Genomic DNA, 52,744 nt, shown 5'->3' with positions numbered 1-52,744 from the left:
ATGAATAGAAAATTAAAATTGTTTTCAATAATTATAGCGCTTATTGTATTTACTGTCGGATGTGGCAATGTTGGAGATAAGAATAATAAGACTGATGAAGAAACTGAGGGTAAATTGAAGGTATACGCTTCTATATACCCTATGTATGATTTTGCAGGTAAGATTGGTGGAGATAAGATAGATTTAAATCTTGTAATACCTAACGGACAAGAACCTCATGATTGGGAGCCTAGCCAAGATGATATAAAGAAACTTGAAAATGCGGATGTTTTCATTTATAATGGAGCTGGACTTGAGTCATGGACAGATGATGTGTTATCTTCTATTAATAACAAGGACTTAGCTGTTGTTGAGGCAAGTGATAGAATAGAGTTAATTGAAGGGCACCACCATCATCATGAAGAACATGAAGAAGCAAAAGAGCATAACCATCACCATGAAGAACATGAACACGGACTTGATCCACATGTTTGGATTTCTCCTAAAAATGCAATAATTGAACTTGAAAATATAGCAAAAGCATTTTCTGAGAAGGATCCTGAAAATGCACAATACTATAATGCAAATCTTGAAAAATATAAGGCTGAATTTGAACAATTAGATAAGCTTTATGCAGAAGAACTTGCAAAGGTTCCAAATAGGACTATTGTAGTTTCTCATGAAGCTTATGGATATTTATGTCATGAGTATGGTCTTGAGCAAGTTGGGATTGAAGGAGTTAATGCCGAGTCTGAACCTGATGCAAAAACTATGGCGCAAATTATTGAGTTTGTGAGAGAAAAGGGAATAAATACGATTTTTACGGAAGAATTAATTGAGCCTAAGGTTGCTGATACCATTGCTGCTGAAACAGGCGCAAAGACAGTGGTATTAAGTCCGTTAGAAGCTCTTTCTGAAGAAGAAATTGAAGCAAAAGCGGATTATGTTTCAATAATGAAGTCTAATTTAGAAAAGTTAGTTGAGGCTTTAAAATAGTGAATGATGTAATTCTTAATGTATCTAATTTGAGTTTTGGATATAACAGAGAAAAAATTTTTAATAATGTGAATTTTGAAGTCGACAAGGGTGATTTTGTTGCTCTTGTCGGCCCAAATGGAGCCGGAAAATCCACTTTGATTAAACTTATTTTAGGACAGCTAAGTCCAAATGATGGTAGAGTGGATTTATTTTTAGATGAAAAATTGGGATATAGAGATGTTGGATATGTTCCGCAACTTGGAATTGGTTCGAGTTATACTTTTCCAATTACTGTTGGCGAACTCGTTTCATTATCATTGCATGATGAAACAAGAGGATTTAAAGTCTTTAAGTGTAATTATAAGGACAAAGTTCTTGATGCATTGTTGCAGGTTGGAATGGAAGATGAAATAAACTCACTTTATTATCAGCTTTCCGGCGGACAAAGACAACGCGTCTTAATTGCAAAAGCACTTGTTTCAAATCCAAGTTTTTTGATTTTGGATGAACCTACTAATGGGATAGATTTTGAAACAAGACAGAAATTATTTAGTCTATTGCATCATTTAAATGTGGCTCACGGAATAACAATACTTATGATTACTCATGAATTATCGGATATTGAAAATTATATAAGTAAATTATATAAGCTTTTTGACGGTAGAATTGAGAGGTGCAAATAATGGAGATTTTCGGATATTCATACATGATTAAAGCCATGCTTGTAGGATTTGTACTTTCGATAATAATACCATTTATGGGAATCGTAATAGTGAATAAAAAAATATCTGTAATCGGAGATGCATTATCTCATGTTTCTCTGGCAGGTGTTATGATTGGTCTTATAAGTGGAATCACACCAACTTTAGGTGCAGTAATAACATGTATTTTTGCAGGACTTATGCTTGAATATATAAGAAAAAAATTTCCGAGTTATCAAGAAATTTCAACAGCAATTATTATGTCGACAGGAATTGGACTTGCATCAATTCTTTCAGGTTTTGTTAAGAAAGCTGCAAATTTTGAGTCCTTTTTATTTGGTAGCATAATTGCCATATCTCCTGTTGAATTTTATCTTATAATAATTATCTCAATAGTTGTATTTTTTACATTTTTATATTTATATAGAGATCTTATGCACATATCATTTGATGAAACCAGCGCAAGACTTTCAGGGATAGATGTGGATAGAGTTAATACTATATTTATGATATTAATTGCAATTACAATTTCTGTTGCCGCCAAGACGGTAGGTATACTTATAATTTCGTCTCTAATGGTTGTACCGGTAGCATGTGCTATGAAATTTGAGGTTGGATATTTTAAAACTATAATAATTTCGTCATTATTTGGAGTTCTATTTACAATGTCAGGGCTTGTAATGTCGTTTTATTTAGGATTAAAACCGGGAGGTACCATAGTTTTAATTGGAGTAATTACACTTCTTATTATTTTGGCATTTAGCGGCAGAATAAGTAAAAAAAGATGAAAAAGTTTATAATATGTTGTAAAATGAAGTATAGAATATATACTTCATTTTTTTTGGAGGAAAATATGAAAAAAACTAATGCAATGAGAATTTTGGATAGCAATAAAGTTAAATATGACATAGTTGAATATTCTATTGATGGAGGAATTTCAGGGGTAGAAGTTGCAAGTTCACTTGGAGAGCCTGTTGAATGTGTATATAAAACATTGGTAACAGTTTCTAAAAATGAACATTATGTATTTGTAATACCCGTTGCACGTGAACTTGATTTAAAAAAGGCTGCATGTATAAGTGGAGAAAAGAAAATAGAAATGCTACATAGTAGAGATTTGTTAAAGACCACAGGATATATACATGGAGGTTGTTCCCCTATCGGTATGAAGAAGCAGTTTAAAACTTACATAGATAAAACTGCTGAAGATAGAGAATATATTTATGTAAGTGGAGGTAAGATAGGCGTGCAAGTGAAGTTAAAACCGGCTGATTTAATGAAGCTTATAGATGCAAAATTTGAAGATTTAACAAAGGAAGATGAAAATGTATAAAGAAAGAATGAATGCTTGGCTAAATAGTCAAGTGATAAGTGAAGAATCAAAAGAAGAGATAAGAAGTATTAAATATGAAACAGAACTTGAAGATAGATTTTATCAAGATCTTGAATTTGGGACAGCAGGTCTTAGAGGTATTGTAGGGGCAGGAACTAACAGAATGAATGAGTATGTTATAGCAAGAGCATCTCAAGGGCTTGCAAATACAATTAAAAATCACGGTGAAGAAGCGGTTAAGAGAGGAATTGTAATAGCTCATGATGTCAGATTTATGTCGGAGGAATTTACAGAAATAGCTGCAAGAGTATTTGCAGCTAATGGAATAAAGACATATTTATTTGACGATATAAGACCTACACCAATGCTGTCTTATGCCGTAAGATATTTAAAGACGGTTTCAGGTATTGTAGTAACCGCAAGTCATAATCCGAAACAATATAATGGATATAAAGTTTATTGGAAAGAAGGCTCACAAATATTAGATGATATAGCAAATGAAATATTATCTGAAATAAAAAATCTTGACTTTGAAGATGTAATTACAATGGACTATGATGAAGCAATTGAAAAAGGATTAATTGAAATATTAGATCATACTATAGATCAAAGCTATTATAAAGATACACTTGCAAAGGGAATTAATGATGATTTAGATAAGGACATATGTGTAGTATATACTCCATTAAATGGAACGGGAAATAAGCCTGTAAGACATATATTAAGAGAAAGAGGATTTACAAATATAAATGTGGTACCGGAACAAGAAAATCCCGATCCTACATTTGCAACAGTAGGATATCCTAATCCGGAAGATATTAAAGCATTTAAATATTCGGTTGAACTTGCAAAAAAAATAAATGCAGATCTTATTGTAGCAACAGATCCGGACTGTGACAGAGTTGCAATTATGGGAAAACAAAAAGACGGAGAATATTATGCATTCAACGGAAATCAAACGGGAGCATTATTATTGTATTATATACTTAATTCACTAAATCAAAGGAATTTAATTTCTAAAAATGGTGCAATAGTAAAATCTATAGTTACGGGAGATTTAGGAAAGACGATAGCGGAAAGTTTGTCCGTCAAATGCTATGAAACATTGACAGGTTTTAAAAATATCTGTTCACTTCCAAATAAGTGGGATATATCAAAAGAATCTGAATTTATATTCGGATATGAAGAGAGTATAGGATATGTATTCGGAAATCATGTAAGAGATAAAGATGGAGTAATATCATCTATGATGATAGTTGAAATGGCATCCTATTATAAAAAAATGGGTAAAAACCTTGTAGATGTATTATACGAAATATATGAGAAATATGGATATTTTAAAGAACATTTAATGAGTATTGTACTTGACGGAATGGAAGGAAAAGAGAGAATTTTAAGAATGATGAAATTCTTTAGAGAAAGCGGTTTTAAAGAGTTTGCAGGACTGAAGGTAAAAGAAGAAATAGATTATAAGAATGGATATAAGGATGTGGGAAAATCCAATGTTCTTATATATCACCTTGAAGATGGTTCATGGTTTGCGATAAGACCGTCAGGTACAGAGCCTAAGATAAAATTATATATATATGCAAAAGATGTTGCAGAAGATGTTGCAGAAAATAAAGTAGGAGAAATTAAGGAAGATGTTTTAAGTAAATTATACAGTGTAAAATAGGAGGGAGCTATGATAGTTTTTTGCGACTTTAATCCTAAATTGACAAGAAGCTACAAGGTTGTTGACTTTGTAAAAAATTCTGAAAATGTGTATAGTGAAAGCAGAACTTATGCAAGCGGATATGGAATTGATATGCTTACATTTCTTATGCAGCTTGGAGATAGACCGAGATTAATTACTTTTTTAGGCGGACAAAATGGAGTTTTAATTAGAGAAAACCTTGATGCTGTTAAGGCTGACTATGATTTCATAAAAATCAAAGATGAAAGTTCGGAGGAAATTTTAATTAAGAGCAGAAGCTTGAAGACAATAGTTCGTAGTAAATTACCGAGAATCACAACAGAAGATGAAGAGAATTTATATACTATGTTTGCTCGTGAGATATCTTTTGAAAAATTTGTGTGTATACCGCAAAATGACAGTTTCATAAGAGATGAATTATATGAAAGCTTGATAAAATTATGTTATAAAGAGGGAATTAAAGTTGCAGTAGTTGTTACTGAACTTGAAAATTTAAAAAATTCTAAACCATATATGATGATAGTTGACAAGGAACAGCTTGAATATTATACAAATCTTAAAATAAAAACTCAGACGGAAGTTGTAAGTGCAGCCGGTGTAATTTTAGATAGCGGTACAGGAATAATTATAGTAAATTCTGAAAAAGGATGTGTAATAGTAACTAAGAATAAAAGTTATGGTGTGAATTTTGAAGAGTTAAAATATTCCGTTTCAAGAATTAATAAAAATTTAATGCTTGCAGCAATAGCATTTGGTATTGAAAGAGAATATGATTTTGAAACTACAATAAAACTTGGAATTGCATCTTCAATAATTGAAAATTTTATAAAGTTCAGAATGATTACAATGGCAGATATCAAAAAGATTATGGCGGAAATTGAGCTTAAGGAGATAATATGAAAAATTTTAGTTTAGATAGAGAAAAAACATTATTCTTATTTGTAGATATACAAGATAAGTTACTTGCAGCAATTGATAACAGAGAAGAAGTACTTAAAAATTCAAAAATTTTAGCTCAAATGGTAAGTATCATGAATATCAACAGTATGATAACTGTTCAATATCCTAAGGGACTTGGATATACAAATAACAGTATAAAAGAATTTTTAAAAGATACTGAGGAAATAGAAAAGAAATCATTCAGTTGCATGTTAAATGATGAATTTAAAAAGAAAATTTCTGATTCAGGAAAAAGTCAAGTGGTGTTGTGTGGAATCGAGGCTCATATTTGTGTACTTTTAACTGCGAGAGATTTAATAAAAGCGGGATATGAAGTTTTTATTGCAAGTGATGCGATAGGCTCAAGAAGTAAATTTAATTATAAAAATGCAATGAGTCAACTTAAAGAAATGGGTTGTGTACTTTCTAATGTTGAGTCGATTATGTTTGATTTAAATTCGGTTGCAGGAACAGAAGAATTTAAATCAGTTCAAAAATTAATACTTTAATTAAATGCTATAAATTGATATAATAATAAAGATTACACTTAATATTTTAAATGTAATCTTTTATTATTTATAAAATTTGATTGAGGGCGGTGATATTTTGGATAATAAATACAGCAGAGATAAATTCAATACAGGATGGGGTTTTATATTAGCTTGTATAGGTTCGGCGGTTGGAATGGGAAATATTTGGATGTTTCCGATAAGAGTTCATAAATTCGGAGGGGCTGCGTTTCTAATTCCGTATTTACTTTTTGTATTATTGATAGGAAGAATAGGAATAATAGAAGAAATGTCCCTTGGAAGAGCATTCAAGTCAGGACCGCTTGGAGCTTTTAATGCAGCTACAAAGACAAGAGGAAGTTCCGTTGGAAAATATATAGGTATTATTCCCGTAATAGGTTCTTTTGGAATAGCCGTCGGGTATAGTGTTGTAGTAGCATGGATAATTAGATTTGTATTGGGAGCTTTTACAGGTTCAATGTTAAATTCTGCTAATAGCGGAGAATATTTCGGAGCTATAGCAGGTCCCTTCGGGTCTATTATTTGGCACTTAATAGCAATTATAATATGTTTTATAATAATGGTATTTGGAATATCTAACGGAATAGAAAAAGTAAATAAAATTATGATGCCGGCATTCTTCATGCTTTTTGTCGTACTTGCAATAAAAATTGCAACGGTTGAGGGAGCAGCGGATGGTTATAAGTATTTATTAACTCCGGATTGGTCTAAACTTGCAAATTCACAAACTTGGATTTATGCACTTGGACAATCTTTTTTCTCGCTTTCTCTTGCGGGGAGTGGAACTGTAGTATATGGTTCATATTTAAACGATAATGAGAATGCACCGCGTTCTGCAAAATTTACTGCAATCTTTGATACAGCTGCCGCTATTCTTGCAGCAATGGTAATAATTCCTGCTATATACGCTTATAAGATAGAAACATCAGGCGGACCGCCATTGATGTTCATAACAATGCCTGAGATTTTTAAAAATATGTATGGCGGAAGAATATTTTCAATAATATTTTTTGTAGCAGTATTGTTTGCGGGAATAACATCACTTATAAATTTATATGAAACACCGGTTGAAATGATAGAGCAAAAATTTAAACTTTCAAGAGCGACATCAGTGGGTATCGTTTTATCCATCGGATTTATAGTCGGAATATTTATAGAAAATGGGAACACACTTGGAATGTGGATGGATGCAGTCAGCATTTATATAATTCCGTTTGGTGCGCTTCTTTCGGCAATAATGTTTTCTTGGATATGCAGTAAAGAGTTTGTGCTTAAAGAAGTATCAAAAGGTTGTTTAAATCCGGTGCGGGAAGGATATTATTACATGTTAAAATATTTGTACTGCGGAGTTACACTTGCAGTATATTTAATAGGATTATTTAAAGGAAGTATAGGATAGTTATGAGATTAATCTCATAACTTTACTTTTTGTTAAGTAAATATTAGAATAAATTAGAGGTGATTTATTTGATAAATATTGTAGGACTTGGGGCAACGGATAAATATGGATTAACTCTTGAAGCTGTCGAAGCTGTAAAAAATGGAAATAAAAATTTTATAAGAACCGTTTTTCATGAAGCTGTAAAATATTTTGAAGATGAAAAAATAGAGTTTACATCTTTTGATTATTTATATGAGGAGAAAAACAGCTTTGAAGAAGTATATACTGAGATAGTAGAGGTTCTTTTAAATGAGGCAAAAGATAAAGATATAAATTACTTTGTTCCCGGGAATCCGCTTATTGCAGAAAGTACAGTTGTAAAGCTTATGGAAAAAACACAGGACTATAATATAATTATGGGTATGAGTTTTATAGAACCTGTTTTAAGAGCGGTAAAAAGAGATCCGTCAAAGGGACTTTTATTAATAGATGGCGATGATTTTAATCCGCTTGATATAGATGTCAAGTGTGATGTAATAATAACTCAGGTTTATAACAATAGAATAGCAGTTTATTTGAAACTTGCATTATCTGAAATATATGGAGATGAATATAAAATTTATTTAATTACAGATGCGGGTTTAAGAGATGAATATGTATGTTATGTTCCAATTTATGAATTAGATAGAATAGAAAATATAAATCACCAAAGTGCAATATATATTCCAAAGTGTAATGATATAAAAAATTTTAGAGATATAATTTTAAAAGCTGATGAAAATATAGCTGATTTTAAGAATAAAGAAGATATAGAAGTAGATGTAGACAGGTTAATTACTGATGCTATTGATGTTATAAACAGATGTATAATTTTAAACGATGAAGGATTATACTATTTTTATGAAATTTTAGAACAATTAGACAAAAAATTGACTAAAAATAGGGAATTTCTAAAAAATAGTGTGGAAAAAACAAATAACATAGGGTATAATGACAATAGTCTAAGGTACAACAATAGGGCATTTGTTAATAGCTTGAAAAATTTTTCAGGCAGTTCAATCAATAGAGCAGCATCTGTAATAGATAGTGTAGTATCTATTGGATTTGTTTGGGATGATGTCAATGGGGTCTTAGAGAAAGTCGCTGAGGAGCTAAATGAATTAAAATTAGCTTTAAATAGTAAAAACTCAAGAGAAATATCTGAAGAAGTAGGAGATTTAATATTTACTTCTGTAAACTTATGTAGGTTTTTAAAAGAAGACCCTTCACAGGTTTTAGACTCTACAACAAATAAGTTTATTGAGAGATTTTCTGTAATGAGTAAGCTGGCCTCAGAGCATAATATGGATTTAAAGGCCTTAAAATTAAATGAACTTGAAGATCTGTATAACGAGGCCAAAGAAATTCTGAAAACAAAGAATAACTTATTATAAGGAGGATTTTTAAATGAACAAATCAGAATTAGTTGCAAGTATTGCACAAAAAAGTAATTTAACTAAGAAAGACGCTGAAATGGCTCTTAATGGATTTTTAGCAACAGTTGAAGAAGCATTAGCAGGTGGAGAAAAGGTTCAACTTGTTGGATTCGGAACTTTCGAAGTTAGAGAAAGAAAAGCTAGAGAAGGAAGAAACCCAAGAGATCCTAAGGAAATCATTAAGATTCCTGCATCAAAAGCTCCTGTATTCAGAGCAGGAAAAGCTCTTAAGGAAGTAGTTAATAAATAATGTATTAGAGGAGCGAAGCTCCTCTTTTTAATTTTGGTGGTAATATGAGAGTAGATAAATATTTAAAAGTTTCAAGAATTATAATAAGGAGAACTATTGCAAAGGAAGCTTGTGAAGGTGGACGAGTTTTGATAAATGATAAGGTTGCAAAGCCGAGTGATGAAGTTAAAGAAGGAGATATTTTAAAGGTGTCATTTGGTAATAAACCTTTTAAGGCAAAAATAATTGATGTTAGGGAAACAGTTGCAAAAAAAGATGCTTCATCTTTATATGAAATAATAGAGTAATTATTCAAGATTATACTTGAAAAATCAAGTGTTAAATGCAATAATTAAGATGGAGGTTGTTATAATGAAACAGAAAAAATTTTTCCCTATATTATGTGCAATTATAATTTTAAGTTCTGTTATATATGGAGCTTTTGTTGTTAGTAATTCTGCATCAGAAAAACACAATAAGATGGCAGAAATTTTAAGCAATGATAAAGAAATAGAACAATTAAAAAAAGATATTGAAAATCTTAAGGCAGAAATAGGAAATTCTGATTCGACTGAATTTATAGAAAAAGTTGCAAGGGAAGATCTTGGAATGGTAAAGCCGAGAGAGATAATCTATATTGATAAGGAAAAAGTTTCTAAGAATGATAACAATCTTTTAGAATCAAATTAACGGGAGGAAGTATTTTTTTATGGCATTAGCTGTAGGACAAATAGTTGATGGCGTTGTATCCGGCGTTTTGAAATTTGGAGCATTTATTAATTTACCTGAGGATAACAGTGGACTTGTACATATATCAGAAATTTCTGATTCTTATGTTGAAAATGTGAGTGACTTTTTAAAAAAGGGACAAAAGGTAAAAGTAAAGGTTTTATCTCTTGATGATAGGGGAAAAATAGCTTTATCCATAAAGCAAGCTCAAGTTAAGAGTTCTAAACCTGCAGAGCTTGATTTTTCAAGACGTGATGAAAATTTGTCTTTTGAAGACAAGCTTTCAAAATTTTTGAAGGATTCCAATGAAAAATTTGAACAAGTAAGGTCAAGAGAGAATTATAAAATGGCCGGTCAAAGATCCAGAAATAAATCAAATTAAGTTTAAATATGGTCATCTAAGATGACCTTTATTTTTTAGTAATATTATGAATAAAAAATTTTTAGAAAACATAAAAAAATTTAATATGTTATGTAAAAATGAACATATAATAGTTGCTGTTTCCGGAGGAGCAGATTCTATGTTTCTGCTAAGTAATTTAGTAGAATTAAAAACTGAACTCGGGTTAAAAATAACGGTAGCTCATATAAATCACGGAGTTAGAAGAACATCATTACGAGATGAAAATTTTGTAATAGATAAGTCCGAAAAATTTGGTGTTGATGTAAAAATAAGAAGAGTTGATATGGAAGCCTATGCAAAAGAACAAGGGCTTACAGATGAAGAGGCAGGAAGAGTTTTAAGATACAAATTTTTTCGGGAATTATCAAAAGGAAAAGACAAAATTTTTTTGGCACATAATGCTAATGATCAGGCTGAAACCGTACTTCAGAGAATTATAAGAGGAACGGGAATAGATGGACTTTCTGCTATGGACTATGTGTCTTGCGATTTATATAGGCCTATGTTAAATATTAAAAGAGATGAAATAATAGACTATATAAATAAAAATAATATAGAATATGTTGATGATGAAACTAATTTTATGGATATATATGGAAGAAATAAAATAAGGTTAAATGTAATTCCGTATATCGAAGAAAATTTTAACGAAAATTTTGTAGATTCACTTATTCGACTGTCTGAAATATCTTCTGAAAACTTTAAGTTTATAAAAAGACAAGTTGATGATTATATAAGTTATAATTATTATGATAGTTCGTTAAATATATCAAATTTAGTAAATAAAGATAAATATTTTATAAGTGAAGTTTTGAGGGGATTTTTAAAGATTGAACTTGGTACAATTGAAGGGATATCAAGTGTAAATATTAATGATATAATTGAAATGATATTAAGTAAAGATTCATCGTCAGTAACTTTAACTAAGGGTAAAGAAATCGAGTTGTCATATAATAAAATTTATTTAAAAAGAGAACATTCTTTACAAAATGAAGAATTTATTCCGTTGAAAGAGGGTATAAATGAAACTGTATTCGGGAAAATCCGGTTGGTATATAATGGAGTGTATACTAACAGTAAGAATTTGGTTTCAATAGATGCTGATAAGCTCAATGGAACATTAAATATAAGAAGTAGAAGGAATGGGGACAAATTCATTCCGCTTGGTATGACTAATTATAAAAAGCTTAAAGATTTTTTTATTGATGAGAAAATAGAGAGGCGAAAGCGGGACATAATTCCGTTGGTCTGTGATGATAATGAAATAGTATGGGTTGTTCCATATAGATTAAGTGGGAAATATTCAGTTAATAAGGATACAAAGAATATCGTGAATATAATTTTGGAGGAAAAAAATGACAGATATTAAAGAAATTCTATTTTCAGAAGAAGAAATAAGAGAAAAATGTATAGAGCTTGGAAAGAAAATAAGCTCAGACTATGACGGAGAAATTGTAGTAGTTGGGATTTTAAAAGGAGCGGTTCCTTTTATGGCAGAGCTTATAAAGAGAATAGAAAATCCTGTTGTAATGGATTTTATGGATGTTTCAAGTTATGCCGGGAGTACCACATCCGGAGAAGTTAGAATTTTAAAAGATTTGGAATTTAGAATCGAAGGAAGAGATGTTCTGATTGTAGAAGATATAATTGATACAGGACTTACACTTTCATATCTAATTGAAATTTTGAAGAAAAGAGGAGCCAAGTCTATTGAAATATGTACTTTTTTAACTAAGACTGCAAGAAGAAGGAAGAATGTCGATGTTAAATATGTAGGATATGAAGTAGAAGACTATTTCGTTGTAGGATATGGAATGGATTATAATGAAAAATATAGAAATTTACCATATATAGGAATATTGGACGAATCAGTATACAAATAAAAAATATAGAAAATTTTATTTATGCTATAATCTCATTTTGAGGAGTGATATTTTGAATAAAAGAGTAAGTGGTGTAACACTATATATTGCACTAATATTTTTAATTTTAATCGGATTTAAATTATTTAATCCTCCGGTTGAAACTATACCTGAAACAAGTGTTACAGAATTTGTAAGAGAATTAGAGAAGGAAAATGTAAAAAGCATAGATTTTGAGTCAGGTCGTGTAACATATATAACAAAAGATGCAAAGTCATATGTTACTATACTTCCTGATGAAGCAAGATTATCAATATTTGATAATTATGTAAGTAAGCAAATGGAAGATGGTAAAATTGAAGTAAAGGGAATACCGATGAAAACAACTCCTATTTACATTCAATATATTCCGGAAATACTTACAGTAGTTGTAATTATAGGAGTATGGTATTTTATAATTCAACAATCACAAGGCGGAGGAAAAGCAACCAGTTTCGGAAAAAGTAAAGCAAGAGTTATAAAACAGGATGATAAAAATCTTGTTACATTTAATGATGTTGCAGGACTTATGGAAGAAAAGGAAGAGCTTGAGGAAATAGTTGACTTTTTAAAAAATCCTAAGAAATTTGTAAATATGGGAGCGCGAATTCCAAAAGGAGTTTTAATGGTAGGACCTCCCGGAACAGGAAAAACTTATCTATCAAGAGCAGTAGCGGGAGAAGCTAAAGTTCCGTTTTTTATAATGAGCGGATCCGACTTTGTAGAAATGTTTGTAGGCGTAGGTGCAAGTAGAGTAAGAGATTTATTTGAAAATGCTAAGAAAAATGCACCATGTATAATTTTTATAGATGAAATTGATGCGGTTGGCAGAAGACGTGGAGCGGGACTTGGAGGAGGACATGATGAAAGAGAGCAAACTTTAAATCAGCTTCTTGTAGAGATGGACGGGTTCGGCTCAAATGAGGGTGTAATAGTAATGGCAGCTACAAACAGAGCAGATATACTTGACCCTGCATTGCTAAGACCGGGAAGATTTGACAGAACAGTTTATGTTGGAAGACCCGATGTAAGAGGAAGAGAAGAAATATTAAAAGTTCACTCTAAAAATAAAAAAATTGCAGAAGATGTTGATTTTAAAGTTGTGGCAAAGAGAACTCCGGGATTTACTCCTGCAGATCTTGAAAACCTTATGAATGAAGCGGCTCTTCTTGCAGCAAGAAGGAATGAAGAAAAAATTCATATGGAAGATGTTGAAGAAGCTTCTATAAAAGTTCAGGCAGGACCGGCTAAAAAATCAAAGGTAGTTACAGAAAAAGAAAGAAAACTTACAGCGGTGCATGAAGCGGGACACGCGGTTGTATCAAAATCTCTTCCAAATTCAGATGCTGTTCATATGATTACAATAATTCCAAGAGGAATGGCAGGAGGATTTACATCATATATTCCGGAAGATGATATTTCATTTATGACAAAGAGGCAAATGGAAACGGAGCTTATTTCACTTCTCGGAGGACGAGTTGCAGAATTGCTTGTATTAGAAGATATTTCTACAGGAGCACAAAATGATATTGAAAGAGCGACTGCAATTGCAAGAGCAATGGTAACTGAATATGGAATGAGTGAAAAACTTGGGACAATAAATTATGGTTCTGAAGGAAATGAAGTCTTTATCGGAAGAGATATTGGAAAGAGTAAAAATTATTCAGAAAAAACTGCTGCAGAAATTGACGAGGAAGTTTCAAGACTTATAAATACAGCTTATGAAAAAGCAAAACAAATTTTATCAGACAATATGGATAAACTTATAAGAGTTTCCGATGCGTTGCTTGAAAAGGAAACAATAGATAGAGCTGAATTCGAAAGATTATATGATGGAATAGAAGAACTGAAGACAGAAAATACTCAAGAGAATAAAGAAACATCAGAAGAAACAGATACAATTTAAAACGGTACTGAAAATACACTTTGATTTAAAATATTAGAGTGTATTTTTATTTTACAAATGTTGACATGACCCTAAGGGACAGCTGTATTCTAATAGAGAGGTGATACTATGAAAATACAAGAAGTAAAAAATATGACAGGACTTACCAGAAAGGCAATAGAATATTACATTGAAAAAAACTTGTTGGAAGTTAAGTTGGATGAAAATGGTTATAGAAATTATTCATACGAAAATATAAAATTGTTGAATAAAATAAAAATACTCAGGAAGTTTAATTTATCAATATCACAGATAAAAGAAGTTTTAGAAAATCCTAAAAAATTCGAAATGATCTCAAATAATCATTTGAGAAATATGGAGCGGAATCAAAGAAGAATGGAATTATTTAAACAATATTTAGAAAAAAATGATGATGCTAAAATTTTACAGGCATTGGAACAAATAGAAAACGAAAGAATGCTTGAAGAAAAGTTTTTGGAGGCGTTTCCCGGAGTATATGGACAACTTATTTTTATGTCATATTTACCGTTTTTAAAAATTAATATAGAGAGTGAAGAACAACAACAAATATATAACGAACTTATTGATGTGGTGGATGAACTTCCTAAATTTGAACTGCCGAAAGAATTGGAGGAAGAATTTGAAAATGAGTTTTCCGACTATGAATTGTTTCAAGAGGTAAATGAATCAAAAATTGCTGCAGTCTCAAATTTTGATAGATTTCTAAATGAAAATAAAGATATAATAAGTGAATATATAAAATTTAAGAATACTGATGAATATAAAGATATTTCAAGTGTAAAAATAGGAAATTTATTAAAAGAGTACATGAAAAACTGTAACTATTATGAAAAAGTTATACCATTGATGAGGAAACTATCACCTGATTATAATTTATACTATGAGAATTTGGAAAAGGCTAATAAAAAATTTTTAGAAAAATATCCTGACTGTGAATTTGAACGTTAATTAAAAATATAGATAAAAAGTTAGTTTTTATTACTAACTTTTTTTATTAAAAAAATTAACCTAAAATTAGAAAAAACTTAACATTATATCATTTAAATTTCGCATAAATAATATATTATTAAACAATACTTGAAAGTAGACTTGCATATATAATTTTTATGTGATATTATAATAAATTTTACTTTTAAAATTCTTTTTGGTATACTATTATTGGGCGTATATCAGGAGGGATAGTATGTTTGATATAGGCGATAAGGTTGTTTATCCAATGCATGGAGCCGGTGTTATTGTAGCTATTGAGGATCGTGAAATTTTGGGAGAAATCAGAAAATATTACATACTCAAAATGCCTATAAATGATATGAAGGTAATGGTTCCTGTAGAAAATGCAGATGAAGTTGGAGTTAGAGAAATTTTAGACGAAGATAAAATGAATTTGGTACTTGAAGTTTTATCGTGTAATGAAATTACAAATATGCCCAAAAATTGGAACAGAAGATATAGATTCAATATGGATAGAATAAAATCCGGAAATATTGAAGAAATAGCTAAAGTTGTAAGATGTTTAGAAAGATTGGACTCAAAGAAAAGCCTTTCTACCGGAGAGCGAAAGATGCTTAACGGTGCAAAGCAAATAATAGTATCTGAAATGGTCTTAGTCTACAATAAAAGTGTTGAAGAAATCACTGAACTTGTTGATAAGAAGGTTTTGGATAATTAAGGGAGTGATTAGTATTAGCAATAACAAAAACATAGTAAATAAATTTTTTAAATTTTTGTTTACTATTATAGGAGCAGGTCTTGGAATAGTAATTGTAGCATTTATAAAAAACTTTGATTTTATGTATGGATTAGATAGCAAAATAACTTTAGCAATATCTATTCTAATAATTTTATTATTCGCACTTATATTTTTTATTTTTTCTCCAAAGGCCTTGAAATTAATTGAATCTTTACTTGATAAATGGGAGGATGAGCTTAAAGACAGATCTTTTTCTGAAATAGCAGTAGGGTCTGTTGGGCTTATTATTGGACTTGTAATAGCTTTTTTGTTAAGCCAGCCCGTATATAAGATTCCGGTTCCATATGTCGGATTTGCAATATCTATAATTTTATATGGTATGGTTGGATATTTAGGAGTTAAGATAGCTCTTAGAAATAGAAAAGATGTTGCATTAAAGGTAAAAGAAATAGCAGGTTCTGTGAAGGCTCCTTCAAAAGAAAAGGTGAAGGCTCAAAAATTTAAAGGTGTACCTAAAATATTAGACACGAGTGTAATAATTGACGGTAGAGTAAAGGATATTTGTAAGTCCGGATTTTTAGAAGGACCGTTAGTAGTGCCGGTATTTGTGTTAGAGGAGTTACAGCACATTGCTGATTCATCTGATGGATTAAAGAGAAATAGAGGAAGAAGAGGTCTTGACATAATAAAAGATATGCAAGATGATGATGCCTTGGAGATTATAATATTTCAAGGTAAATACGATGATATAAAAGAAGTAGATTCTAAACTTTTACAACTTACAAAAGATTTGAATGGAAAAATAGTTACAAACGATTATAACTTAAATAAAGTTGCGGCGGTTCAAGATATATCGGTTTTAAATATAAATGAACTTGCAAATTCTGTAAAACCCGTTTACCTTCCGGGAGAAGAAATGCAAATACAAATAGTAAAACTCGGTAAAGAACACGGTCAAGGTTTAGGATATCTTGACGATGGAACTATGATAGTTGTTGAAGCTGGTAAACCATATCTCGGTGAAACAATAGACGTTGTAGTTACAAGCGTGTTACAAACATCTGCAGGAAAGATGATTTTTGCAAAGCCTTGCTGAAAATTAAGCAAAAAGGAGAGATGATATGGAACAAAATATATATATTGACAAGGAGCGCTTAAATGAAGCGAAAGCCTTAGTGGAAAGTCTTGGTGAATCTCTTTGACCTCTCAGAAATGAGAAATAAGGTTAAAGAATTGAATGACAAGCAAATGGACGTCGGCTTTTGGGATAATGCGGAAAATGCGCAAAAGGTAATAAGAGAACAAAATCACTATCAATCTAAAATTGATAAATATGATAAACTTATAAAGAGCATAAATGAAGCTGAAGATTTAATAGATTTGATGGAGATGGAAGATGATTATTCATTTTATGGAGACTTAAAGCTTGATTTAGAAAATATAGAAAAACTTTCTAATGATTTTAAACTTGAAACACTTTTAAATGGGGAATATGACTCAAATAATTGTATTATTTCAATTCACGCGGGAGCAGGCGGAACGGAAGCTCAAGACTGGGCGAGTATGTTAAACAGAATGTATGTAAGATATGCTGAAAAAAGAGGATTTAGAGTTGAGACTTTAGATATGTTAAAGGAAGAAGAAGCGGGAATTAAATCAGTTACACTTTTAATTACCGGAGATAATGCCTATGGATACTTAAAAGGTGAAAAAGGAGTCCATAGATTGGTAAGAATTTCTCCTTTTGATGCAAATAAGAGAAGACATACATCATTTGCATCACTTGATGTATATCCACAGCTTGATGATGATAATGAAGTTGAGATTAAAGCTGAAGATTTAAAAATAGACACATACAGATCTTCGGGAGCCGGAGGACAACATGTAAATACAACAGATTCGGCAGTAAGGATAACACATATTCCTACAGGTATAGTAGTGCAGTGTCAAAATGAGAGATCTCAAATTCAAAATAGAGATAAGGCTATGAATATGTTAAAAGCAAAGCTTATAGCTTTAGCAGAAGAAGAAAAAAAAGAAAAGATAGAAGATTTACAAGGTAACTACTCACAAATTGCGTGGGGTTCACAAATTCGTTCATATGTATTTCAACCATATACATTAGTAAAAGATCATAGAACAAATACGGAAATAGGCGATGTAAATAAAGTTATGGATGGATACCTGGATGAATTTATAAACAGTTATTTACAATTAAATGCTTCAAAATAAGAAAATACTCTCTCGTAAAACGGGAGAGTATTTTTTATATGTGATAAAATTTAATTTTACACATAATTATAGTTATATAAGTATACTTTAATATTAAAAATAGTATATTGACTATAAGTGGCTATATTAGTAAATAGAGGAGTTTTTATTCAAAAATAAAGCTCTTTTTTCTTTGAATTTCAATTTACATTGTAATACAATTAAATCAAGATTATTTTAAGGAGCGATTATTATGGAAAATGTATATGAAGTTGCATTAAAAAAACATGAAGAATGGAAGGGAAAGATAGATACAAATATTAGATGTGAAGTTAGAGATGCAGAAGACTTATCTCTTGCATATACTCCCGGAGTTGCAGAGCCATGCAGAAAAATACATGAAGATGTAGAAAATGCTTACAAATATACTTGGAAAGGTAATATTGTTGCTGTTGTATCTGACGGTACTGCTGTACTTGGTCTTGGAGATATAGGACCTGAAGCGGCACTTCCTGTTATGGAAGGAAAGAGTGTGTTATTTAAAAAATTTGGAGGAGTAAATGCAGTACCAATTGTTTTAAATACGAAAGATCCTAAAGAGATTATTGCCACTGTAAAAGCTATTGCTCCGACATTTGGAGGAATTAATCTTGAAGATATTTCCGCACCGAGATGTGTTGAAATTGAAAGAACTCTTATTGAGGAACTTGATATTCCTGTATTCCACGATGATCAGCATGGTACAGCTATAGTTGTAACAGCAGGTCTTATAAATGCATTTAAGCTTTTAAATAAGAACCCTAAGGATAGTGTTGCTGTTGTAAGCGGAGCAGGCGCTGCAGGTTCTTCAATTATTAGAATGATGAAAAGTTTGGGAGTTGGAAATATATACGCTTTTGATTCAAAGGGTATTCTTTCAAGAAAAAATTTTGAAAAATACAATTTTGTAAAGAAAGAAATTCTTGAAATAACAAATAATGACGATGAAGATTTGACTATTGTAGAAGCTATGGCTAAATCCGATATATTTATCGGAGTATCAACTGCAGGAGTTATTGATGCAGATATGGTAAAATCTATGAAGAAAGACTCTATTGTACTTGCAATGGCAAATCCGGAACCTGAAATAAATTATTATGTTGCTAAAGAAGCAGGAGCAAGAATTGTGGGAACAGGAAGATCAGATTTTCCAAATCAAATAAACAATGTACTTGCATTTCCGGGTTTATTTAAAGGGGCATTGTCAGTAAGAGCTTCTAAAATTACTGAAGAAATGAAAATGGCAGCTGCTGTGGGTATAGCATCAATGGTTTCTGATAAAGAATTGTCTGAAGAACATATAATTCCTTCAATATTTGAAGAAGGAGTTTCGGATGCTGTTGCTGAAGCAGTGTCTAAATGTGCAATAGAGCAAGGACTTACAAAATAAATATAATTAAAACAATCCTCGTAGTTTTTTACGGGGATTGTTTTAATTTATTGCTATGGCAATTTACTATGAGTGTAGGGTATAATCATAGTATAAGAACTTTATGGAGGAGAGTATGAAATATTTAGTTTGTATTAAACAAGTTCCTAAAATCAATAAGGTTAGTATAGACCCCATTACTAAAAATTTAATTAGAGATGGAATTAAGACTATAATTAATCCTGCAGATGTAAACGCACTGACTTTAGCATTAAAATTAAAAAGTCAAACAGGGGGAAGTATTGCAGTGCTTACTATGGGACCGCCACAGGCTATAGATTCTGTTAAAGAATGTATTGCTATGGGAGCTGATGAAGGGTACATTTTAAGCGGGCATGAGTTTTCAGGGGCAGATACTTTAGCTACATCTTATTCTCTTTATAAGGCAATAGAATATATAGGAAATTTTGATGTAGTATTGACAGGAGATAGAACTTTAGACGGAGATACTGCGCAGGTTGGCTCTGAGATTGCAGAATTTTTAAATTTTAATCAAGCTACCTTTATCAAGGATGCAAATTTTAAGGATGGATATTTTCAAGTTGTAAGAAAACTTTCCGATAAACTTGAAAAACAAAATTTAAGAGGTAAAGTACTATTTACTGTTATCAAGGATGCCAATGAGCCTGTAAATATCCGCAAAAAAGACATGGAAATGGTAGATGAATCTAAAATAAAGATTATAGGTTCAAAAGATATAGGTGCGGATTTAGAAAAAATCGGAACTAAAGGTTCGCCGACAATGGTATTAGAAACATTTTCTCCAAAAGAACACGAAAAGGGATTTTTTCTTGAAGGAACAAATGAAAAAATGGTAGATAAGTTGATTGAAATTTTAAAAAATGAAGGATTCGCAGGGTAGGTGCTTGTATGAAATATGAAAATATACTAATTGTGATTGAAGCTGAAGATAAAAAACTTTCAAAACTTTCAATTGAAATGCTTTCAAAGGGAAGAAACCTTGCGGATGAACTTGATCAAAAGCTTTTTGCGTTAATAATTGGAAATAAAAACGAAAATATTTTGAATGATACAATTATGTATGGAGCCGACAAGGTCATAAATGTAGATAATAAATTTCTTGAAAACTATACTACAATGGCATATACAAAAGTTTTAAATAACATAATAGATGAATTTAATCCTCTTATAATTTTAATTCCTGCAACTGAAAATGGAAAAGACCTTGGAGGCAGAATTTGTGCAAGGAGAAATATAGGACTTGTTGCAGATTGTGTAGATATAGTACTGACAGATGAAAAAGATAACTTTAAGTGCATAAGACCGACTTTTGACGGAAGTCTTTTATCAGATATAAGAATTTCAAGTTATCCTAAAATTGTAACTGTCAGTAAATCTAATTTTAAAGCATCAAGGAAAGACATAAACAGACAGGGTGAAATAGTAAATTTTGATAGTGAAATAACAAAAAGTGATATTTTAACAGAGATAGTTGGAGTTATTAAAACCAATAAAAAAGTATCTATTGAAGATGCAAATATTATAGTTGCAGGTGGTCTTGGACTTGAGCAGCCTAAGAATTGGCATCTTGTAAGAGAGCTTGCTGATGTACTTGGTGGAGCAGTGAGCGGAAGTAAGCCTATATCAGATCAGTTGTGGATACCTGCTGATGCCTTTGTCGGAGTAACAGGTTTAAAAGTTAAACCGAAATTGTATATTGCAATAGGAATTTCCGGGTCTGTTCAGCATCTTCAAGGGATGAGAGAATCAGGTATCATAGTTGCAATAAATAAGGATCCGGATGCACCGATATTTAAAGTGGCACATTATGGAATGGTCGGAGATTTATTTGAAGTTGTTCCTATGCTTATTGAAAAGCTTAAAGAGTTAAAAATTAATGGATAGTTATCACAGAATAAATTACTATAATTTATTAATAATTTTAATACAATAGTTCAGTTAATGCTAAATTTATGATAGAATATATAATGTAATTTATTAATATGAAAATGTGAAAAGGGAGGATATTTTATGAAAGTATTATTTCATGTAGTTGAATTGGATAAGTGGGAAGCAACTTTGTCTAATGCAAGAGATATATTGCAGAATGATGATGATGCCGTTATTGAAGTTATTGTAATGAGTAAGGCAGCAAGCTTATTTGGTGGCTATTCAGGATATAATTTTGAAGGTTTGTTCGGAAATCCGAGAATTAGGTTTACTATTGGAGAAACTGCTCTTCAAGAAAATAATCTTGACAAAAATATGCTTCCAAATGGTATTTTTATAGAAAAATCTGCGATAACAAAAATGGCAAGACTTCAAAATGAAGGATATGCCTATATAAGACTATAATTATTATGGGCAATATTACGTTGTTGATTTATCAGCATGGTTAATATTGCCCAATGGTGTTATTAAAATTAATTAAAAGGGAAGAGGAATTATGAAAGCAGTAATTACATTCATAGGAAACGATAAGATGGGAATAGTTTACAAGGCTACTGAGCTTGTGGTTAAATATCATTTAAATATAGTTGATATAAATCAAACTATAATGGATGAATATTTTACAATGCTTATGATTGTAGATATTTCTGAAAAAAATGTCAGCTTTGATGAAATAGTCGATGGATTTACAAATCTTGGAAAAGAGTTGGGAATGTATATAAAAGTACAGCACGAAGACATTTTCAAATCAATGCACCAACTGTGAGGTAAAAAATGGACAATAGAAAGATACTTGAAACAATTAGAATGTTGGAACAAGAGAATTTAGACATTAGAACAGTTACAATGGGAATATCTCTTTTAGATTGTATTGATTCAAATGCTGAAAATGCAAATAGAAAGATATATGATAAAATGATGAGGTGTAGTGAAAAATTAGTAGATACTACATCTGAAGTTTCAAAACTATATGGAATACCGATTATAAATAATCGTATTTCAGTAACACCTATATCATTAATAGCAGGTGCAACTGATTTGAAGAACTATGTATCTTTTGCAAAAACTCTTGATAAGGTTGCAAAAAATGTTGGCGTAGATTTTGTCGGAGGATTTTCTGCGCTTGTGCATAAGGGCTTTAATAAAGGTGATAGAATTTTAATAAACTCAATAGCAGATGCTCTTTCGCAAACAGATTTTGTATGTTCAAGTGTAAATGTGGGTTCTACAAAAGCCGGAATAAATATGGATGCTGTTAAAATAATGGGAGATGTAGTTTTAGATCTTGCATATAAGACAAGGGAAAATGATTCAATTGGATGTGCTAAACTTGTAGTTTTTGCAAATGCGGTTGAGGATAATCCGTTTATGGCGGGAGCTTTTCATGGAGTCGGAGAGTCCGATACTATAATAAATGTCGGAGTATCAGGTCCAGGAGTCGTTAAATGTGCTCTTGAAAAGGTAAGAGGAGAATCATTTGATGTAGTTGCTGAAACAATTAAGAAGACAGCTTTTAAGATTACCAGAATGGGTGAATTGGTTGGTCATGAAGTATCCAAGAGATTGAATACAGGTTTCGGCATTATAGATTTATCTCTTGCACCCACTCCTGCAGTTGGGGATAGTGTTGCTAGAATAATTGAAGAAATAGGAGTGGGAAAAGTTGGAGGACATGGAACAACCGCCGCTCTTGCAATGTTAAATGATGCAGTTAAAAAAGGAGGAATTATGGCAAGTTCACATGTTGGGGGACTGTCAGGAGCTTTTATACCTGTATCGGAAGATGAAGGAATGATAGCAGCTGCAAATACAGGTACAATAACATTTGACAAACTTGAAGCTATGACTTCAGTGTGTTCTGTCGGATTAGATATGATAGCAATACCCGGAGATACTCCTGCTTCTACAATATCTGCAATAATAGCCGACGAGGCTGCAATAGGAGTTATAAATAATAAGACAACAGCTATAAGGGTGATACCTGTATATGGAAAAAGTGTTGGAGAAGAGGCAAAGTTTGGAGGTCTTTTGGGATATGCTCCTATTATGGATATAGGAAGTACAACTTCTGAAGTTTTTTCAAATAGAGGGGGAACAATACCTGCTCCTATTCACAGCTTTAAAAATTAAGGAGATATAATGGGATTTTTGTCACTGATACAGGAAATGTCAAAGAGTACAAGTGCAATAATTTTAATACTTCTATTGATTGGTATAGTAGTTATAAGCGGATGGACTGATGCTCCAAATGCAATAGCCACATGTGTATCTACAAGAGTAATCTATATTAACTATGCAATTTGTATGTCAGTAGTATTTAATTTTATTGGAATATTATTGTACGAAAAATTTGGCGGAAAAGTTGTGCTTACGGTTTATGAAATGTTTGATTTTTCCAGTTCAAAATTTTCAGCAGGTGCGCTGATTGCAGCTTTTGTAACCATAATAATATGGGGACTTGTAGCTTATATTAAAGATATACCTACAAGCTCAACTTATGCATTAATCGGAGCATTGACCGGTTCATCACTTGCGATTCACGCAGGTGTCGGCGGGATTAACATATACAGCTTTATTAAGGTTATCGCAGGTATTGTCTTATCTACTACTATGCCTGTTATCTTTGGATATATAATTGTAACTTTAATAAAGAAAATTTGTAGAAATAAAGATAGAAATAAAGTAAAAAAAATGTTTGATAGAGGACAGATTTTAAGCGGAGCGTTAAATGCACTTATGCATGGAGCGCAGGATGGGCAAAAGTTTATAGCATTGTTTTTACTTGTAATATATTTATTTAAAATAAGTCCGACCATTAATAGCGGGCTTGTAGGTATAGCATTGTTAATAGCCATATTGGTTGGTTTAGGAACAAGTCTTGGAGGAGTAAGGGCAATACGAAATACCGGAGTAAACGTAGTAAATCTTGAAAGTTATGAGGGAATATCATCGGATTTTGCATCTTCTTTAACATTATTTATATTAACTGTAATGGGAATACCTGTAAGTACAAATTATGCTTTTTCATCAGCATTAGTTGGAGTCGGAGTTTCAAAGAGAGTTAGTAATGTGAATTGGTCTTATGCTAAGTATATATTTTTAATAAGACTTTTAGCTTTTCCTATTTGCATTTTATGCGCATATATTTTTACAAAAATTATTATGATAATAGGAGGATAATATGAATATAGAAAGCTTTGATTACTTTAGAATATTTACTGAAATGGTAGAAGGGTCAATGGCAGCGGCAAGATTATTAGATGAAATAATAAAAGAATATGATCCTCTCACACTTGAAGTTAGAATAAAGCAAATGCATGATATAGAACATTCAAATGATTTGATAGTACATGAGGCTATTACTCATCTTATAAGGGATTTTTTACCGCCTCTTGAACGTGATGATATATCGTCTCTTTTAGAAGAACTTGATAATCCGACAGATTCAATAGAAGATGTTTTGTTTAGTTTGTATATGTACAATGTAAAAGAGATTAGAGCTGAGGCACTTGAGTTTTCATCTCTTATAATTGAGGCCACAGATGCATTGTATGACGCTTTTATAGAATTTAAAAAATTTAGAGGAGAAAATTCTACAAAGGAAAAGATAATAACAGTAAATGATATTGAATCCAATGGAGATAAACTTTATATTAAAACAATGAGAAATTTGTACACTAATTGTAATAATGATAAAGAAATAATAATTTGGACTAAAATATTTGATAAACTTGAAAGATGCCTTGATGATTTAGAAAGAGTTGCAAATTCGGTTGAATCAATAATGATAAGTAGTAAATAGAAAATAAAGATAGGTTTGAACCTATCTTTTTAATTGTTTGCATAAATATGCTAACTTGCATTTTAACTTTAAAGTTTTGATTATTTATTTTATGGGTATATCAATTAACAATGATTTTATATTATATATGAGTTGCAATCAGCAGTATATTTAAAGAAATTTTTAAAAAAATTTAATAGTTTAACTCGTAAAATATTAAAGAATTATTACAATTATGAAAAAAAGTATACGAATATAGAATTTTTTAATCTTTTTGGGTATAATATCATAGTGTAGATTTTGTAAAATAAAAAAGGAGAGATAGTAATGAAAAGTAACAAAAAATTAGGTACAATTTTATTAGCAGGCGCTATGGTTTTGAGCGCAGTACCGACAGTGACATTTGCTACTGAATCTAATGCAGCATTATATACATCTTCATATGGCTGGCCATATAATAATCATACTGTAAAATATTATCTTAATGGATATGAATGTAATGATTCCGATGTAACAGTTAGAGATTCAGCAGGAAATTATGTTTATAATATTCATAATCTTAAAAATGGAGAGTATACTGCAACTTTAAGAAGAAACGGATATTCAGATGTAACATACAGATTTACTTTAACAAATAGCGACAGCAATGTTAATATTGAATTTGGTAGAGGTAATTCTTATAATTCTTATGGAATTGCAATTAGAAATGTTTCAACATCAGTTAGAAATAGAATAACAGGTTATACTGAGTCTTATGCATCAATAGCATTGTATGACGGATATTCAAAATTAAAAGAAGTAACTGCTGATGGAAATGGATATTTTACAATGGATTATAATTTAGATAGTTATGGAAATGGATATAATAACGGATACAATAATGGATATTACAATGGATATAGAAGATTAAGTCCGTCAGTAGGATACAATTCTGTAACAGGAAGTGACGCACCGAGAAATGCCTTAATTAATGTATATGACAGTTATAACAATCGTATAGGATCCGGATATTCAGACAGCTATGGTAACTATAATATCAGTTTCAGCAGTTCTTACCAAGGATCTTTAAGCGGAATATATGCAACAGTTGCAGATTATAACGGATACAATAACGGATATTACAATGGATATAGAAGATTAAATCCGTCAGTAGGATACAATTCTGTAACAGGAAGTGACGCACCGAGAAATGCCTTAATTAATGTATATGACAGCTATAACAATCGTATAGGCTCCGGATATTCAGACAGCTATGGTAACTATAATATCAGTTTCAGCAGTTCTTACCAAGGATCTTTAAGCGGAATATATGCAACAGTTGCAGATTATAACGGATATAATAATGGATATTACAATGGATACGGAAATTACAAAAACCTATATTTAGTTGCGACAAAGGGTGGATATACTTCAGATAAGTATTATCTAAGCGGAGTTAATAATAATACTTCTTATGAAACAGCTAAGGAAGCAAAGGTAACTAATGCAAATCCGAATACATCATTTATTAACGGATATAATGTAAATGCAGGAGCTTCAGTTTCTGTTAAGGATAGTTCAGGAACAACACTTGGAACTGCAACTGCAGATGCAAACGGATATTTTGTAATTTATACAAATAGAGCATTGAAATCCGAAGAAACTTTAACATTTACAACTCATGTAAGTAATTCAAGTAAAGATGCAATTTCAACTTATAAAGTAGGTTCGGATACAACAAAGACAACGACTACATCAACTAAATTCAAAAGTGAATTTACTATTGGAAGCAGCAAAATAGAAAAAACAGTAGATGGAGTATCAACTCTAAAATATATGGATGTTGTGCCATACATTAAAGACGGCAGAACAATGATGCCGGTTCGTTATGTAGCAGAAGCTCTTGGATATACAGTAACTTATAACAAAACTACAAGAATGGCATCTTTTACAAATGGAAGTAATGTAGTTCTAATCAATATTGACTCTGATGAATTCTATGTAAATGGAGAAAAACATACTTTTACAGTAAAACCTGAAATAAAAGATGGAAGAACAATGCTTCCTATTTCTGAAGTAGGAAAGGCTCTTGGCTTGACTCACGGAAATAAAGGGGAAGGAAAAAATATTGAGTGGGATGCTGAAAATAAAACAGTAACAATTCAAAAAGATAAATAAAAAAATACCACAGAGAAGTCTGTGGTTATTTTTTGCATAAAAATATAAAAGTATGTCAAAATTAGTTTCAAATATGGTAAAATCAATATAAAGGAGGCAGAATATGAATAGAGATGTAATAATAGCATTGGATTTTGAATCTAAAGCAAAAGCACTTGATTTTCTTGATATGTTTGAAGATAAACTTTATGTAAAAGTTGGGATGGAACTTTTTTATAAAGAAGGACCTTCAATTATAGAAGAAATAAAAAAAAGAGGACATAAGATTTTCTTGGATTTAAAGCTTCACGATATTCCAAATACAGTTGCCAAGGCGACAATTTCAATTATGAGTTTAAATACAGATATGATAAATTATCATATTGCAGGTGGAAGAGAAATGCTTAAAGGTGCGGTTGATGAAGCAAAAAAAATAAATAAAGATGTAGTTACACTTGGAATTACTATGCTTACATCAACTTCAGATGAAATGATGCACGATGAAATTTTAATTGATAATAAATATTCTGTAAAAGACACTGTAATTAAGTATGCCATGATTGGAAAAGAAAGCGGGCTTATAGGTGTAGTATGCTCTGCTCTTGAAGTTCCCAAAATAAAAGAAATATTGGGAGATGAATTTATTTGTGTAACTCCGGGAATAAGATTAAAAACAAACAGCAGTGACGATCAAAAAAGAGTTGTAACACCTGAAGATGCAAGAGAGCTCGGCAGCGATTACATAGTGGTAGGTCGTCCTATAACTAAAGCTGAAAATCCTGTTTCAGCATACAAGGAAATTAGAAAAATGTTTTTAGGAGAATAGTTTATGAAAGAAGTAGCAAAGATTTTACTTGATATTAAAGCTGTGACTTTGTCACCGAGAGCACCATATACTTGGGCATCGGGAATAAAATCCCCGATATACTGTGATAACAGACTTACTCTTTCCTATCCGAAGGAGAGAAAAGTTGTTGAAGAAGGTCTTAAAAAATTAGTTGAAGAAAAATTTCCGCAGGCTGAATACATTATGGGAACTGCAACAGCCGGAATACCTCATGCCGCAATAATAGCATCTGAATTAAATCTTCCTATGGGATTTGTCCGTTCATCAAATAAAGATCACGGAAAACAGAATAAAATAGAGGGAAAGATTATTGAGGGAGCAAAAACTGTAGTAGTTGAAGATTTATTTTCAACAGGAGGCTCTTCAATTGAGGCGGCTCTTGCTTTAAGAAGTGCAGGTTTTGATGTTTTGGGAATAGTTTCAATATTCACATATAATTTACACGACGCGGAGGAAAATTTTAAGAAAAATAATATAGTCCACTACTCATTGACAAATTTTGAAGAACTTTCAGATGTAGCTAATGAAATCAATTATATTGATGATGAAGAATTGAAAATGTTAGAGGCATGGAGAAAAAAACCGAAAGATGAAAGTTGGATAAATAAATAAAAAATAAAAGCTCCCTTTAAATATAAAAGGAGCTTTTATTTTATCTAATATCAGTTTTGGCCTTTTCTATAAATTCTTTTAAACGACTATGTTCACGTTTTAAGTTCGGAAATGCATTTAAAAGTCTCTTATGCCTTGGAAGATTAAACATATTTGCTTTTAAAAGTTTATTATATTTATCTTTAATTCTGTCAAGTTCTCTATATTTTTCATTTTTATAATTTTTAAGCATTAGATCTACAGCAGGTTTATTTTCTGAAATAAATTCGATATCTTCTTTAATTTCAGTTGTTCTGATTTCAACATTTTCTATATTTTTAACCAATTTGCTGCTTATGTCATTTGAAATCACCTTTAGATTTGCTGCGATTTTATCAAGCTCGTAAAAGTGCTTTCTGAGTTTTAAAACCGTAAGTGCAGTTTCAGTAAGGTCAATTAAAAATAAAATTATAATTATTGATGTAATTAAATTTGGAATTATAATCGGCAGACTCCAAAAATAATTTGAAGCATTTAAAATTACAGGGAAAATTATATAGCACATTAAAAGTCCGCCTATACCCCACATAATAGAATATTTAAGACAGATATATCCTTTGAAATTAAAAGGTTTGTCTGAATAGTCCCACCATTTCTTTTTAAATATCATTTCCAATATAATACCTGTAATCAATTCGACAAATGTTGCTGTTAACATAATTTCAAAAAATACAAGCATAAAATTTTTTTGAGGATATATAAAAATCAATATCAACATCAATCCGACACCATATATTGGACATATCGGTCCGTTAAGGACTCCTGCATTCACATAATTTTTTGAATCAATGTATGTATAACTCACCTCAGTCATCCAACCTAAAAAAGCAAATATGAAAAAAAGCAATATTTTTATCATGATTACCTCCTAAAATCAATTATAATATTATATAAATAATATCATACATTTACTGTGAATAAAAATTTTTCTTTGGGGGAATAGATATGTTGAGGTGATAGTTGTTATGAAAATACCTTTAAAAATATTATTGAGATTAAAAAAATCCGCAGAGAGAATTTATAATGACAAAGATAAATTTTCTGAATTACTTGAAAAAATTAAACACAGTAGATTGAACATAGATGAATTTTCAAAGATAAAATTTGAGCTTATTCTATTAATTTCAATGTGTTATGATTTTATAAAGGGAAGATATAAAAATATAAGAAAATCCGATATGCTGCTTATAATATGCGCATTCATATATCTTTTAAATCCGATGGATATAATACCTGATATGTTATTGGAAATAGGATTTTTGGATGATTTGACAATATTGACATATTTGATTTCAAAAATAAGATTGCAAATAAAAAATTATGAGAAATGGAAGATGGAAAATGAAGTTAAATAGGAATTTCTATAATAGAGATACGGATAAAGTTGCAAGAGAACTTTTGGGAAAAATTTTGGTTAGAAAATATAATGGAGTTACACTTGAAGCCAAAATAGTTGAAACAGAAGCATATCTTGGTTTTGATGACAGAGCCTCACATACATTTAACGGAAGAAGAACATTAAGAAATGAGGTTATGTATGGAAGAGCGGGACATTTGTATGTATATTTTACATATGGAATGTATAATCTTGTAAATGTGGTTACAAATAAAGTCGGATTAGGAGAGGCTGTACTTATAAGAGCGGTTGAACCTGTTAAAAATATAGATGAATTTTCAAAAAACAGATTTGGAAAAAATTTTGAAGAGCTTTCAAATTATCAAAAGAAAAATTTAACCAACGGTCCGGGAAAACTCACTATAGCCATGAAAATAGATAGAAATGATTACGGAAAAGATCTTTTAGGTAATGAAATATACATAAAAGACGGATATAACTTTGATTTTAAAACAATAAATTCAAAACGCATAGGAATAGACTATGCGATGGAGGCTAAAGATTTTTTGCTTAGATATTATATTGAGGATAATGAATTTGTTTCAGTTAAATAATTTATTTCAGAGGATAAAATTTTATTAAATTAATAAATGTATTGAAAACTTTATTTGCTTGTAATAAACTATTAATTTAGAGGAATAAGGGGTAAATTATGATAGAAATAAAAAATGTAAGTTTCAAATATGATGAAACGGAAAATTCTGAATATATAATTGAAAATTTAAATCTAAGCATAGAAAAGGGAGAATTTGTAGCTATACTCGGACATAACGGTAGCGGCAAGAGTACACTTGCAAAACTTATAAATGGACTTTTGTTACCTTCTGACGGAGATGTTTTTGTAGATGAAATGAACACTAAAGATGACGAAAATCTATGGAAGATAAGGGCTCTTGCAGGTATGGTATTTCAAAATCCTGACAACCAATTGGTTGCAACCGTTGTAGAGGAAGATGTTGCATTCGGACCTGAAAATTTAGGTGTGCCGTCAGATGAAATAAAAAAGAGGGTGGATTTTTCTCTTGAGGCTGTTGGAATGAACGATTACAGAAAAAATGCTCCTCATATGCTATCGGGAGGTCAAAAGCAAAGAGTTGCAATAGCGGGAATACTTGCAATGACACCGGATTATATAATTTTAGATGAGCCAACTGCTATGCTTGATCCTGTTGGAAGAAAAGAAGTAATGGAAACTATATTGATGTTGAATAAGACACAAAATAAAACTATAGTATTAATTACTCACTATATGGATGAGGCGGCGAAAAGCGACAGACTCATAGTTATGGAAAAGGGAAAAGTTGTACTTGACGGAACTCCTAAAAAGGTGTTTTCAAATGTTAACGAAGTAAAAAAAATAGGGCTTGATGTTCCGCAAGTTACGGAACTTGCTTGGGAATTAAAAAATAGCGGATTTGATATAAATAATGAAATTTTAAGTATAGATGAATTAGTAGGTGAAATATGGCATTAGTTGAGATAAAAAATTTAACTCATGTATATGGAATGGGAACAGCATTTGAAAAAAATGCCATAGAAAACATAAATTTAAACATAGAAAAAGGAGATTTCATTGGACTTATAGGACATACAGGTTCAGGGAAATCAACACTCATACAACATTTAAACGGACTTATAAAGCCTACTGATGGCAGTATAATAATTGACGGTAAAAATATTTCTGATAAGAATGTTTCTTTAAGAGAAGTCAGACAAAAAGTCGGTTTGGTATTTCAATATCCGGAATATCAATTATTTGAGGAAACTATCGGTAAAGATATTGCATTTGGACCGATAAATCAGGGACTAAATGAAAAAGAAGTAGAGTGTAGAGTTAAAGATGCAATGGAATCTGTTGGACTTGATTATGAATATTTTAAGGATAAATCTCCGTTTGAACTTTCCGGAGGTCAAAAGAGGAGAGTCGCAATAGCGGGAGTACTTGCAATGCAACCTGAAATTTTGATTTTAGATGAGCCGACTGCAGGTCTTGATCCTGCAGGTAGAGATGAAATTTTAGGGGAAATAGAAAAAATATATCATGACAGAGAAATTACAATATTAGTTGTTTCTCACAGCATGGAGGATATGGCAAGTATTGCAAAGCGAATAATTGTCATGAGCAAGGGACATGTTATGATGGATGATACCCCAAGAGAGATTTTTAAGAGAGAAGATGAACTTGTAAGTATAGGACTTGGAGTTCCTCAGATAACTTCTTTTATGAGAGAACTTAAAAAGAGGGGTGCGGATATAAATTCAGACTGTATAACTGTTGAAGAGGCGAAATTAGAATTAGAAAAGTTTTTAAGGAGTAAGAGAAATGCTTAAAGATATAACTGTCGGTCAATATTATCCCAGTAATTCAGTAATACATAAATTAGATCCGAGAACAAAAATAATAGTTATGCTGCTATTCATAGTGGGAATATTTTTTGTCAACAGCTATACTCCATATTTATTAGTGGGTGCATATTTATTTATGGTTATAAAATTATCACATGTTCCGTTTTCAATGGTACTAAGAGGAGTAAAACCGTTAAAATGGATATTGATAATAACATTTGTGGTCAATGTATTGTTTATGCCCGGGGATATTTTATATAAAATAGGTTTTATAAAAATTACAAGTCAGGGTATTCATATGGCAATAAAAATGGCAATAAGACTTATGCTGTTGGTAATGGGGACAAGTATGCTCACATTTACAACATCACCTATTGAAATGACAGATGGAATAGAAGAACTTCTAAAGCCTATGAAAAAAATTGGTGTTCCGGCGCATGAAATAGCAATGATGATGACAATAGCTCTTAGATTCATTCCAACACTTGTTGAAGAAACAGATAAAATAATGAAAGCACAAATGGCAAGAGGAGCGGATTTTGAATCGGGTAATGTATTAAACAGAGCAAAAAATTTGGTTCCTTTGTTAGTTCCGCTATTTATAAATTCATTCAGAAGAGCGGATGAACTTGCAACGGCAATGGAAGCAAGGTGTTATAGAGGTGGAGAGGGAAGAACAAAATTTAAAGAGCTTTCTTATAAAAAAATAGATAGTATTGCATTTGCACTTAATCTTGCTTTAATTATAGTTTTAGTTATATGGAGATATATATGAATATTAAACTCATAGTTAGCTATGATGGCAGCAGCTATCATGGATTTCAAATACAACCTCAAGCAAGTACTGTTGAAGGCGTTCTGAAAAATGCAATAGAGGATACTGTAAAGCATGAAATAAAATTATATACAGCGGGGCGAACAGACAGTGGAGTGCATGCTATGGGTCAGTGTGTGAATTTTTATTCTGAAACTACAATTAATATTGGAAATTTGCCGAAAGTAATAAATTTTCATTTACCGGACGATATATCAGTTGTCGGTGCAAGTTATGTGGATGATGATTTTCATGCAAGATACTCCGCCAAGGGGAAATATTATAGATATATGATATATAGAGGAAAATATAGAAATCCTCTATATAGAAATAGGGCTATGCACTTCCCCTATGAATTGAATCTTAAAAAAATGCAAAGTACGCTTAATTATTTAATAGGGGAAAATGATTATAAGACATTTATGGGAAGACACGCCATAGTTAAAGACACTATAAGAAGGATAGATAAAATTGAAGTTGTTGAAGATGGAGATTTTATATATATAGATTTTTACGGCAAGAGTTTTTTGAAGAATATGGTCAGGATAATTGTCGGGACTGCGGTGGAAATTGCAAGAGGAAGATTTGAAGAAGAATATATGAAGTATGCGTTAAATAAAAAACATAGAAAGGCTGCGGGGCCTACTGCACCAAGCTATGGTTTATATTTGATGAAAATATATTATTGAGCCTTTACAGGCTCGTTTTTTATTTCATAAATTCTGTCAGATGGTTCATTCCGTTGTAAATATAAATTTCTATTCAAATAGAAAAGTAAAAATCACATGCTTATAATTTTGGACAAATTATCTATTTTATGCTTGATTATGATTTAGATAATGTATTTTTGTTTAGAAAATGGTAAAAAAATATGTAAAATACTTAGAAAATAGTTACAATGTGGTAAAAAAGATATTTTTTAATTGTTAAATATTACGTTTTGGTTTAAAATATTCTAAGATGGAGGTTTTATGAAAGTTATATATAAATTTAAGGATACAATAAATAAATCTTTTTATTCCATAAAAAGATTTCCGATAGCCATGCTTTGTATTTTGCTAAGTGCACTATTTTTTATAATTGGTGTAAACAAGGGAAGTTTTCCCACCGGGGCAGATAATGTAGGACTTGACTTGACATATACAAAAATAGGATATTTTTTATTAATGTCTTCGGCAACTTTTATATTTCTAAAATTATTTTCGGAGTCACTTTCAGCTAATGTAAGGAATGAAGAAGAATTAAAGAGATTTAGATTATTTAAGATTTTTGCATATGTTATAAATTTTCCGTTTTTATATGGAATTTATGAAAGAGTATTGTTTTCAGACAATGGACTGTTTTTATATGAGATAGGATACACTTACTTTGGGTTACTTTTATTTTTTGCAGTATCCTGTGCATATATATCCAAATTATTTTATCATAAGGATTATATAGCTTATGCATTAAAGATTATAAGTTCAGGAATAATATCAGTTTTTTATTCTTTGGTATTATTTTTTGGAATGAGTGTCATATATTATTCTTTTAAACATTTATTTGGCATTTCAATTTCTTTAGAAGTCTATTTTAATACCGCAATTTTGATATTTTTACCGTTTAATGGCGGAATATTCCTTTCAGGATTACCAAGGTGCAGAGATTCTTTTGATAACTATGAAATATCAAAACCGATTAAAATATTATTAGCATATATTTTAATTCCGATATTTACAGTATATGCCATAATAATTTATTTGTATTTTGCAAAGATTATTTTTATACGAGAAATTCCTTCGGGAATTGTGACAAATTTAGTATTATGGTTTTCAATACTTACTACAATTTTGTTGTTTATACTTGGAAAAATAAGAGATATATTTTTTGTAAATTGCTTTAGAAAAGTTTTTCCGATTGCAATGATTCCGCTTCTCGGTATGATGTTTTATTCAATAGGTATTAGAGTATATCAATATGGAGTAACTGAGAACAGATATTTTGTAATAGTTGGCGGAATATTTTGTCTTATATCAATGTTGTACTACATTTTTTACAATAAAAATTCAAATATAACAATTCCGGTTGTATTAAGTGCATTGATATTGTTATCATCAGTAGGACCTGTATCTGCATATAATGTTACGGCGTCAAATCAAAATGCCAGATTGAATAAACTTTTGTATGAAAATAATATGCTTAAGGGAGATAAAATAATTCCAAATTTAAATTTAGAAGGAGATGCAAAAGAAGAAATAATTGAAATTGTGAAGTATATGTCTAACAATCATAGAACATGGGAGTTAAAATACATTCCTAATGATTTTACGTTTGACAATGAAAATATTGAAAAGGTATTTGGATTTAAGCTTGATAATATTGAACAGGCTATAGAAAACGATGAAATATTTTATTATGAGCCTAATTCCACGTCAATTAATATTGAAGGATATACCAAATTAATGCAATTTGAATTCTATTCATCTGAGCCAAATACAAGTTCAATAGGAAGTTATGAAGCTACTTTAGATAACGGAAAAGTAACAATCAGATATATTGACAAGGACAGTAAATTTGATTTAACTACATTTAATGTGAAGGATGTATTTGAAAAATTAAAAGTAATTAAAAAATCAAATGAAATAGTGGATCCTGAGGACCTTTCTATAGAAGGAAGAGAACAGGGAATAAATTATAAGATAATTTTTGTTGATTTGAGTCTTACAGGAATACAACAAAAAGATAGTTATTATTATTTAAAATTTTATTTGATGGCAGGAAAGGCAAATTAAGGGAAGTTTAATACTTCTCTTTTTTTATATAGTTGTATTTATAATATATAATTTTATGGTAAAATAATTTTATGAAAAGAGATTATGTACCCGGAACAAAATATATAATTTATCAAGATGAAAATAGTTTTAAATATGGCACTGATTCATTAATATTATCATCATTTGCAAAAGTAAAAGGCGTTTGTGCGGATTTTGGTAGCGGAACAGGAATTTTGTGTTTAAGGCTTATTGATAAAGCAACAAAATTTATAAATTTTGAAATAAATGAAAATGCAGTAAAGCTTTTAAATAAGTCCATAATAGAAAATCATCTTGATGATAAAATAATAAATTACAATATTGATATATCGGATGTTAAAAATTTTGTTTTACATCAGAGTGTGGATACAATAGTAATAAATCCTCCATACTACAATAGCGGAATGAGAGCCGGTAATGATACTATTGCAAAAGCAAGACATAGCGAGAGATTAGATGATTTTGTGAATGTAGCTAAGTATATGCTTAAAAATGGAGGAACTCTCTATATTGTAATAGCGGTTGAAAGAATGATAGATTTGTTTATACTTCTTAGAGATGCAAGTATTGAACCTAAAAAAATTAGATTTGTAAAAAAGAATTTTAATACAAAAGCGAGTTTAATTTTAGTAAAGGCAGTTAAACAAGCTAAATGTGGATTTAACATAGAACAAGACTTAGTATTGTATGAAAATGATAAAATTTCACATGACTTTGAAAAAATATATAATAACGAGGAGATATAGATGATATATTTTTGTCCTACACCAATCGGAAATTTAAAGGATATAACGGAGAGAACACTTGAAGTATTAAATTCAGTAGATATAATTGCGGCAGAAGATACAAGAGTTACCTTAAAACTTTTAAATAGTTATGGAATCAAAAAAAAGTTGATAAGTTATCATAAGTTTAACGAAGTTTCTCAATCTGAAAATATAGTTGAGCTTTCAAAAGATAATGATATAGCTGTTGTAACTGATGCAGGACTTCCCGGAATAAGTGATCCGGGAGAGGTGCTTGTAAAAAAACTTATAGAAGAAAAAATTGAATTTAAAGTTTTACCGGGTGCCAATGCTGCACTTACTGCACTTGTTTTATCAGGACTTGATACTGAACACTTTATTTTTTACGGATTTTTGAATTCAAAGTCAAGCTTGAGAAAAAAAGAACTTGAAAATATAAAGGATTTAAAATTCACATTAATTTTTTATGAAGCACCACATAGATTAAAAGCAATGTTAGATGATTTATATGAAATATTTGAAGATAGAAAAATTTCAATTTCAAGAGAACTTACAAAAATATATGAAACTACATATAGAGGATCATTGAAGAGTATATTAAATAATTTTGATGATATAACTTTAAAAGGGGAATTTGTAATTGTTGTAGAGGGATTTTGTAAGAAAGATGAAGAAATTGATATAAAGTCAATACTTGAAGCTAAAATTCAGTCGGGAGTTAAGAAATCTCAGGCTGTAAAGGATGTTTCAAAGGAATATAATTTATCTAAAAATGAAGTTTATAAAATTAGTTTAGAGGTTTTTAATGAGTAATTTAAAAGATATTGAAACTGAAATAAAAAATATTAATACATTGCTTAAAAATAAATATGAAGAAATTTTTTCTATGGATATGAATCGATTCAGGACGGAAATTTTAAATAAGGCAGGAAAAATAAAAACTCTCAAGAAACTTTCAAGCGATGAGCTTTTAAAATTTGGACTTGTAGTTGGAGTAGACGGTTCTACAAACAGAGTTGGGGGAGCGTATCCGCACTATATAGAATTATTCCAAGCTCTTGCAAAACCGACGGTAGGAGAAAGAATTTTTTTAAATGAATGTTATACTCCGATGATAGACGGAATTATTGACAATAGGGAATTTGAAAATAAGAATAGAGATAAGATGCTTGCCGATATTGAACTTAAAGCTGCATTAAAATCAATAGAACAGCATAGACCTAAGATTTTGATGATGGACGGAGGTCTTATACGATATAAAATAAATAATAGTGACGGATATAATGAACTTATTGAAAATGCTGAAAAAAATGACGTTATTTTAGTCGGAGTTATTAAAGATTTAAAGACTAATATAATTTCACGTTCTGTAAATAGAGCTGAAAATATCTATGATAGAGAAATTTTATATGGCAGACTTTTAAAAGGAGAAATTTTTGAAGTTTTTGATGCATATAATAATAAGTTTCAGGAGGGAGGACTTGTGAGTGCATTTCTCAGAACTTCAAACTCTGCTATGATGGTAGGACTTGATTTAATAGAAAGTCAAAGAGAATATTTGACGGATATTGCAAATTTGGTATATACATTGACTCCGGAGAATTCAAGAGGAGTTCCTTTATGGCTTGATATTGTTGATAGTGAGGTTAAAATAACAGATGCTATAATAAAAGCTATGCTTGAAGAATATTTAGACAGAGATATATATGAAAGATTTTTTATATCGGAAAGAGATAGGAGAAGTTTATGAAAGTAGTTGGAATTACAACAGGACAAGAAGTATATATAGGTTCAAAAGATAGAAACTTTAGGATGAATGAGTTTTTAATCGTTGAAGATGAAGTTCAAGGAGATTTAGTAGGAGAAATAGTTGAAGCTAAAACTTTTAACAGATATATCCCGCTTAATATTGGTGGAGATTTCATTGATAATTCAGTTATTGAAAGTCTTAGAATTATGGGATATGACGTAAATGATGAAACTATATATATAGGTAGACTTCGTCTGTTAAAGGAAGCATTATATCCTGTGCTTACAGGTAGCAGTGTTAGGGTTCCGAAGTTTTCTGAAGTTAAAAAATTAATTATATCTACAAGTCCAAGTGACGGACTTTTGCTTGGGGTAATCAGAAATACGGATTCACTTACAGATGATATGAATGATGAGTATAAGAATTTAGTTGAAACATTTGAGGACGGAAAATTTTTAAATCAAAAAGATGTACCATATGTGTTTGATTATAAGTCAATGCACGAATATCCTCATATTGGAGTTTTTGGAGGATCAGGTTCCGGAAAGAGTTTCGGACTTAGAGTTGTTCTTGAAGAAATCATGCAAAAAAATATTCCTACAATTGTTCTTGATCCGCATTATGAAATGTCATTTAGTCAAAAATCAGGCGGAAATATTGTAAGAGATTATAATGATAAATTTTCGGCTTTGCAGATAGGTGTTGATATTGGAATAAAATTTGAAGAACTTACAGTTGCAGATATTAAAAATCTTTTGAATACGTCAAGTCAGCTTACTGATTCGATGAATAACACAGTAGATACAATTTTTGTAAGGGGGAACAATTATTTCAGCTTTTTTAATAAGCTAAAATATTTAATAGAGGCTCAAGAAGTTGGTTCAATTGAAAAAATTGATGAGAAGATTTTCTATGCAGAACAGGAAGAAAAAGAAGAATGGGAAGAAAAAAGAAAAATATTTTTAAAGTATGATAAAACTTGTCCAATACAATCTGTAAAAGGAGTTATGTGGCGTCTTGCTAAATTATATAATGAGGGGATTTTTAATAGAGATATAACAGAACTTGTAGATGGACTTAAATCAGGTAACCTTATGGTTATACAAGGATCTACAAGGATTATACAAGTATTTTCTACATACTTATTGAATAAGTTGTATTATGAGAGAAGAGAATATAGAGAATCTGTATACAGAGCGGAAGCGGCAGAATTTTTTCCACCATTTATAATTGTTACGGATGAAGCACATAATTTCGCTCCAAAAGGATATGATACGCCTTCAAAATCTATTTTAAGGGAGATAGCACAAGAGGGAAGAAAATATGGTGTATTTTTAATTCTTGCGACACAGAGGCCGACTCTTTTAGATGAAACTATAACTGCACAATTAAATACAAAATTTATTTTTAGAACTGTAAGGGCATCCGATATTGATACTATTAGAGAAGAAACTGATATTTCTACCGATGAATCAAAAAGATTGCCATATCTCACAACCGGTGATGTATTTATATCATCTGCTAAAATGGGAAGAACTTCTTATGTCAGAATAAGAGCGGCACATACTCAATCACCTCATAAGGAAAATCCGTTTGATGAACTTTCAAGTATAAAACTGAAAGATAATGCTAAATTTTTAAATTATGTAAAAGAATATATGCCTATATCCACATCGGTAGACAGCCTTTCAATAATTAGGAGTATTTATGAAAAATATTCAGTAAATTATACAGTAGATCAATTTAATTTAAAATTGAAAGAACTTGAAAATTGTGGACTTATTGAAGTTGAAGAGACGTTTTTAGGTTCACAATATAAACTTAAAGATGGAGAAAATTAGGAGATATTTATGGATATAAATAAATATATAATGGATGAGCTTTTTAAAAATCAAGATTTAGAATATAGAGAATTTAATTCAAAATTGATTCCGAATGTGAATAAAGATACAATGATAGGTGTTAGAACCCCTGTACTTAGAAATATTTCAAAACATATTTTAAAAAACTATAATTATGATGATTTTTTAAATAGTATTCCGCACAAATATTTCGAAGAAAATAATTTGCACGGGTTTTTGATTGAAAGAGAGAACGATTTTGAAAAAGCGATTAAACTGATAGATGATTTTTTACCTGTTGTAGATAATTGGGAGACCTGTGATTTATTTTCTCCGGTAATTTTTAAAAAATATTCTGAAAAATCTTATGCGGAGATTCTAAGGTGGCTTGAGAGTGAACATACTTATACAAAGAGATTTGCTATAGTATCTCTAATGTCAAAATATCTTGATGAAAGATTTGAAACTGATATGTTATATAAGGTTGCAGAAATAAAATCGGATGAATACTATATAAATATGGCAATAGCATGGTATTTAAGTTTTGCACTTATAAAACAATATGATGTGGCAATTAAATTGATAGAAGAGAAGTCATTAGATAAGTTTGTTCAAAACAAGTCGATACAAAAAGCGGTTGAAAGCAGAAGAATAAGTGATGATAGAAAATTGTATCTAAAATCACTTAAAATTAAATAATATGCAAGAATTAAATAATAGATAATAAAGACAAATTCATTTAATTGAAACAAATTAAAAAGCAGCTTTAAGCTGCTTTTATCTTTTTTTAGTTATTGACCCGAAGAGACCTCTTGCTATTTCACGACCTATTGAGCGAGTCATTGTATTGAGGAATGAATCTACTCCTTTTGTGACTGCACTTTGAGTTTTTCTTCTCTGTCTCTCTTCATATTCTTGTTGTTTTTTAAGCTCTTTTTCTCTTTGAGCTTTAAGTTTTTCTTCTTCTCGTTGAAGTTTTAACTCTTCAATTTTTTGTTTTGTATTTATGATTTCCTGTTTTTGCTCAGTTAACTTTCTTTCCAAAATTTCATATGCGGATTCTCTATCCACAAGTTCTCTATATTTATAGAACAATTGAGAATTTGAAATTATATATTGATATTCGTCATCCGTAAGAGCATCAAATGATGAATGAGGCGGTAGAATAAGAGCCTTATTTGTAATTGAAGGAGCTCCGCTTTCATCAAGAAATGAAATTAAAGCCTCTCCGGTTTTAAGCTTTGTTATTTCCTCGGATATATTCATACTTGGATTTGGTCTAAATGTTTCAGAAATTTCTTTTATTGCTTTTAATTCTCTTGGAGAGAATGCTCTCAGTTGGTGTACTATTCTGTTGCCGAGCTGTGATGATACAGTTGATGGAATATCAAGCGGATTTTGTGTTATAAAGAATATTCCGACTCCCTTTGAACGAATGAGTCTTATGACCTGTTCAATTTTGTCCTGAATTAATTTAGGCGCATTATTGAATAGAAGATGTGCTTCGTCAAAGAAGAATACCAGTTTTGGAATTTCAGGATTTCCAATTTCCGGAAGAGTTTCAAATAATTCTGAAAGAAGCCATAACAGAAACATAGAATATAGTGTAGGGTTATTTATAAGTTTTTTGCTTGATAAAATATTTATATATCCTCTTCCGTCCGTATCTTTTTTAAATATATCATTTATGTCAAGAGCAGGTTCTGCGAAAAACATATCGCCCCCTCTGTCTTCAAGCATCAAAATTTTTCTTTGAATTGCACTTATACTTTGTTCAGTTATATTTCCATATAAGCTTGAATATTTATTCTTATTTTCCGCCAAGTAGTTTAACATTGAACGGAGATCTTTTATATCAATTAATAGAAGTCCCTGTTCATCTGCAACTCTAAAGGCGATGTTCAATATTCCTGTTTGCGTATCATTTAGTTCTAATATTTGTGATAGTAGGATAGGACCCATTTCTGATATGGTAATTCTTAGAGGAAGACCTTTTTCTCCATACACATCCCAAAGCGTTATCGGATAATTTTTAAACTCAAAGTTTTGCAAATTCAGTTCCGATATTCTTGAATTTAATTTGTCGTTCATTGTGCCGATTTTGCATAAATTTGCAAGATCACCTTTTACATCGGAAAGTATTGTCGGAACACCCAAATCGGAAAAATATTCACATAAGACTTTAAGAGTTACAGTTTTTCCTGTACCGGTTGCTCCACAAATTAAACCGTGTTGGTTTACTTTATCGCTTAATAAATTTATATCTTCATTTCCACGTGCAATCAATAGTTTCATGATAACCTCCATGTTAGTTCTTAATTTAGATTATAACATTAAACTGATAATAAAAAAAATAGTAAATAAAAAAACATCCTTGTTAAAGGATGTTATGAGTTGGCTTTCAGTTCTTCAAATAAAACTCTCATGGATTTATTAAAGATTGGATGAATGTAATGAGCCGCTATATCACACATTGGCTCAAGGACAAATTGCCTTTCTGAAATATATGGATGAGGGATTATCAAATCCGGATGGTACATTTTAAAATCATCAAAGAATAAAATATCAATATCAACTGTTCTCGGGCCCCAATGAATTTCACGTTTGCGTCCGAGGTCAAGTTCTATTTTTTGTAAATGCCTTAGAAGTTCAAGCGGTTCATAGGTAGTTGAAATTTCAATAACTTGATTTAAAAAATCATTTTGCTGGGTATAACCCCAAGGTGCCGTTTTATATAATTTAGATGATTTTACGACAGTTGTGTATTCGTCATTTATCATTTCTACAGCACTTGCCAATATTTCATTTGAGTTACCCATATTGGAGCCTAAACCTAAAAAAGCAAAATGTCTTTTTCTATATATTTCAATAAAAATATTGTCTGTCGGAAGCATTACGGGAGCCCATGGCTTTTTTACTCTTACAAATACATCTTCCACAATTTCATATTTTTTTAATATGAATTGTGCAATTTCTTCAGCACAGGTTTCAATTAAGTCGTTTGATTTTGATTTAAAAAGTTTTGTTATATCTTCTGCCAGTATTCCATAGTGAACACTTTTTGTAAGGTCGCCTGTAATTGCACAATGCTGCAAATTAATTCCAAGTTTTAAATCAATCATAAATTTTTGACCAAGTGATTTTTCGGCATCAAAGACTCCGTGATTTGCAAAAACTATTAAATTTGAAATGTTTATATAATCCATGACTACTCCTTTAATAAGTTATTTTATGATTTTTCTTTTCAGAACTCCAGTTACAAACATCAGATGACATACAATCAAAACAATTTCTTGAAAGTTTATCAGCTTTATAAAAAAGACTTTCAAATGTAATTTCATCAGATTTCGTTCTGTGATTTTTTATTGCCGATAGTATTAGCATCTTATCATCAAGACTGAAGTTAGTATATTCAAGTGCAACCTTTGCAACATCACAAGATGCTATTTCGTGTCTTATACCTGATTTAATTTCTTCAATTCTGCCTAAATCATGAAGTATTGCCGCCGAATAAACCAAATCTCTATCTATATTAATTTTATTTTCGAGACATAAAATATAACAAATTCTTGCAACACTTAAAAAGTGCATCATATTATGTCTGCAATAAATTCTATCACGCTCTAAATACTCAAGTGTGCTTAATTTTTCTTTAATAAAATCTAAATTTAAAATTATATTTGTATTTATCATAAATTCATCAATCTATATGCTTCATTTCTAAGATTTAAGTCTGTTTCTAAAATTCCTCTACTTATTGAAGTAACAGTTTTTGTACCGGGTCTTTTTACACCGCGCATATTCATACACATATGCTCCGCTTCTACAACAACAAGTACACCTTGTGCATTTAAGTATTCCATAATTGCATTTGCAATTTCAAGATTTAATCTTTCTTGTAGTTGAGGTTTTTTAGCATATACATCAACAGTTCTTGCAAGTTTTGAAAGCCCTGCTACTCTTCCGTTAGGCATATAAGCTATATGTACTTTACCCCAAAATGGAAGAAGATGGTGTTCGCACATTGAATAAAAGGTTATATCTTTTTCAATTACCATATTTCCGTCAACAAGTTCAAATGTTTTTGACAAATGATTTTCGGCTGTTTGACCAAGACCGCTAAAAATTTCTTCATACATACGAGCTACTCTTTGAGGTGTTTCAACAAGTCCCTCTCTTGAAGGATCTTCTCCTATTGCCTCAAGTATCATAGTAACTGCCTTTTCAATTTTTTTATTATCTATTTTAATCACCCTTTCAAAAAATAAAAAAAGCATTGTCAAAGACAACACTTCCATAACAAAGCGGAAGCAATATATCATCGCAAAAAAAATTTTTTCTTTAGAAGACTACATCCCATTCTTCTACACTTAACGTGATATACTTACTCTTCGTCTGTGTAAATTATATCACGATAAGTCAAAAAGTAAAGTAAAATATAGACGCAAAAATCGGAAGGAATTAACCGGATTTAAATTTTATTTGTCGTGGTAGATGCTATGATAAATCCAATTATTATTGAGCATATAACATTTGATGTATTACATTTTTTTAGGATAAAGCATAATAAAATAGATAACATACTGTAAATTAAAAATGAAATTAAAAAATTTTTGACATATTTTTTATCGGATATTCCCACAGAAAGTTTAAATATCATTAGAGTAAAATTTACTATAATTGCTAAAAATGTAAGTGATAAATAAAAGATTAAAAACCATGTAAAATTAAAATTTGGTTCATAATTTAAATATGACATTATATATATTAAAGTTGATGTTACTATAAATAATATATTTACATATGGTGCAAGTTTTTTTATGTATTTCATGTTGTACCTCCACAGATATTATAGCATACAGCATCAAAAATTATAGTGGCATTTGAAGATATAGCTCATAAGTGTTAAAATAAAATTAGGGAAGAATATTAAATTTATGAAAATAAAAAAACAGGGGTGATTGATGATGGAAAAAGCTAAGAGAGAAAATCTTATAATTGAAATATTTAACAGTGCAAGTCATGGCATCGGAGTAATTATAGGAATTGTGTTTCTAATCTTAATGATTTTTAAATTTGCAAGTATTATAAGCGCTTCAGAATTTGCAGGATATATAATTTATGCAAGTTGTTTTATATTTATGTTTTTGGCAAGTACATTGTACCATGGGATTCAGAATGAAAAAGCAAAGGGGATACTTAGAATTTTTGATCATTCTGCAATATTTTTCTTTATTGCAGGTTCATATACACCAATAATTTTAACAATATTGGAGGGAAAAGCTAAAATTTTATTTTTAAGCTTAATTTGGACTATTGCAGCAATAGGATTTATTTTTAAACTATGCACCTACGGGAAGTACGATAAGTTTAAAAAATTGTCGGTGTTCATATATGTGTTTATGGGTTGGATTTCAATTTTTATGATAAAGGAAATACTGCTAAAGACAAGTTTTACATTTCTAATATTGATAGTTTCAGGTGGAATAATATATACAATGGGAACTTACTTTTATAAGAAAAAATTACCGTTATATAATCATATAATATGGCATTTTTTCGTACTTGCAGCAGCAATTTGTCATCTTGTTGCCATATATAATTTTTTGCAATAGATAGTGTTAAAAATTATATGGGTATATTTATATCATAGAAAGTTGAGGTAAGTATATGATATATGATTTTAAGGTAAAAGATACATTTGGAGAAGAAGTTTCTTTAAGAGAGTATGACGGCTATGTAATGCTCATTGTAAATACTGCAAGTAAGTGCGGTTTTACTCCTCAGTTCGAAGGACTTGAGTTGTTATATCAAAAATATAAAGATAAAAAATTTGTAATAATAGGATTTCCATGTAATCAATTTGGAAACCAAGATCCGGGAAGTAATGAAGAAATAAGAACATTTTGCAGTTTGAACTACGGAGTGAGCTTTCCCATGATGGCAAAGATAGATGTAAATGGAGAAAATCAAGCTCCTCTTTATAAATATTTAAAGAGTGAAAAGAGGGGAGCATTGTTAAGTTCAATTAAATGGAATTTCACAAAGTTTTTAATAGACAGAAACGGAAATGTTGTAGAGAGGTTTGCACCTACAACAACACCTGAAAAATTGGAAAGTGAAATAGAAAATTTACTATAAAAAGGCTGAACTTGTGTCAGCCTTTTTTGTATGTGATTGCAAAGGATTTGAGGCTATGCTAAACTAAAATTGTAATAAAATAATAGAAAGAAAAGGTGATATCGTGAATTATGATTATGAATACTTTAAAGAGAGCGCTGATTATATATTATCAAAAATAAATTTCAGACCGAGTATAGGGATAGTACTCGGTTCGTGCTTAGGTGAGTTGTCGGATGAAATTGAAAATCAAGTAATAATTGATTATGATGAAATTCCCAATTTTTTAAAATCTACGGTTAAATCTCATGCAGGTAGGTTAATATTGGGACAGTTGAAGGGAAAAGATGTAATATGTATGTCCGGTAGATTTCACTATTATGAGGGGTATGAATTTGAACAGCTTGTAATTCCCATAAGAGTATTTAAACTGCTTGGGGTTGAAACTGTAATACTTACTAATGCTGCAGGTGCAATAAATATTTCTTATAATACAGGGGACATAATGTTGATAGAGGATCACATAAAATTTATGGGGTCAAGTCCTCTTAGAGGAAATAATTTTGATGAATTCGGTCCAAGATTTTTTGATATGTCAAATGCGTATGACAGAGAACTTAGAGAAATTGTGAAGAAGTCGGCAAAAGATTTAGGTATTAATCTAAAAGAGGGAATATATTTTTATGCAGAAGGTCCGCAGTTTGAAACGCCTGCAGAAATAAGAGCTATGAGAGCAATGGGAGCCGATGCTGTGGGAATGTCAACTGTAACAGAAGTGATAACGGCAATACACTGTAATATTAAAGTTATCGGATTATCCTTAATAAGTAATATGGCGGCAGGAGTTTTAAATAATAGAGTTACAGCCGAGGAAGTTGATATAGTGGCAAGTCAGTTGGCGGAAAAATTTAAGCGATTGGTAAATGAAATAGTAAAAAAAATTTAGAGGTAACTTATGATAAGACAAGATAACGATTTGGCATTTATGCTTAAATATGAAAATGTGGCGTGGTATGAAAACGGTGCAGTTAAAATTTTAGACAGAAGAGTATATCCCACAGAGATAAAATTTGTAACATGTCATAGCTATATTGAAGTTGCAGAGGCAATAGCAGATATGGTAACACAAAGTGCAGGACCATATACTGCTGCCGGTATGGGTATGGCACTTGCAGCCTACGAATGCAGAAATATGAAATGGGAAGATATTCTGAGCTATTTAGAAAAAGCATCATGCATACTAAGTCATGCAAGACCGACTACGGTTGAGCGCATGAAGAAAGTTACGGAAGGCTGCTTAAATGCTGTAAAAAATTTTGCAGATTCGGGCAGAGCATTTGATGAGATAATTTTTGAGAGAACACTTGAAAGCTTAAACCGAAGATATTTTACAATGAGCATTGTTGCAAAAAATTTAGTGAATTTATTTCCGGATAATGGATCTATAATGACTCAGTGTTTTGGCGAGACAATAGTGGGAACAATGCTGAGAGAAGCTAAGCAAAGAGGCAAAGACATAAAACTTTTTGTACCGGAAACAAGACCGTATTTTCAAGGAGCAAGGCTTACTGCAAGCGTTGCAAGGCAGCAGGGATTTGATACAATTGTAATTACAGATAATATGCCCGCATTTGTGATGAAAAATAATAAAATAGACTTGTTTACATCAGCTGCAGATGTTATTTGTATGGACGGACATGTTGTAAATAAGATAGGCACATATCAAATAGCGTTGTGCGCAAAATATCATGGAGTTCCATATTTTGTAACAGGAATACCCGATGAAAAAAATTCTGACATATCAAGTGTTACTATAGAGTATAGAGATTCGAGGCTTGTACTTGAAGCAAGAGGGATAAAAAATACACTTGATGGAGTTTGCGGATACTATCCGTCATTTGACATAACACCACCGCATTTAGTAAGTGGAGTAGTTACTGACAAGGGAGTATATGTACCGTATAATTTAAAGAGGTATTTTGAAACAGAAGTAAAAGAATATTATTAAGAGGTTTTAGTATGTTGATGGAAAAAGAGAGAGAGCTTGTCGTTGAATATGGGAAAAAATTAATTACCCATGGACTTACAAAAGGCTCCGGCGGAAATATAAGTATATTTGACAGAGAGAATAAAGTTATGGCTATAAGCCCAAGCGGCATGGACTATTTTGAAATAAAAATTAATGATATAGTAATTATGAATTCAGACGGGAATGTGATAGAAGGTAATTTAAAACCGTCAAGTGAGTGGCAAATGCACTTGATATATTACAATAACAGAGAAGATGTGGACGCAATAGTACATACTCACTCAAAATATGCAACTGCAATTTCGTGTATGGGAGAAACACTTCAACCTGTTCACTATTTAATAGCTCTTGCGGGGTTTGATGTCAAATGTGCAAAATATGCAACATATGGAAGTGTGGAACTTGCAAAAAATGCTTTAGAAGCAACAGAGGATAGAAATGCCGTACTTCTTGCAAATCACGGTCTAATAGCATTGGGTTCGAGTATAGAAGAAGCATTTTCTACAGCGGAACATTTGGAATATGTATCTGAATTATATTATCTGACAAAGCTGATTGGAGGAGGCAATCTTTTAACAAAAGAACAGCTTGAAGAAGTTATGAAAAAATTTAAAAGCTATAAATATAAATAAATGTAAAATTTGATATAATTTTTATACAATACATCAGGAGGACAATATGCATAACTTATATGTAAAACAAAAAGTTTTTAAGATTACCGATCATTATGAAGTTTTGGACTATAATCAAAATGCGGTTTATTATGTAGATCAGGATTTTAAAATTATAGGAAATACAGTGAATGTAACTAAAGCAGACGGAAGCGGAAATTTTGTTATTGATAGAGAAATTTTTACGCTTATGCCAAGATATAACGTAAAATTCAGTGATGGAAGATCATTTGTGATAAAGCAAAACTTCACATTTTTTAGAAAAGATATTGATGTTATCTCAGATGAGTACTCACTAAAATTGGAAGGCAATTTTTTAGACTTAAATTTTTCTATATATGATTCTGAAAGATTGGTCGGAGAAATCAGCCAAGAAATATTAGCATGGGGAGATACTTTTGTAATAAGGGTAATTGAACCTGAATATGAGGAAGAATTACTTGCTCTTTTAATTGCTGTAGATGATATAAAAGATATGCAACAACATTGATTGGTATTTAAGGATTTAATAATAAGCTGAAAATACAGATAAAAATGGTACGATTAAAAAATAAATATGAATTCGGGGAAGATACTTATGAGTAAAAAACAACTAACACCGGAACAGCAAAGATTAGACTTAGATCTTATGATTATTGGGATTGTCACTTTTGCAGTTTTTGGAATATATGCGGTATACGGTACTCAAATGAAAGATTTTATTACAAACAGCAATATTAATTTGGTTTCAAGACTGCTATTTAATGCCGGAATACAGTTTGGAGTAGCCGGGTTAGGAATAGTCGCTGTAATGATTTTGAGAAAAGAAAGTTTCTATGAATATGGATTGAAAAAGAAAAATATTTTAAAATCAATACTTGGAACTATACTTTTTTTTATACCGTTGATTATTTATGAGTTTGCATCAGGAAACTTTAAGGGATACCGACCATTTTCAAGCATTTTAATAAGAGATGATGTAATATCCGGCGGTTTTCCGATAAATGTTTTGGGGATGTTATTAATTATTTTGACTTGGGGATTTTTTGAAGGAGTTAATTATGTAGTAATATCCGACAAAATTAATCAACGCTACCCTTTTAAGAACATTTGGATAAACTATGGCGCTATTATCTGTGCAATAATTTGTTTACTTTTTCATCCGATAAACACAAGCTTTTGGGGAATTATTGAACTGATTACTACATTTATTGCCATTTATGGAATGTTGGTTGTAAAAACTGAAACGGAAAATGCCTGGGGATGTATTTTTGCATTTTGCTTTATTTGGAATGCTCTATAAATTTCGGTTTGTAGAAAAAAATAAACAATTTAGGGTTATAGAAAAATGATATAGTTATAAAAATAGATATATGAATTTAGAGAGGTATTATATGATAAAAAATGAAAATTTAAAATTAATCATACCTACTATTGAATATGAAAAGGAAATACAAAACTTTAGACAAGAATTTATAAAATATGGCGGCTCTATGGACGGTTGCTTATCTTTACGAAAAATGGAAAATATTTCAGAATGGATAAAACAGGTGGAAGACTTTTCAGCATTAGAGACTTGTCCAAAAGGATTTGTCCCCCAAACACAATTTATTTGCTTGAGGGAAGCGGATAATAAAATTGTAGGCGTTATTCAGATTAGACACTATCTTAACGAATTCTTAGGACAATATGGTGGACATATAGGTTATTCAGTATGCAGTTCGGAGAGAAAAAAAGGCTATGCGACCTTCATGTTACGAGAAATTCTTCCGATATGTAAAGAATTAGGCTTGGGAAAAATACTAATAACATGTTTAAAAGACAATGAAGCCAGCAAGAGAGTCATAATAAATAATGGCGGAATTTATGAATCAACTGTTTATGAACCAACTGAGAAAGTTAGTCTTGAGAGATATTGGATAGATTTATCTGATTGACAAATCGGCTTGTAGAAAAAAACAAAATAGGCAATTTAAGGTGATAGAAATATCGCCTTTATTATGTGAAAAACAAGTAGGCAAAGAATCAGAATACAACATTATTGAACTTGTAAGAATGAATATTTTGTATAGTTAGACAAATATGGAACTTTTAAAGATTGCATATATATAGAAAGTATATAAATTAGAATCTGAGGAGGTTGTTTAATGAAGAAAAATAAAAAAATGGGTCTTAGCAATAGTGATTCCACTCATTGTTCTAATAATTGTAATCGGTTATTCAAGTTTTATGAAGAATCATAAATTTGTGTTGCCTGATAATTCAACGCTAAAATCTTCACAAATCAGCCCTGTATTTGGAACAGTCAAAGTTTCTGTCGATAAGGATACATCTGTAGTATTTGTTGATGTAGAAACAAAAGAGAAATTTACTATTGATTCTATTACGGATGGCTTAACTGAGAAGATTAAACTTGAAAAAGGACATTGGTATATCGTAGAAGGAGCGGGAAATATTACTGTATCTCCTGTGGTTGTGCGTATTGAATAGTAAGAAGCCCTTTATAAAAGTGATAAATAACAGGATAATAGCGGTATATAATTTAAATTGGAAAGAAGACAAGTGTTATGTAAAAACATAAAATTAAGGGGTTAGTAGTGTAAATGATAAAATTTGATTACAATGGACTATAAAATTATTGATAGATAAGAATATGAAGAAAAAGAACTTGCTGAAAAAGCAAATATAAGTACATACACAATAAATAAACTTAATAGAAAGAAAGTGTTACAGTTAAAATATTAGGAATTTGACGAATAAAGAAGTTACAGATGAAAATACTCATATTATAAAGTTTAATAAGGGACTTAATGTTTTGCCTAAGAATTATGCAAGTCCGGATTTGGATAAAAGAGTCTTGTGGAAGTTGTCGGTTTATTTACTAATGAAGTAAAATATGGATGAAACTGAGGCAAGCAAGGATTTATTAGGTAGGACTTATGAATACTGTATTGCTCAGTTTGCTGCCTATGAAGGAACAAAGGGTGGTGAATTTTATACGCCTTCAAGTATTGTAAGAACAATTGTTGCCATATTGAAATCTTTCAATAATTGTCGAGTAATATGACCATTGTTACGGGTATCGTGTCATAATAATGACAGAGGTAAATAGTTCAGTAAAATCAAAGGTTTTGAAGCTTCTACCAAAGTTAAAAACTGAAGAAATTGGTGTTTTATGTGTTGTTTAAAGCCAATATCTACTAAAATAATGGTTGCAAGCAGCACATAAGCCGAAGAGAAAAAGAGGTAGTGTATGCAATGGATATTAAAAATTATCTTATTTCCGATTCGCCTTATCTTACGAATTTTGACAGCTTTTCTGAAATTCTTGCTTGGTATATGAACGGCACTTTTGTATATCGTT

General features: G+C 30.7%; 59 protein-coding genes and 1 riboswitch. Of the genes, 53 read left to right on the top strand and 6 right to left on the bottom strand.

Features of this window, described 5'->3' with window-relative positions; translation table 11 throughout:
• The 31 genes from HMPREF0629_RS06885 to pyrE all read left to right on the top strand — a co-directional run.
• Positions 1-975, top strand: a 975-nt coding sequence (locus tag HMPREF0629_RS06885) for a metal ABC transporter substrate-binding protein (protein ID WP_009222609.1), incomplete at its 5' end; no start/stop codon positions are given.
• On the top strand, positions 975-1,640 hold the full coding sequence (locus tag HMPREF0629_RS06880) for a metal ABC transporter ATP-binding protein (protein WP_009222608.1): 666 nt from the start codon (positions 975-977) through the stop codon (positions 1,638-1,640). The genes HMPREF0629_RS06885 and HMPREF0629_RS06880, both read left to right, overlap by 1 nt.
• The gene (locus HMPREF0629_RS06875; RefSeq protein WP_039856762.1) at positions 1,640-2,446 is read left to right on the top strand and encodes a metal ABC transporter permease; all 807 of its coding nucleotides are present in this window, start codon (positions 1,640-1,642) and stop codon (positions 2,444-2,446) included. The genes HMPREF0629_RS06880 and HMPREF0629_RS06875 overlap by 1 nt, the downstream gene beginning before the upstream one ends.
• 65 nt (positions 2,447-2,511) lie before the next feature.
• Positions 2,512-2,991, top strand: a complete 480-nt coding sequence (ybaK, locus tag HMPREF0629_RS06870) for a Cys-tRNA(Pro) deacylase (protein WP_009222606.1) — start codon at positions 2,512-2,514, stop codon at positions 2,989-2,991.
• Positions 2,984-4,666, top strand: coding sequence for a phospho-sugar mutase (locus HMPREF0629_RS06865; RefSeq protein ID WP_141553399.1), 1,683 nt, complete (start codon positions 2,984-2,986; stop codon positions 4,664-4,666). The genes ybaK and HMPREF0629_RS06865 overlap by 8 nt, the downstream gene beginning before the upstream one ends.
• A gap of 9 nt (positions 4,667-4,675) precedes the next feature.
• Positions 4,676-5,587, top strand: a complete 912-nt coding sequence (locus tag HMPREF0629_RS06860) for a PfkB family carbohydrate kinase (RefSeq protein ID WP_009222604.1) — start codon at positions 4,676-4,678, stop codon at positions 5,585-5,587.
• Entirely contained in the window at positions 5,584-6,135 is a 552-nt protein-coding gene (locus HMPREF0629_RS06855) for an isochorismatase family protein (protein ID WP_009222603.1), read from the top strand. The genes HMPREF0629_RS06860 and HMPREF0629_RS06855 overlap by 4 nt, the downstream gene beginning before the upstream one ends.
• A 97-nt stretch (positions 6,136-6,232) precedes the next feature.
• Positions 6,233-7,555, top strand: a complete 1,323-nt coding sequence (locus HMPREF0629_RS06850) for a sodium-dependent transporter (protein ID WP_218015366.1) — start codon at positions 6,233-6,235, stop codon at positions 7,553-7,555.
• A gap of 68 nt (positions 7,556-7,623) precedes the next feature.
• Complete coding sequence (locus HMPREF0629_RS07695) at positions 7,624-8,970, top strand: SAM-dependent methyltransferase (RefSeq protein ID WP_050748002.1); 1,347 nt, start codon at positions 7,624-7,626, stop codon at positions 8,968-8,970.
• 13 nt (positions 8,971-8,983) lie between these two features.
• On the top strand, positions 8,984-9,262 hold the full coding sequence (locus HMPREF0629_RS06840) for an HU family DNA-binding protein (RefSeq protein WP_009222600.1): 279 nt from the start codon (positions 8,984-8,986) through the stop codon (positions 9,260-9,262).
• Between the two features lie 44 nt (positions 9,263-9,306).
• Positions 9,307-9,549: an RNA-binding S4 domain-containing protein gene (locus HMPREF0629_RS06835; protein WP_009222599.1), complete on the top strand. Its 243-nt coding sequence runs from the start codon at positions 9,307-9,309 to the stop codon at positions 9,547-9,549.
• A gap of 64 nt (positions 9,550-9,613) precedes the next feature.
• Entirely contained in the window at positions 9,614-9,931 is a 318-nt protein-coding gene (locus tag HMPREF0629_RS06830; RefSeq protein WP_036729961.1) for a septum formation initiator family protein, read from the top strand.
• A gap of 19 nt (positions 9,932-9,950) precedes the next feature.
• Entirely contained in the window at positions 9,951-10,352 is a 402-nt protein-coding gene (locus HMPREF0629_RS06825) for a S1 RNA-binding domain-containing protein (protein WP_009222597.1), read from the top strand.
• A gap of 46 nt (positions 10,353-10,398) precedes the next feature.
• Positions 10,399-11,742, top strand: a complete 1,344-nt coding sequence (tilS, locus tag HMPREF0629_RS06820) for a tRNA lysidine(34) synthetase TilS (RefSeq protein ID WP_039856761.1) — start codon at positions 10,399-10,401, stop codon at positions 11,740-11,742.
• The gene (hpt, locus tag HMPREF0629_RS06815) at positions 11,729-12,256 is read left to right on the top strand and encodes a hypoxanthine phosphoribosyltransferase (RefSeq protein WP_039856760.1); all 528 of its coding nucleotides are present in this window, start codon (positions 11,729-11,731) and stop codon (positions 12,254-12,256) included. Before tilS ends, hpt begins: the two co-directional genes overlap by 14 nt.
• A gap of 52 nt (positions 12,257-12,308) precedes the next feature.
• Positions 12,309-14,180, top strand: coding sequence for an ATP-dependent zinc metalloprotease FtsH (ftsH, locus tag HMPREF0629_RS06810; protein ID WP_009222596.1), 1,872 nt, complete (start codon positions 12,309-12,311; stop codon positions 14,178-14,180).
• Positions 14,181-14,288: 108 nt separating this feature from the next.
• The gene (locus HMPREF0629_RS06805; RefSeq protein WP_009222595.1) at positions 14,289-15,149 is read left to right on the top strand and encodes a MerR family transcriptional regulator; all 861 of its coding nucleotides are present in this window, start codon (positions 14,289-14,291) and stop codon (positions 15,147-15,149) included.
• A 235-nt stretch (positions 15,150-15,384) separates the two neighbouring features.
• Positions 15,385-15,870: a CarD family transcriptional regulator gene (locus HMPREF0629_RS06800; protein ID WP_009222594.1), complete on the top strand. Its 486-nt coding sequence runs from the start codon at positions 15,385-15,387 to the stop codon at positions 15,868-15,870.
• Between the two features lie 55 nt (positions 15,871-15,925).
• Entirely contained in the window at positions 15,926-16,987 is a 1,062-nt protein-coding gene (locus tag HMPREF0629_RS06795; RefSeq protein ID WP_009222593.1) for a PIN/TRAM domain-containing protein, read from the top strand.
• Between the two features lie 25 nt (positions 16,988-17,012).
• Positions 17,013-18,123, top strand: a protein-coding gene (gene prfB, locus HMPREF0629_RS06790; RefSeq protein ID WP_218015365.1) for a peptide chain release factor 2 whose coding sequence is annotated in 2 segments (ribosomal slippage) — positions 17,013-17,090 and positions 17,092-18,123 — 1,110 coding nt in all. Because the reading frame shifts where the segments join, the coding sequence is not laid out codon by codon here.
• A gap of 232 nt (positions 18,124-18,355) precedes the next feature.
• On the top strand, positions 18,356-19,531 hold the full coding sequence (locus HMPREF0629_RS06785) for an NADP-dependent malic enzyme (protein ID WP_009222591.1): 1,176 nt from the start codon (positions 18,356-18,358) through the stop codon (positions 19,529-19,531).
• 115 nt (positions 19,532-19,646) lie between these two features.
• Positions 19,647-20,432 (top strand): electron transfer flavoprotein subunit beta/FixA family protein, encoded by a 786-nt coding sequence (locus HMPREF0629_RS06780; protein WP_039856756.1) that lies wholly within the window; start codon positions 19,647-19,649, stop codon positions 20,430-20,432.
• An 8-nt stretch (positions 20,433-20,440) separates the two neighbouring features.
• On the top strand, positions 20,441-21,436 hold the full coding sequence (locus HMPREF0629_RS06775; RefSeq protein ID WP_039856752.1) for an electron transfer flavoprotein subunit alpha/FixB family protein: 996 nt from the start codon (positions 20,441-20,443) through the stop codon (positions 21,434-21,436).
• A gap of 126 nt (positions 21,437-21,562) precedes the next feature.
• Complete coding sequence (locus tag HMPREF0629_RS06770) at positions 21,563-21,886, top strand: hypothetical protein (RefSeq protein ID WP_009222590.1); 324 nt, start codon at positions 21,563-21,565, stop codon at positions 21,884-21,886.
• A 91-nt stretch (positions 21,887-21,977) separates the two neighbouring features.
• Positions 21,978-22,247, top strand: a complete 270-nt coding sequence (locus tag HMPREF0629_RS06765) for an ACT domain-containing protein (protein WP_009222589.1) — start codon at positions 21,978-21,980, stop codon at positions 22,245-22,247.
• A gap of 8 nt (positions 22,248-22,255) precedes the next feature.
• Complete coding sequence (locus HMPREF0629_RS06760) at positions 22,256-23,611, top strand: PFL family protein (RefSeq protein WP_009222588.1); 1,356 nt, start codon at positions 22,256-22,258, stop codon at positions 23,609-23,611.
• Positions 23,612-23,620: 9 nt separating this feature from the next.
• Complete coding sequence (locus tag HMPREF0629_RS06755) at positions 23,621-24,661, top strand: inorganic phosphate transporter (protein ID WP_009222587.1); 1,041 nt, start codon at positions 23,621-23,623, stop codon at positions 24,659-24,661.
• Between the two features lies 1 nt (position 24,662).
• On the top strand, positions 24,663-25,283 hold the full coding sequence (locus tag HMPREF0629_RS06750) for a DUF47 domain-containing protein (RefSeq protein WP_009222586.1): 621 nt from the start codon (positions 24,663-24,665) through the stop codon (positions 25,281-25,283).
• A 306-nt stretch (positions 25,284-25,589) separates the two neighbouring features.
• A complete protein-coding gene (locus HMPREF0629_RS06745) occupies positions 25,590-27,419 on the top strand; it encodes a stalk domain-containing protein (RefSeq protein WP_009222585.1) in 1,830 nt (609 codons plus the stop codon).
• Positions 27,420-27,522: 103 nt separating this feature from the next.
• Positions 27,523-28,224, top strand: a complete 702-nt coding sequence (gene pyrF / locus HMPREF0629_RS06740) for an orotidine-5'-phosphate decarboxylase (protein ID WP_009222584.1) — start codon at positions 27,523-27,525, stop codon at positions 28,222-28,224.
• Positions 28,225-28,227: 3 nt separating this feature from the next.
• Positions 28,228-28,857 carry an orotate phosphoribosyltransferase gene (gene pyrE, locus HMPREF0629_RS06735; RefSeq protein ID WP_009222583.1) on the top strand — a complete coding sequence of 210 codons (630 nt, stop codon included), beginning with the start codon at positions 28,228-28,230 and terminating at the stop codon, positions 28,855-28,857.
• A gap of 40 nt (positions 28,858-28,897) precedes the next feature.
• Here the strand turns inward: pyrE and HMPREF0629_RS06730 are convergent, their stop codons facing one another.
• On the bottom strand, positions 28,898-29,755 hold the full coding sequence (locus HMPREF0629_RS06730; RefSeq protein ID WP_009222582.1) for a putative ABC transporter permease: 858 nt from the start codon (positions 29,753-29,755) through the stop codon (positions 28,898-28,900).
• A 106-nt stretch (positions 29,756-29,861) separates the two neighbouring features.
• Between HMPREF0629_RS06730 and HMPREF0629_RS07870 the strand changes: the two genes are divergently transcribed.
• The 12 genes from HMPREF0629_RS07870 (at position 29,862) to HMPREF0629_RS06670 (ending at position 41,280) form a co-directional block, all read left to right on the top strand.
• A complete protein-coding gene (locus HMPREF0629_RS07870) occupies positions 29,862-30,251 on the top strand; it encodes a YkvA family protein (RefSeq protein WP_083763155.1) in 390 nt (129 codons plus the stop codon).
• The gene (locus tag HMPREF0629_RS06720; RefSeq protein ID WP_009222580.1) at positions 30,238-30,846 is read left to right on the top strand and encodes a DNA-3-methyladenine glycosylase; all 609 of its coding nucleotides are present in this window, start codon (positions 30,238-30,240) and stop codon (positions 30,844-30,846) included. The genes HMPREF0629_RS07870 and HMPREF0629_RS06720 overlap by 14 nt, the downstream gene beginning before the upstream one ends.
• A 98-nt stretch (positions 30,847-30,944) precedes the next feature.
• Entirely contained in the window at positions 30,945-31,766 is an 822-nt protein-coding gene (locus HMPREF0629_RS06715; RefSeq protein WP_009222579.1) for an energy-coupling factor transporter ATPase, read from the top strand.
• Positions 31,757-32,623, top strand: coding sequence for an energy-coupling factor transporter ATPase (locus HMPREF0629_RS06710; protein ID WP_009222578.1), 867 nt, complete (start codon positions 31,757-31,759; stop codon positions 32,621-32,623). Before HMPREF0629_RS06715 ends, HMPREF0629_RS06710 begins: the two co-directional genes overlap by 10 nt.
• Entirely contained in the window at positions 32,616-33,413 is a 798-nt protein-coding gene (locus HMPREF0629_RS06705) for an energy-coupling factor transporter transmembrane protein EcfT (protein WP_009222577.1), read from the top strand. The genes HMPREF0629_RS06710 and HMPREF0629_RS06705 overlap by 8 nt, the downstream gene beginning before the upstream one ends.
• Entirely contained in the window at positions 33,410-34,141 is a 732-nt protein-coding gene (gene truA, locus HMPREF0629_RS06700; protein ID WP_009222576.1) for a tRNA pseudouridine(38-40) synthase TruA, read from the top strand. Before HMPREF0629_RS06705 ends, truA begins: the two co-directional genes overlap by 4 nt.
• A gap of 282 nt (positions 34,142-34,423) precedes the next feature.
• On the top strand, positions 34,424-36,223 hold the full coding sequence (locus tag HMPREF0629_RS06695; protein WP_009222575.1) for a DUF4153 domain-containing protein: 1,800 nt from the start codon (positions 34,424-34,426) through the stop codon (positions 36,221-36,223).
• A 71-nt stretch (positions 36,224-36,294) separates the two neighbouring features.
• Positions 36,295-36,990 carry a tRNA1(Val) (adenine(37)-N6)-methyltransferase gene (locus HMPREF0629_RS06690; protein ID WP_009222574.1) on the top strand — a complete coding sequence of 232 codons (696 nt, stop codon included), beginning with the start codon at positions 36,295-36,297 and terminating at the stop codon, positions 36,988-36,990.
• Entirely contained in the window at positions 36,991-37,803 is an 813-nt protein-coding gene (rsmI, locus tag HMPREF0629_RS06685) for a 16S rRNA (cytidine(1402)-2'-O)-methyltransferase (RefSeq protein WP_009222573.1), read from the top strand.
• Entirely contained in the window at positions 37,796-38,740 is a 945-nt protein-coding gene (locus tag HMPREF0629_RS06680) for a DNA double-strand break repair nuclease NurA (RefSeq protein WP_009222572.1), read from the top strand. The genes rsmI and HMPREF0629_RS06680 overlap by 8 nt, the downstream gene beginning before the upstream one ends.
• A complete protein-coding gene (locus HMPREF0629_RS06675) occupies positions 38,737-40,581 on the top strand; it encodes an ATP-binding protein (protein WP_009222571.1) in 1,845 nt (614 codons plus the stop codon). Before HMPREF0629_RS06680 ends, HMPREF0629_RS06675 begins: the two co-directional genes overlap by 4 nt.
• A 9-nt stretch (positions 40,582-40,590) precedes the next feature.
• Positions 40,591-41,280 (top strand): DNA alkylation repair protein, encoded by a 690-nt coding sequence (locus HMPREF0629_RS06670; RefSeq protein WP_009222570.1) that lies wholly within the window; start codon positions 40,591-40,593, stop codon positions 41,278-41,280.
• Between the two features lie 78 nt (positions 41,281-41,358).
• On the opposite strand, the gene HMPREF0629_RS06665 is transcribed toward HMPREF0629_RS06670, so the two are convergent.
• From HMPREF0629_RS06665 to HMPREF0629_RS06645, 5 genes are all read right to left on the bottom strand, one after another.
• A complete protein-coding gene (locus HMPREF0629_RS06665; protein ID WP_039856898.1) occupies positions 41,359-42,879 on the bottom strand; it encodes a helicase HerA-like domain-containing protein in 1,521 nt (506 codons plus the stop codon).
• An 89-nt stretch (positions 42,880-42,968) separates the two neighbouring features.
• A complete protein-coding gene (folK, locus tag HMPREF0629_RS06660) occupies positions 42,969-43,787 on the bottom strand; it encodes a 2-amino-4-hydroxy-6-hydroxymethyldihydropteridine diphosphokinase (protein ID WP_009222568.1) in 819 nt (272 codons plus the stop codon).
• A 10-nt stretch (positions 43,788-43,797) separates the two neighbouring features.
• A complete protein-coding gene (locus tag HMPREF0629_RS06655; RefSeq protein WP_009222567.1) occupies positions 43,798-44,274 on the bottom strand; it encodes an HD domain-containing protein in 477 nt (158 codons plus the stop codon).
• Positions 44,271-44,825, bottom strand: coding sequence for a GTP cyclohydrolase I FolE (gene folE / locus HMPREF0629_RS06650; protein ID WP_039856896.1), 555 nt, complete (start codon positions 44,823-44,825; stop codon positions 44,271-44,273). Before folE ends, HMPREF0629_RS06655 begins: the two co-directional genes overlap by 4 nt.
• A 56-nt stretch (positions 44,826-44,881) precedes the next feature.
• Positions 44,882-44,975, bottom strand: a riboswitch (THF riboswitch).
• Between the two features lie 77 nt (positions 44,976-45,052).
• Positions 45,053-45,412, bottom strand: coding sequence for a hypothetical protein (locus tag HMPREF0629_RS06645; protein ID WP_009222565.1), 360 nt, complete (start codon positions 45,410-45,412; stop codon positions 45,053-45,055).
• Between the two features lie 136 nt (positions 45,413-45,548).
• Here HMPREF0629_RS06645 and HMPREF0629_RS06640 point away from each other — a divergent pair, with 136 nt between their 5' ends.
• From HMPREF0629_RS06640 to HMPREF0629_RS08090, 10 genes are all read left to right on the top strand, one after another.
• Positions 45,549-46,196 carry a hemolysin III family protein gene (locus HMPREF0629_RS06640; RefSeq protein ID WP_235043740.1) on the top strand — a complete coding sequence of 216 codons (648 nt, stop codon included), beginning with the start codon at positions 45,549-45,551 and terminating at the stop codon, positions 46,194-46,196.
• A gap of 55 nt (positions 46,197-46,251) precedes the next feature.
• Positions 46,252-46,722, top strand: a complete 471-nt coding sequence (locus HMPREF0629_RS06635) for a glutathione peroxidase (RefSeq protein WP_009222563.1) — start codon at positions 46,252-46,254, stop codon at positions 46,720-46,722.
• Positions 46,723-46,825: 103 nt separating this feature from the next.
• Complete coding sequence (locus HMPREF0629_RS06630; protein ID WP_009222562.1) at positions 46,826-47,647, top strand: purine-nucleoside phosphorylase; 822 nt, start codon at positions 46,826-46,828, stop codon at positions 47,645-47,647.
• Positions 47,648-47,656: 9 nt separating this feature from the next.
• Complete coding sequence (locus HMPREF0629_RS06625) at positions 47,657-48,709, top strand: S-methyl-5-thioribose-1-phosphate isomerase (RefSeq protein ID WP_009222561.1); 1,053 nt, start codon at positions 47,657-47,659, stop codon at positions 48,707-48,709.
• An 11-nt stretch (positions 48,710-48,720) separates the two neighbouring features.
• Complete coding sequence (locus tag HMPREF0629_RS06620; RefSeq protein WP_009222560.1) at positions 48,721-49,362, top strand: L-fuculose-phosphate aldolase; 642 nt, start codon at positions 48,721-48,723, stop codon at positions 49,360-49,362.
• A 46-nt stretch (positions 49,363-49,408) separates the two neighbouring features.
• Positions 49,409-49,891, top strand: coding sequence for an LURP-one-related/scramblase family protein (locus tag HMPREF0629_RS06615; protein WP_009222559.1), 483 nt, complete (start codon positions 49,409-49,411; stop codon positions 49,889-49,891).
• 87 nt (positions 49,892-49,978) lie between these two features.
• A complete protein-coding gene (locus HMPREF0629_RS06610; RefSeq protein ID WP_009222558.1) occupies positions 49,979-50,683 on the top strand; it encodes a hypothetical protein in 705 nt (234 codons plus the stop codon).
• A 91-nt stretch (positions 50,684-50,774) separates the two neighbouring features.
• Entirely contained in the window at positions 50,775-51,317 is a 543-nt protein-coding gene (locus HMPREF0629_RS06605; RefSeq protein ID WP_039856747.1) for a GNAT family N-acetyltransferase, read from the top strand.
• A 292-nt stretch (positions 51,318-51,609) separates the two neighbouring features.
• On the top strand, positions 51,610-51,870 hold the full coding sequence (locus tag HMPREF0629_RS06600) for a hypothetical protein (protein ID WP_218015364.1): 261 nt from the start codon (positions 51,610-51,612) through the stop codon (positions 51,868-51,870).
• Between the two features lie 406 nt (positions 51,871-52,276).
• Positions 52,277-52,447 (top strand): N-6 DNA methylase, encoded by a 171-nt coding sequence (locus HMPREF0629_RS08090; protein WP_009222555.1) that lies wholly within the window; start codon positions 52,277-52,279, stop codon positions 52,445-52,447.
• The last annotated feature ends 297 nt before the right edge of the window (positions 52,448-52,744 follow it).

Origin of the sequence: Peptoniphilus sp. oral taxon 386 str. F0131 (assembly GCF_000090945.1) — a bacterium.
Lineage (GTDB): Bacteria > Bacillota > Clostridia > Tissierellales > Peptoniphilaceae > Anaerosphaera > Anaerosphaera mikwangii.
Note: the sequence above shows the minus strand (reverse complement) of the source record. Positions and strands in the feature narration are given on the sequence as shown.

Bases quoted from the DNA above. Each gene is read 5' to 3' on its own strand.
- HMPREF0629_RS06640 (WP_235043740.1), top strand. From the start codon at position 45,549: ATGGAAAAAGCTAAGAGAGAAAATCTTATAATTGAAATATTTAACAGT.
- HMPREF0629_RS06680 (WP_009222572.1), top strand. From the start codon at position 37,796: ATGAGTAATTTAAAAGATATTGAAACTGAAATAAAAAATATTAATACA.
- HMPREF0629_RS06690 (WP_009222574.1), top strand. From the start codon at position 36,295: ATGAAAAGAGATTATGTACCCGGAACAAAATATATAATTTATCAAGAT.
- folK (WP_009222568.1), bottom strand. From the start codon at position 43,787: ATGGATTATATAAACATTTCAAATTTAATAGTTTTTGCAAATCACGGA.
- HMPREF0629_RS06830 (WP_036729961.1), top strand. From the start codon at position 9,614: ATGAAACAGAAAAAATTTTTCCCTATATTATGTGCAATTATAATTTTA.
- HMPREF0629_RS06860 (WP_009222604.1), top strand. From the start codon at position 4,676: ATGATAGTTTTTTGCGACTTTAATCCTAAATTGACAAGAAGCTACAAG.
- HMPREF0629_RS06825 (WP_009222597.1), top strand. From the start codon at position 9,951: ATGGCATTAGCTGTAGGACAAATAGTTGATGGCGTTGTATCCGGCGTT.
- HMPREF0629_RS06655 (WP_009222567.1), bottom strand. From the start codon at position 44,274: ATGATAAATACAAATATAATTTTAAATTTAGATTTTATTAAAGAAAAA.
- HMPREF0629_RS06785 (WP_009222591.1), top strand. From the start codon at position 18,356: ATGGAAAATGTATATGAAGTTGCATTAAAAAAACATGAAGAATGGAAG.
- HMPREF0629_RS06855 (WP_009222603.1), top strand. From the start codon at position 5,584: ATGAAAAATTTTAGTTTAGATAGAGAAAAAACATTATTCTTATTTGTA.
- HMPREF0629_RS06765 (WP_009222589.1), top strand. From the start codon at position 21,978: ATGAAAGCAGTAATTACATTCATAGGAAACGATAAGATGGGAATAGTT.
- HMPREF0629_RS06610 (WP_009222558.1), top strand. From the start codon at position 49,979: ATGAGTAAAAAACAACTAACACCGGAACAGCAAAGATTAGACTTAGAT.
- HMPREF0629_RS06760 (WP_009222588.1), top strand. From the start codon at position 22,256: ATGGACAATAGAAAGATACTTGAAACAATTAGAATGTTGGAACAAGAG.
- truA (WP_009222576.1), top strand. From the start codon at position 33,410: ATGAATATTAAACTCATAGTTAGCTATGATGGCAGCAGCTATCATGGA.
- HMPREF0629_RS06720 (WP_009222580.1), top strand. From the start codon at position 30,238: ATGAAGTTAAATAGGAATTTCTATAATAGAGATACGGATAAAGTTGCA.
- HMPREF0629_RS06710 (WP_009222578.1), top strand. From the start codon at position 31,757: ATGGCATTAGTTGAGATAAAAAATTTAACTCATGTATATGGAATGGGA.
- HMPREF0629_RS06750 (WP_009222586.1), top strand. From the start codon at position 24,663: ATGAATATAGAAAGCTTTGATTACTTTAGAATATTTACTGAAATGGTA.
- HMPREF0629_RS06605 (WP_039856747.1), top strand. From the start codon at position 50,775: ATGATAAAAAATGAAAATTTAAAATTAATCATACCTACTATTGAATAT.
- HMPREF0629_RS06805 (WP_009222595.1), top strand. From the start codon at position 14,289: ATGAAAATACAAGAAGTAAAAAATATGACAGGACTTACCAGAAAGGCA.
- HMPREF0629_RS06615 (WP_009222559.1), top strand. From the start codon at position 49,409: ATGCATAACTTATATGTAAAACAAAAAGTTTTTAAGATTACCGATCAT.
- HMPREF0629_RS06600 (WP_218015364.1), top strand. From the start codon at position 51,610: ATGAAGAATCATAAATTTGTGTTGCCTGATAATTCAACGCTAAAATCT.
- HMPREF0629_RS06835 (WP_009222599.1), top strand. From the start codon at position 9,307: ATGAGAGTAGATAAATATTTAAAAGTTTCAAGAATTATAATAAGGAGA.
- HMPREF0629_RS06675 (WP_009222571.1), top strand. From the start codon at position 38,737: ATGAAAGTAGTTGGAATTACAACAGGACAAGAAGTATATATAGGTTCA.
- HMPREF0629_RS06730 (WP_009222582.1), bottom strand. From the start codon at position 29,755: ATGATAAAAATATTGCTTTTTTTCATATTTGCTTTTTTAGGTTGGATG.
- HMPREF0629_RS06800 (WP_009222594.1), top strand. From the start codon at position 15,385: ATGTTTGATATAGGCGATAAGGTTGTTTATCCAATGCATGGAGCCGGT.
- HMPREF0629_RS06645 (WP_009222565.1), bottom strand. From the start codon at position 45,412: ATGAAATACATAAAAAAACTTGCACCATATGTAAATATATTATTTATA.
- HMPREF0629_RS06705 (WP_009222577.1), top strand. From the start codon at position 32,616: ATGCTTAAAGATATAACTGTCGGTCAATATTATCCCAGTAATTCAGTA.
- HMPREF0629_RS06695 (WP_009222575.1), top strand. From the start codon at position 34,424: ATGAAAGTTATATATAAATTTAAGGATACAATAAATAAATCTTTTTAT.
- HMPREF0629_RS06775 (WP_039856752.1), top strand. From the start codon at position 20,441: ATGAAATATGAAAATATACTAATTGTGATTGAAGCTGAAGATAAAAAA.
- HMPREF0629_RS06715 (WP_009222579.1), top strand. From the start codon at position 30,945: ATGATAGAAATAAAAAATGTAAGTTTCAAATATGATGAAACGGAAAAT.
- HMPREF0629_RS06635 (WP_009222563.1), top strand. From the start codon at position 46,252: ATGATATATGATTTTAAGGTAAAAGATACATTTGGAGAAGAAGTTTCT.
- rsmI (WP_009222573.1), top strand. From the start codon at position 36,991: ATGATATATTTTTGTCCTACACCAATCGGAAATTTAAAGGATATAACG.
- HMPREF0629_RS06620 (WP_009222560.1), top strand. From the start codon at position 48,721: ATGTTGATGGAAAAAGAGAGAGAGCTTGTCGTTGAATATGGGAAAAAA.
- HMPREF0629_RS07870 (WP_083763155.1), top strand. From the start codon at position 29,862: ATGAAAATACCTTTAAAAATATTATTGAGATTAAAAAAATCCGCAGAG.
- HMPREF0629_RS06625 (WP_009222561.1), top strand. From the start codon at position 47,657: ATGATAAGACAAGATAACGATTTGGCATTTATGCTTAAATATGAAAAT.
- HMPREF0629_RS08090 (WP_009222555.1), top strand. From the start codon at position 52,277: ATGGATGAAACTGAGGCAAGCAAGGATTTATTAGGTAGGACTTATGAA.
- HMPREF0629_RS06755 (WP_009222587.1), top strand. From the start codon at position 23,621: ATGGGATTTTTGTCACTGATACAGGAAATGTCAAAGAGTACAAGTGCA.
- HMPREF0629_RS06875 (WP_039856762.1), top strand. From the start codon at position 1,640: ATGGAGATTTTCGGATATTCATACATGATTAAAGCCATGCTTGTAGGA.
- pyrE (WP_009222583.1), top strand. From the start codon at position 28,228: ATGAAAGAAGTAGCAAAGATTTTACTTGATATTAAAGCTGTGACTTTG.
- pyrF (WP_009222584.1), top strand. From the start codon at position 27,523: ATGAATAGAGATGTAATAATAGCATTGGATTTTGAATCTAAAGCAAAA.
- HMPREF0629_RS06865 (WP_141553399.1), top strand. From the start codon at position 2,984: ATGTATAAAGAAAGAATGAATGCTTGGCTAAATAGTCAAGTGATAAGT.
- tilS (WP_039856761.1), top strand. From the start codon at position 10,399: ATGAATAAAAAATTTTTAGAAAACATAAAAAAATTTAATATGTTATGT.
- HMPREF0629_RS06770 (WP_009222590.1), top strand. From the start codon at position 21,563: ATGAAAGTATTATTTCATGTAGTTGAATTGGATAAGTGGGAAGCAACT.
- HMPREF0629_RS06840 (WP_009222600.1), top strand. From the start codon at position 8,984: ATGAACAAATCAGAATTAGTTGCAAGTATTGCACAAAAAAGTAATTTA.
- HMPREF0629_RS06780 (WP_039856756.1), top strand. From the start codon at position 19,647: ATGAAATATTTAGTTTGTATTAAACAAGTTCCTAAAATCAATAAGGTT.
- hpt (WP_039856760.1), top strand. From the start codon at position 11,729: ATGACAGATATTAAAGAAATTCTATTTTCAGAAGAAGAAATAAGAGAA.
- ybaK (WP_009222606.1), top strand. From the start codon at position 2,512: ATGAAAAAAACTAATGCAATGAGAATTTTGGATAGCAATAAAGTTAAA.
- HMPREF0629_RS06670 (WP_009222570.1), top strand. From the start codon at position 40,591: ATGGATATAAATAAATATATAATGGATGAGCTTTTTAAAAATCAAGAT.
- HMPREF0629_RS06745 (WP_009222585.1), top strand. From the start codon at position 25,590: ATGAAAAGTAACAAAAAATTAGGTACAATTTTATTAGCAGGCGCTATG.